The sequence below is a fragment of the Microbulbifer elongatus genome (genome assembly GCF_021165935.1).
Taxonomy (GTDB): domain Bacteria; phylum Pseudomonadota; class Gammaproteobacteria; order Pseudomonadales; family Cellvibrionaceae; genus Microbulbifer; species Microbulbifer elongatus.
Map to the genome: position 1 here is coordinate 2,058,874 of NZ_CP088953.1, position 57,671 is coordinate 2,116,544.

The 57,671-nt window shown below is 56.6% G+C and carries 45 protein-coding genes and 1 pseudogene (2 of these 46 only partly in view); 20 read left to right on the plus strand and 26 right to left on the minus strand.

The window, feature by feature from the left end; genetic code table 11:
- The 4 genes from LRR79_RS08500 to purM all read right to left on the minus strand — a co-directional run.
- On the minus strand, nt 1-870 hold the 5' portion of the coding sequence (locus LRR79_RS08500) for an OmpP1/FadL family transporter (RefSeq protein WP_231759924.1). Its footprint begins 534 nt before the window's first position; the window shows 870 of its 1,404 coding nt (coding positions 1-870); its start codon is at nt 868-870; the stop codon falls past the left edge of the window.
- Between the two features lie 228 nt (nt 871-1,098).
- A complete protein-coding gene (locus tag LRR79_RS08505; protein ID WP_231759925.1) occupies nt 1,099-1,872 on the minus strand; it encodes a DUF3108 domain-containing protein in 774 nt (257 codons plus the stop codon).
- A gap of 77 nt (nt 1,873-1,949) precedes the next feature.
- Nucleotides 1,950-2,618 (minus strand): phosphoribosylglycinamide formyltransferase, encoded by a 669-nt coding sequence (gene purN, locus LRR79_RS08510; protein ID WP_231759926.1) that lies wholly within the window; start codon nt 2,616-2,618, stop codon nt 1,950-1,952.
- A gap of 6 nt (nt 2,619-2,624) precedes the next feature.
- Nucleotides 2,625-3,683, minus strand: a complete 1,059-nt coding sequence (gene purM, locus LRR79_RS08515) for a phosphoribosylformylglycinamidine cyclo-ligase (RefSeq protein WP_231759927.1) — start codon at nt 3,681-3,683, stop codon at nt 2,625-2,627.
- Between the two features lie 246 nt (nt 3,684-3,929).
- Here purM and LRR79_RS08520 point away from each other — a divergent pair, with 246 nt between their 5' ends.
- From LRR79_RS08520 to sodC, 3 genes are all read left to right on the plus strand, one after another.
- Nucleotides 3,930-5,036, plus strand: coding sequence for a DUF2066 domain-containing protein (locus LRR79_RS08520; RefSeq protein WP_231759928.1), 1,107 nt, complete (start codon nt 3,930-3,932; stop codon nt 5,034-5,036).
- Nucleotides 5,037-5,039: 3 nt separating this feature from the next.
- Nucleotides 5,040-5,774 (plus strand): DnaA regulatory inactivator Hda, encoded by a 735-nt coding sequence (hda, locus tag LRR79_RS08525; RefSeq protein WP_231759929.1) that lies wholly within the window; start codon nt 5,040-5,042, stop codon nt 5,772-5,774.
- 94 nt (nt 5,775-5,868) lie between these two features.
- Nucleotides 5,869-6,396 (plus strand): superoxide dismutase family protein, encoded by a 528-nt coding sequence (gene sodC / locus LRR79_RS08530; protein ID WP_231759930.1) that lies wholly within the window; start codon nt 5,869-5,871, stop codon nt 6,394-6,396.
- On the opposite strand, the gene LRR79_RS08535 is transcribed toward sodC, so the two are convergent.
- The 4 genes from LRR79_RS08535 to LRR79_RS08550 form a co-directional block, all read right to left on the minus strand.
- Nucleotides 6,352-7,755, minus strand: a complete 1,404-nt coding sequence (locus LRR79_RS08535) for a catalase family protein (RefSeq protein WP_231759931.1) — start codon at nt 7,753-7,755, stop codon at nt 6,352-6,354. The two genes, sodC and LRR79_RS08535, sit on opposite strands and share 45 nt — an antisense overlap.
- Nucleotides 7,752-9,785: a di-heme-cytochrome C peroxidase gene (locus LRR79_RS08540; RefSeq protein ID WP_231759932.1), complete on the minus strand. Its 2,034-nt coding sequence runs from the start codon at nt 9,783-9,785 to the stop codon at nt 7,752-7,754. The genes LRR79_RS08535 and LRR79_RS08540 overlap by 4 nt, the downstream gene beginning before the upstream one ends.
- A 160-nt stretch (nt 9,786-9,945) precedes the next feature.
- Nucleotides 9,946-11,832 (minus strand): DUF885 domain-containing protein, encoded by a 1,887-nt coding sequence (locus LRR79_RS08545; protein WP_231759933.1) that lies wholly within the window; start codon nt 11,830-11,832, stop codon nt 9,946-9,948.
- A 244-nt stretch (nt 11,833-12,076) separates the two neighbouring features.
- On the minus strand, nt 12,077-12,658 hold the full coding sequence (locus tag LRR79_RS08550) for a superoxide dismutase (protein ID WP_231759934.1): 582 nt from the start codon (nt 12,656-12,658) through the stop codon (nt 12,077-12,079).
- Between the two features lie 330 nt (nt 12,659-12,988).
- Between LRR79_RS08550 and LRR79_RS08555 the strand changes: the two genes are divergently transcribed.
- From LRR79_RS08555 to LRR79_RS08585, 7 genes are all read left to right on the plus strand, one after another.
- Nucleotides 12,989-13,738 (plus strand): hypothetical protein, encoded by a 750-nt coding sequence (locus LRR79_RS08555; protein ID WP_231759935.1) that lies wholly within the window; start codon nt 12,989-12,991, stop codon nt 13,736-13,738.
- A 246-nt stretch (nt 13,739-13,984) separates the two neighbouring features.
- Nucleotides 13,985-15,493, plus strand: coding sequence for a fumarate hydratase (locus tag LRR79_RS08560; protein WP_231759936.1), 1,509 nt, complete (start codon nt 13,985-13,987; stop codon nt 15,491-15,493).
- A 349-nt stretch (nt 15,494-15,842) separates the two neighbouring features.
- Nucleotides 15,843-16,286 (plus strand): hypothetical protein, encoded by a 444-nt coding sequence (locus LRR79_RS08565; RefSeq protein ID WP_231759937.1) that lies wholly within the window; start codon nt 15,843-15,845, stop codon nt 16,284-16,286.
- A 123-nt stretch (nt 16,287-16,409) separates the two neighbouring features.
- Nucleotides 16,410-16,868, plus strand: a complete 459-nt coding sequence (locus tag LRR79_RS08570; RefSeq protein ID WP_231759938.1) for a hypothetical protein — start codon at nt 16,410-16,412, stop codon at nt 16,866-16,868.
- Between the two features lie 804 nt (nt 16,869-17,672).
- Nucleotides 17,673-18,101, plus strand: coding sequence for a DUF1801 domain-containing protein (locus LRR79_RS08575; protein WP_231759939.1), 429 nt, complete (start codon nt 17,673-17,675; stop codon nt 18,099-18,101).
- A gap of 186 nt (nt 18,102-18,287) precedes the next feature.
- The gene (locus tag LRR79_RS08580) at nt 18,288-19,844 is read left to right on the plus strand and encodes an IS1182 family transposase (protein WP_456085667.1); all 1,557 of its coding nucleotides are present in this window, start codon (nt 18,288-18,290) and stop codon (nt 19,842-19,844) included.
- 177 nt (nt 19,845-20,021) lie between these two features.
- Nucleotides 20,022-20,444: a hypothetical protein gene (locus LRR79_RS08585; protein ID WP_231759941.1), complete on the plus strand. Its 423-nt coding sequence runs from the start codon at nt 20,022-20,024 to the stop codon at nt 20,442-20,444.
- 271 nt (nt 20,445-20,715) lie between these two features.
- On the opposite strand, the gene LRR79_RS08590 is transcribed toward LRR79_RS08585, so the two are convergent.
- Complete coding sequence (locus tag LRR79_RS08590) at nt 20,716-21,216, minus strand: lactoylglutathione lyase family protein (protein WP_231759942.1); 501 nt, start codon at nt 21,214-21,216, stop codon at nt 20,716-20,718.
- Between the two features lie 94 nt (nt 21,217-21,310).
- Between LRR79_RS08590 and LRR79_RS08600 the strand changes: the two genes are divergently transcribed.
- Nucleotides 21,311-22,186 (plus strand): LysR family transcriptional regulator, encoded by an 876-nt coding sequence (locus tag LRR79_RS08600; RefSeq protein ID WP_269455112.1) that lies wholly within the window; start codon nt 21,311-21,313, stop codon nt 22,184-22,186.
- A 144-nt stretch (nt 22,187-22,330) separates the two neighbouring features.
- Here the strand turns inward: LRR79_RS08600 and LRR79_RS08605 are convergent, their stop codons facing one another.
- On the minus strand, nt 22,331-24,187 hold the full coding sequence (locus LRR79_RS08605; protein ID WP_231759943.1) for a DUF885 domain-containing protein: 1,857 nt from the start codon (nt 24,185-24,187) through the stop codon (nt 22,331-22,333).
- Between the two features lie 203 nt (nt 24,188-24,390).
- On the opposite strand from LRR79_RS08605, the gene LRR79_RS08610 reads away from it, so the two are divergent.
- Entirely contained in the window at nt 24,391-24,735 is a 345-nt protein-coding gene (locus tag LRR79_RS08610) for a 4a-hydroxytetrahydrobiopterin dehydratase (RefSeq protein ID WP_231759944.1), read from the plus strand.
- A gap of 170 nt (nt 24,736-24,905) precedes the next feature.
- The gene (locus LRR79_RS08615; protein WP_231760006.1) at nt 24,906-25,127 is read left to right on the plus strand and encodes a DUF1272 domain-containing protein; all 222 of its coding nucleotides are present in this window, start codon (nt 24,906-24,908) and stop codon (nt 25,125-25,127) included.
- Nucleotides 25,128-25,150: 23 nt separating this feature from the next.
- Here the strand turns inward: LRR79_RS08615 and LRR79_RS08620 are convergent, their stop codons facing one another.
- Nucleotides 25,151-25,909, minus strand: a complete 759-nt coding sequence (locus tag LRR79_RS08620) for a TlyA family RNA methyltransferase (RefSeq protein ID WP_231759945.1) — start codon at nt 25,907-25,909, stop codon at nt 25,151-25,153.
- A gap of 138 nt (nt 25,910-26,047) precedes the next feature.
- On the opposite strand from LRR79_RS08620, the gene nhaA reads away from it, so the two are divergent.
- From nhaA to LRR79_RS08635, 3 genes are all read left to right on the plus strand, one after another.
- On the plus strand, nt 26,048-27,493 hold the full coding sequence (gene nhaA / locus LRR79_RS08625; RefSeq protein ID WP_231759946.1) for a Na+/H+ antiporter NhaA: 1,446 nt from the start codon (nt 26,048-26,050) through the stop codon (nt 27,491-27,493).
- A gap of 398 nt (nt 27,494-27,891) precedes the next feature.
- The gene (locus tag LRR79_RS08630; RefSeq protein ID WP_231759947.1) at nt 27,892-30,084 is read left to right on the plus strand and encodes an alpha/beta hydrolase fold domain-containing protein; all 2,193 of its coding nucleotides are present in this window, start codon (nt 27,892-27,894) and stop codon (nt 30,082-30,084) included.
- Between the two features lie 82 nt (nt 30,085-30,166).
- On the plus strand, nt 30,167-31,222 hold the full coding sequence (locus LRR79_RS08635; protein WP_231759948.1) for a peptidase M42: 1,056 nt from the start codon (nt 30,167-30,169) through the stop codon (nt 31,220-31,222).
- On the opposite strand, the gene LRR79_RS08640 is transcribed toward LRR79_RS08635, so the two are convergent.
- The 5 genes from LRR79_RS08640 to mltF form a co-directional block, all read right to left on the minus strand.
- Complete coding sequence (locus LRR79_RS08640) at nt 31,219-31,641, minus strand: hypothetical protein (protein ID WP_231759949.1); 423 nt, start codon at nt 31,639-31,641, stop codon at nt 31,219-31,221. The two genes, LRR79_RS08635 and LRR79_RS08640, sit on opposite strands and share 4 nt — an antisense overlap.
- 87 nt (nt 31,642-31,728) lie before the next feature.
- Complete coding sequence (gene dld, locus LRR79_RS08645) at nt 31,729-33,492, minus strand: D-lactate dehydrogenase (protein WP_231759950.1); 1,764 nt, start codon at nt 33,490-33,492, stop codon at nt 31,729-31,731.
- Between the two features lie 10 nt (nt 33,493-33,502).
- Nucleotides 33,503-33,784 carry a PepSY domain-containing protein gene (locus LRR79_RS08650; protein ID WP_231759951.1) on the minus strand — a complete coding sequence of 94 codons (282 nt, stop codon included), beginning with the start codon at nt 33,782-33,784 and terminating at the stop codon, nt 33,503-33,505.
- A 41-nt stretch (nt 33,785-33,825) separates the two neighbouring features.
- Nucleotides 33,826-34,308 carry a hypothetical protein gene (locus tag LRR79_RS08655; protein ID WP_231759952.1) on the minus strand — a complete coding sequence of 161 codons (483 nt, stop codon included), beginning with the start codon at nt 34,306-34,308 and terminating at the stop codon, nt 33,826-33,828.
- Nucleotides 34,309-34,521: 213 nt separating this feature from the next.
- Nucleotides 34,522-36,000 carry a membrane-bound lytic murein transglycosylase MltF gene (gene mltF / locus LRR79_RS08660; protein ID WP_231759953.1) on the minus strand — a complete coding sequence of 493 codons (1,479 nt, stop codon included), beginning with the start codon at nt 35,998-36,000 and terminating at the stop codon, nt 34,522-34,524.
- 611 nt (nt 36,001-36,611) lie between these two features.
- On the opposite strand from mltF, the gene purL reads away from it, so the two are divergent.
- From purL to LRR79_RS08675, 3 genes and pseudogenes are all read left to right on the plus strand, one after another.
- Complete coding sequence (gene purL / locus LRR79_RS08665) at nt 36,612-40,490, plus strand: phosphoribosylformylglycinamidine synthase (RefSeq protein ID WP_231759954.1); 3,879 nt, start codon at nt 36,612-36,614, stop codon at nt 40,488-40,490.
- Between the two features lie 127 nt (nt 40,491-40,617).
- Nucleotides 40,618-41,922: pseudogene (locus LRR79_RS08670) on the plus strand (IS4 family transposase).
- Between the two features lie 572 nt (nt 41,923-42,494).
- The gene (locus LRR79_RS08675) at nt 42,495-42,818 is read left to right on the plus strand and encodes a TfoX/Sxy family protein (RefSeq protein ID WP_043317113.1); all 324 of its coding nucleotides are present in this window, start codon (nt 42,495-42,497) and stop codon (nt 42,816-42,818) included.
- A gap of 74 nt (nt 42,819-42,892) precedes the next feature.
- Here the strand turns inward: LRR79_RS08675 and LRR79_RS08680 are convergent, their stop codons facing one another.
- The 10 genes from LRR79_RS08680 to LRR79_RS08725 form a co-directional block, all read right to left on the minus strand.
- On the minus strand, nt 42,893-44,014 hold the full coding sequence (locus LRR79_RS08680) for a cation diffusion facilitator family transporter (RefSeq protein WP_231756831.1): 1,122 nt from the start codon (nt 44,012-44,014) through the stop codon (nt 42,893-42,895).
- A 315-nt stretch (nt 44,015-44,329) separates the two neighbouring features.
- Nucleotides 44,330-45,898, minus strand: a complete 1,569-nt coding sequence (locus LRR79_RS08685) for an arylsulfatase (protein WP_231756832.1) — start codon at nt 45,896-45,898, stop codon at nt 44,330-44,332.
- 54 nt (nt 45,899-45,952) lie between these two features.
- The gene (locus tag LRR79_RS08690; RefSeq protein ID WP_231756833.1) at nt 45,953-46,945 is read right to left on the minus strand and encodes an HAD family hydrolase; all 993 of its coding nucleotides are present in this window, start codon (nt 46,943-46,945) and stop codon (nt 45,953-45,955) included.
- A 207-nt stretch (nt 46,946-47,152) separates the two neighbouring features.
- Nucleotides 47,153-48,754 (minus strand): arylsulfatase, encoded by a 1,602-nt coding sequence (locus LRR79_RS08695; RefSeq protein WP_231756834.1) that lies wholly within the window; start codon nt 48,752-48,754, stop codon nt 47,153-47,155.
- Nucleotides 48,755-48,875: 121 nt separating this feature from the next.
- Nucleotides 48,876-50,093, minus strand: coding sequence for a hypothetical protein (locus tag LRR79_RS08700; protein ID WP_231756835.1), 1,218 nt, complete (start codon nt 50,091-50,093; stop codon nt 48,876-48,878).
- Nucleotides 50,093-51,667, minus strand: coding sequence for a VWA domain-containing protein (locus tag LRR79_RS08705; RefSeq protein ID WP_231756836.1), 1,575 nt, complete (start codon nt 51,665-51,667; stop codon nt 50,093-50,095). The genes LRR79_RS08700 and LRR79_RS08705 overlap by 1 nt, the downstream gene beginning before the upstream one ends.
- On the minus strand, nt 51,664-52,659 hold the full coding sequence (locus LRR79_RS08710; protein WP_231756837.1) for a VWA domain-containing protein: 996 nt from the start codon (nt 52,657-52,659) through the stop codon (nt 51,664-51,666). The genes LRR79_RS08705 and LRR79_RS08710 overlap by 4 nt, the downstream gene beginning before the upstream one ends.
- The gene (locus tag LRR79_RS08715) at nt 52,656-53,201 is read right to left on the minus strand and encodes a DUF4381 domain-containing protein (RefSeq protein ID WP_231756838.1); all 546 of its coding nucleotides are present in this window, start codon (nt 53,199-53,201) and stop codon (nt 52,656-52,658) included. Before LRR79_RS08715 ends, LRR79_RS08710 begins: the two co-directional genes overlap by 4 nt.
- Nucleotides 53,188-54,240 (minus strand): DUF58 domain-containing protein, encoded by a 1,053-nt coding sequence (locus tag LRR79_RS08720; protein ID WP_231756839.1) that lies wholly within the window; start codon nt 54,238-54,240, stop codon nt 53,188-53,190. Before LRR79_RS08720 ends, LRR79_RS08715 begins: the two co-directional genes overlap by 14 nt.
- Nucleotides 54,224-55,234, minus strand: a complete 1,011-nt coding sequence (locus LRR79_RS08725) for an AAA family ATPase (protein WP_231756840.1) — start codon at nt 55,232-55,234, stop codon at nt 54,224-54,226. Before LRR79_RS08725 ends, LRR79_RS08720 begins: the two co-directional genes overlap by 17 nt.
- 120 nt (nt 55,235-55,354) lie before the next feature.
- Between LRR79_RS08725 and LRR79_RS08730 the strand changes: the two genes are divergently transcribed.
- On the plus strand, nt 55,355-57,671 hold the 5' portion of the coding sequence (locus tag LRR79_RS08730) for a tetratricopeptide repeat protein (RefSeq protein WP_231756841.1). 11 nt of this gene lie beyond the right edge of the window; the window shows 2,317 of its 2,328 coding nt (coding positions 1-2,317); its start codon is at nt 55,355-55,357; its stop codon lies off the right edge, out of view.

Sequence of the window (57,671 nt, forward strand, 5' to 3'; positions counted from 1 at the left end):
GAAGCGGTGATACAGGCCGATCTCCGCGACATCCGGCAGATCCAGAGTCAGGTCGGCGGGTTCGTTGTCAAATGGCAAACCGTTTATCACGGAGGGCAGAAGATCCGAGTCGACATCCGCATCGAGTTTCGGGTCGAACTCAGCCTGGTAGGAAATACCGACGCGGGTGCGGTCGGTGATGTTCCACAGGGCACCGATTGCCCAGCTGGTATCCCAGTCGTCGCCGCTGGCGTTCAGAATTTTGGCATTGGACAGTGACGGGTCCACCGGGAAGTCATTGGGGACCTTAGTGTTCAGGGTGGCGTCCGCATACAGGAAGTTGACGGATACCCCAACGCTGAATACGTCGCGGTAGTTGTAGGCCACAGACGGTGCGAGGTTGACGGTCAGCAGCTCCGTTTTATCGGAGATATGGGTTACCAGCCAGTTGGAGTCGAAATCGGTTTCCAGGCCGTAGTCGGCATTCATCGCAAAACCGAACGACCAGCAGTCATCAATGGGTACCGCCACATAGCCGAACGGCACAATCGCATCGGTGGCGTAATCGTTGGCCTCCTGGTAGAGAGGTTCGGTCAGCGGAAACTCGCCATTGGGGGTCTGGGCGAAAAACTGGGTGTAACCGGCGGCATCGATTTCCGGGTCCACGTAGTTGAAGCCGCCAGTGATGGTGATGCGGTCAAACAGCGCAGAACCTGCGGGGTTGCGGGCGAGAATGGCGGCGTTATCACCGATGGTGTTCTCGGCGGCATAGGCGCGGCCCAGGCCACTGACACTGGATTCCTGAAGTGCAAAGCCAGCCGCCATGGCGCCGCTGGATGCGGAACAGATTGCTGCCGCTAATGCGGCTCTGCGCAAAGTTTTGATAGTCATGAGGTCCCACTCTTTTGCTGAAAATTATGCCAGCGGGAATTTGGCCCAATACTGGCGAAGAAGCTTTTCCAGAAAGTTTTTGCTTCAAGCAAACAAATTCCCAGTAGCTTGATTCTAGCAGTGCGAATTTTACGCACGGGGAGAATGCGACGACTTTATAGTAGCCTGTAGCGGAAAAGTCTACGGTTTGTCGTAAATTTTTTGTATAGATGTGAAAAAAATTTCTAATTATTTTTGCGCGCTGATTTGTTTTCCATTAATGGATAATTTTGTCAGGGTGATCTGGTAGCTTTTGCCATTTTCTTCGCGCTGCATCAGCTTTACCAGTGCGTAGTTCCACTCGGGGGCAAACCAGATGTTGGTGACGCGCGCGGCATCCTCGTCGCGCACTCTCTGTACTTTAATGGTTTTTACTTTGCCCATGGGAGTGCTGATCGTTTCTTCGCCCGCCACCTCAAATTCGTAGTCGCGGATTTTTTTTCCATCGGCTACCTGATACTTCAGTGGTTTTTTGCCATTGGCGATATCCAGCGCCAGCTGCAGCTGGTAGCTGATTTTGTCCTGGGTATTTGCTGGCGCGTTTTCGATACTGCGGGATTTATCGTAGATGTTCAGAATGCGCTTGCCGTCGTCTTCAAAACTGAGGGCTGTGTGACGATCCCGGCCCAGTCCGGATTTCTGATAATCGTAGTGCTGGGGAGTGAGCCGGGTACCCTGTTGGGCGAAGCGGGAATATTCCTCGATTTTCGCAAACATGGAATGCGCGGAAAAATCCAGGCGCCAGCTTTGCGGGCTACCGGTTAATTTGCGTTCGGCTTTGACGCCAAACCCACTGAACTCTGCCTCGTAAATGGCAGTGAACGGAACCAGCACGTTGGAGGCAGCGGTATTCGTGGCGGGGGGGGCACTATCGGCTTCGCTCTGAGCGTAGCTCGGCAGGCCAGTAAGCAGGGTGGATAGAAAGAAACAGACTGATGCGGTAGCAACGGCGAAACGATTCAAGGGACAACCTCCGGCCTTATTTTCGACTTCCATTCACTTGGGATCGGGTGTCTGGCCGGAAGTCTAGCAGTCCGGCCCTACAACCGTTTGCCACTGCGTGGCAGCAGCTCTCCATCCAGCTCGGCGCGGTCTCCCACCATGCGCAGACGGCCCTGGGCAAACCAGCTGGCCACCATTGGATAGATTTTATGTTCCTGCACCAGCACGCGCTGTGCAAGGGATTCGGCGGTATCGCCGCTCTCGATGGGGACCGCCGCCTGCAGGATGGGCGGACCACCGTCGAGCTCTTCGGTGACAAAGTGCACGGTGGCGCCGTGTTCCCTGTCGCCGGCATCCAGCGCGCGCTGATGTGTATACAGGCCCTGGTACTTGGGCAACAAAGAGGGATGAATGTTCAACAGGCGCCCACTGAAGTGGCGCACAAAGTCCGGCGTCAGGATGCGCATAAAGCCGGCGAGGATGACGAGATCCGGCTGGTAGCCATCGATCAGCTTGGCCATGGCCTGGTCGAAGCTGTCGCGATCGCTGAAGTCCCGGTGGCTCAGCACCTCGGTGGGCACGCCAGCGTTTTGCGCCCGGGTGAGCCCGTAGGCGTCGGCCTTATTACTGATGACCGCTTCCACGGTATAGCCGCTGTCACCGCTGGCGGCGGCGTCCAGAAAGGTCTGCAGGTTGCTGCCGCTGCCGGAGATCAGCACGACGGCGCGGCAGTTCCCGCTCGGAGTGGGGGTATCGCTAATGGACATCAGGTATTACAGACCGGCCAGTTCTACCGCTTCGCCACCGGTGGTGGCTTCGATGCTACCGACGATGAAGGCGTCTTCACCCAGCTCTTTCAGCTTGGCAACGGCCTTGTCGGCGTCCGCCGCCGGTACACAGATCACCATACCCACCCCGCAGTTAAAGGTGCGGTACATCTCGCGGCCTTCGATATTGCCCGCTTCCTGCAGCCAGCGGAAAACCGGCGGCAGGTCCCAGCTTTTGGTATCAATGACTGCGCGGGCGTTCTCTGGCAGAACTCGGGGCAGGTTTTCCAGCAGGCCGCCGCCGGTGATATGGCTCAGGGCGTTGACCTGCACTTCCTTCATCAGACCCAGCAGGCTCTTGACGTAGATGCGGGTCGGAGCCATCAGGGATTCGGCCAGCGTCTTGCCTTCCAGATCCTTGTTCAGGTCGGCGCCGCTGATTTCCAGCACCTTGCGGATCAGGGAGTAGCCGTTGGAATGGGGGCCGGAGGCGCCGAGACCGATCAGTGTGTCGCCGGTCTGTACCTTGCTGCCGTCAATGATTTCGGATTTTTCCACCACACCTACGCAGAAGCCCGCGAGGTCGTAGTCTTCGCCTTCGTACATGCCCGGCATTTCCGCGGTCTCACCGCCTACCAGGGCGGCCCCGGCCAGCTCACAGCCTTTGCCGATACCGGTGACCACGTCCGCGGCGATATCGACATTCAGCTTACCGGTGGCGTAGTAGTCGAGGAAGAACAGGGGCTCGGCGCCGGCAACCACCAGGTCGTTGACGCACATGGCCACCAGGTCGATGCCGATGGTGTCATGAATGCCCAGGTCCATGGCCAGGCGCAGTTTGGTGCCGACACCATCGGTGCCGCTGACCAGGACGGGCTCTTTATAGCCGCTCGGCAGTTGGCACAGGGCGCCGAATCCACCGAGGCCACCCATGACCTCCGGGCGCGTGGTGCGCTTGGCCACATGCTTGATGCGCTCAACCAGGGCGTTGCCCGCGTCGATATCGACACCGGCGTCTTTGTAGCTGAGAGAGGGGCTGGAGGAGTTCGGCTTGGAGTCGCTCATGGTTCAACCTGATAAGGGCCTAATTGGAGGGGCGCGTATTCTAGTAGAAAATTACCTGAATGTGCGAACTGAAGGCTGGGAGAAACAGCCGACACTGATACAATAGCCGGTAATTGACTGTCGGGGACCCGACTCCGGCGCAGGAACGCACCGTGTAATCCACCGCTGGCGGCCAGAATACCTGGTCGCCAGCGGTTTGGGCGGGCGACTGATACATATAAAGAGGTAATAGGGGACTGAGAGCCAATGCCATTGACCATAACCCCCCGCGCACTGCTCTGGTTTGTGCTGCTGTTGGCAGCAATGTCGGCGACGCTGTTGGTCTCACCCGCCAGTGCGCGGGTCATGCCGGATCTGTACGATGTACGGGAAGCGGTCGCCAGCCGCGGCAACACCGACCGCGCTGACGCCACTGCCCGCGGCCTGGAGCGTGTATTCGTGCGGGTTACCGGTGATCAGAATATCGCCAACAACCCCAAGGTTGCGCCGGTGTTGGCGCAGTCTCAGAAATTTGTGCAGAGCTACCGCTACGACAGTGACGACAATCAGCTGTACCTGCAACTGGCTTTTGATCCCCAGGCGGTGAACGATCTGGTCCACAAGCTGCAACTGCCCCTGTGGCCGAATAACCGCCCGGGTACACTGGTATGGATGGCTGTGGACACCCTGCAATCCGGCCGCGATACCCTGCGCCAGGAAGACTACCCGGAGTTGTTCGGATTACTGGACGGCCTCGCCATGGAGCGTGGGCTACCGCTCGACTTCCCGGTTATGGATCTGAATGACCAGCGCAATATGCCCCTGGGCAGCCTCTGGGCCCAGGATGAAGGTGCCGCAGAGCGCGCTGGTGTGCGCTATCGCCCGGATGCGACGCTGATGGGCCGCCTGTTGCAGACCTCTGGTCAGCGCTGGCAGGCAAACTGGCTGCTGATCCACGGTGGCCGCAGCTATGCCTTCGACGCCAGCGGTACCACCATGGAAGAAGTGGCTCTGCGCGGTGTCAACGAGGCCGCCAACCTGTTGGCAGAGCGTTACGCGGTGCATAGCTCCGATACCGGAGTGGCCAGCGCGGTCATGGTGGAGATCTCCGGTATTCGCAGCTTCGCGCACTACTCCCAGGCGACCAAATATCTGCAGGGGCTGGCGCAGGTCAGCAGCGCTGAGGTGTTGGCAGTGGACGGTGACCGCCTGATGTTGGCGCTTACTTCCAGCACCGAGCTCAAGACCCTGCAGAATGTGCTGGCATTGAACCGCAACCTGCAGTTGGCGCGCGATGATGGCTTGGTTGATCTATCCGGCTACCGCGCGCCACTCGGTAGCGCCCAGAATCCGCTGCGCTACAGCTGGCAGTAAACCGTGTCTGGTAGTAGCCAATCCGGCGGTGTTCCGCAGCAATTGCCTCTGGGTGTTTCCCTGCGGGACGATGCCACGTTCGCCAATTTTTTCCAGTCGCCCGATGACGGTAACCGGCAGGTCGTGGGCATGCTGAACGCCTTTGCCTGCGGGCAGAGCCCCGAGCAGGTGGTGTATCTGTGGGGGGAGCCCGGCAGTGGGGTAACCCACCTGTTACAGTCTGCGTGTCAGGTGGCGGAGGCGAGTGGACGGAGTTTTCAGTACCTACCGCTCTCGGACCTGATCGACAATGACCCCGAAGCCATTGTCGAGGGGCTGGAGTGTCTGGATCTGGTGTGCATTGATGATCTGCAACAGATCGAAGGGCGCACCGACTGGCAGACGGCGTTGTTTCATCTGTACAACCGTCTGCGGGACAGTGGCAAACAACTATTACTGGGCGCGAGGCAGTCTCCACGGAATCTGCCCCTGACCCTGGCCGATCTTAAATCCCGGCTGCAGTGGGGGCTTACTTTCCAGCTGCATCCGCTGAGCGATAACGACAAGGTTGCCGCGCTGGTGCGTCGCAGCAAGCTGCGGGGGTTCGACCTGCCCGAAGATGTAGCTTTGTATATTCTTCATCGCGCGCCGCGCAACACCCGTGCGCTGTTCACGTTGCTTGAGCAGCTGGATCGGGCTTCGTTGCAGGCCCAGCGCAAAATCACCATTCCTTTCGTCAAGCAGGTCCTCAATATCTGAGGTGCTGCGATTCTGGCATTTCCTTCTACACTCAGTGGGATAGTGTAATTTCTAGCGCCACCAGCGCAGTTGGTGGCCTGATGGAGGTGCCCGCATGTCCCGAACACTCAAATCAATCGCCTTTGTTGCGCTGTGCAGTAGCCTGGTATTGCCCGCAGCAGCGGATACGGTGGTGACGGTGCTGAAGCTCAATAAAGAAGGCGTCGGCACCAAGCTGGGCACCGTGTCCGTTACCGAGACGGCGTACGGCCTGGTATTTACCCCGAATCTCAATGGGCTGCCGAAAGGGTTGCACGGTTTCCACCTGCACGAACATGGTAGCTGTGAGCCGGCCGAGAAAAAGGGCAAGATGGTGCCGGGCCTGGCGGCCGGGAGCCATTATGACCCGCATAATACCGGCAAGCACGGTATGCCCTGGGGCGATGGCCACCTGGGGGATCTGCCCGCACTCTACGTGGACCGCGGTGGCAAAGCGGTGACACCGGTGCTCGCTCCGCGTCTGAAAAAGTCAGACCTGAAAGGGCGTGCACTGATGATCCACGCCGGTGGTGATAACTATTCGGATCAGCCGAAACCGCTAGGTGGCGGCGGCGCGCGTATTGCTTGTGGCGTTATCCAGTGAGCGACGGCCGGTGTTGTAACCATCGCACTGGCTGCTGACCGCACTTCCGTCTCGTGGGCGAAAATGCCCATCGAAACAGCGTGGCAGTGGCCAGCGCGGTTTGCGGAGTTTGAGCCCCTGTGTATCGGAACAGGGAACTTTTGCCCCGGGAATACACCAGTTATCGGGTTCCTGATATGTGGCGGCGTTCTTGCGGTGGCGAAAATCCGACACTGCGTGATACACGAGACGCCGGGCCCGGTTCAGGCTGCCAAGGGGCTCCCATTCTCCCACCCCACGCCAGGGGTTCATGGAAAGATTCTCGCAAAAGTTCCGCTGCGCCCTGCCGGTAAACTCCTGTGGCGGGATATGTATGCGCGCGATGGGAATAAACGGCGACCTGGACTCTTTCCAGATCACAGTGCCGTCATCCAGGGGCATTTCCTGACCGGTCGCACCGGACAGCCGTGGCTGCACCATAAAGTCAAAACAGGCACTGGCAGACGTGAGCGTTTCGCTCATCTGCCGGGTGAGATAGTTTTCCCCGCGCTGTCTGTTGGCTCGCGCCCGGGAAAAGTCACTACCGGCGCAGGGACGTGTGGAGAATTTGATGGGTGTTTCCCCCAGCCGATAGGGCAGCATGGAAAAGTATTGCTCTGCCAGCGGGGTATCGATGGTGGAGGATACGGTCTGATACGCCCGCCACATTTCCTTTACCCGCAGGCGCGGCGGCCACAGGCTGAAAAACCAGCCGCGGCGATCCAGCTGCGCCAGGTGCTGCATATTCTCGGCGTAATCAAAGATATTGCGATGAAAAAACGCCGGGGTATTGGTCATGATGAAGTCCTGGTTCGCAGCGGCGCCCTGGGGTAACTCGGCAGCGATGGGTGTGCCGCCGGATTTCATTACCTTGATCGCCATACCCCGGGCGTCCCCCTGGCTGTCTGGCTGAACCTGCATATCGCCGTTAGAAAAACGGATCCAGGCCCGGTAACTGCGCCCGGGTTCGGAAAAAATGGAATGCTGAAAGCGCGGCGGAATATCTCCGTTAATTTCAAATTCCGCGCGCAGGCAGCCGGTTGCCTTGGCGTGGGCGTCTCGACGGTAGTGGTTACCGTATCTGGGGCTGTTCAAGGAATGGGCGGCAGCAGAGATTTTGCGCGCCGATTGAATCGCGGATGCAATCGCAGTCTGCTCCGCTTCGGACAGTTCCATGCCAAGCATATCCAGAGTGTGGGGCGCCACGGCGGGGGAGGCATTGGGGTTTGGATTGATTCTGTCCGGATTGGGCAATGCCTGGTCGACGGCGGGTGGCTCTTGCGCTGCACTACCGAGTGTCCAGAGCGCAGTGGCGGTCGCCAGCAGAATGCGTGCTTTCACGGTGCGGCCTCCCCGTGAATCTGCTGGCTCGCCAGCTGCGGAACACGAGTGTGGCGGTACGGCGCACAGGCCTGCTCTCCGATGGCACTTGCGGGCGGCTCTGGGTATTGCGCCCAGTTTTGTGGGTCCCCGCCCAGGCGTTCGGCGTAATCCGGGTTGCCCATCACCTTCAGGTACTCGATCAGTGCCAGGCGTTCGTGCTCTTTCAGGCGCCGGCCGATACGTCCGGGTTGATCGCTGTCGGTAAACAGATGGCCGCTGTTGCTGTTGCCGGTTTTCCGGGTGTCGAAAGCAAAACTGCCGGGACGCATATCGGTGATATAGCCGAGCTTGTGTGGGTTGTACTCCCGGTGCCCGACCCCAAATCGCACCGGGCGCGCTTCCTTGGGAGAAAGCAGGTCGTAAATGGTGGGGACGGATCCATTGTGCAGAAAGGGGGGGGTGGCCCATACCCCATGCAGAGGGCGCGCTTTGTAGGCCGCCTTGTTGGCGATTCGGAAGGGCACATTCAAGCCGTCGTAGTCGGCGATTGCGTTGCCGTCACTGGAAATATCGCGATTTTTGTAAAGCACCGGCACCAGCCTGTTGATCAGCAGCTGCAAACCGTCTCCCGCGTTGACCCGGCGTGTTTCAGCATCCTCAGGGTCTGCCGGATTGCGTGCAACCAGGGGCCCCGGGTCGAACCTATGTTCGATAAAATTCGTTGCCGCGGTGGGGTCGGTGCCGATGACGCTGATATCGATCCAGGGAACCGCCCAGATGGATTCCCGCCAGTCCTGGCGTACCGGGCGATTGTCAGCGTCGTAGTCGATCTGGCCGGACATGTCCCATTGCCAATTGACGTCTCGCTGGTTGGCCGGGTTATCCCCGGGTCCTGCGGCCAGCGTCCATTGGTAGGGTTCTGCGATGTGTGGGCCGTGACAGTGGGCGCACTGGTCGGCAAACAGATCTTTTCCCTGGCGGGCGCGGGTGATGTCAACTTCCCCCAGCACATCTTCCGGCCACTTCGGCGGTCGCAGCTTGCGCAGAGTGGTTTCAACGCACTGCATACCTTCCACGTCGATAGTGGACTGACCGAACTCCCCTTCCGGCAACAGCTCGCCGTTCTCGTCGATCAATTTTACCGGCGCCATCACGCCCAGTGCTTCACCGACATTGCGGGCCATGGCCTGGTTGGTAAATCCAGTGTACTGCACCCAGTCAAAACGCCAGATATCCCACAGGAAAGGGTAGCTGACCGGGGCATTGGCTTTTTTGTAGTTCTCTTCGATACCCAGGTTGTAACCGAATACGACATTGCCGATCCGGCCTACCGCGTCCGTGCGGCCACGACCTTCTGCAACCGGGAAGTTCTTGTCCCGCCCCGGCCCTTTGGCAAACTCGAAAAAGCGGTTGCGGAAGGCGGAAAAGTCCCGCTTCAACCGGGTGCGCGCTTCCGGATCGTCACCGGCAACCTCTTTGACGAAGCGGTTCCATTTCAGCAGGTTGACCTGCATTTCAGCGGTGGTGGCTCCGAGAGAGTGAATAAACTCACCAAAGTCACTGGTGGACATACCGTGAATGGCCTGGCCGCCGTCAATACGCAATGCGGTACCCCGATAATGCAGTTCGCCGGTATGGCACAGGGCACAGCCCAGGTCGAGGCGCTGAGAGCCGTCCTCGGGGTTCAGGTGGCTCCCCATACCCACCGGGTAGACCGCACCGGCAGTGGATTTGGGGCTATATGTGGGGTCGATGATGAACCCCCAACCGCGCATGTTTTCAGGGCTTGCGAGTTTCTCTCGGGAAAAAGGCAGTTCCAGTGCCTGCAGCCAGGCGAAATGAAGCCCCTGCAGCTCGGTACCCTGGGGGGTATTGTAAAAAAGCTGACGATCTTCATCGGTCCAGCCCTGGTCCAGATAGCGGATTTCGGTGATCGCTTCGCTGGTGATATTGGGTTCGAAGAGCTTCTGGGCGAGCGTGCAGCCGGTCAGGATCAGGCCGCCGCCGGCCAGTAACCACAGCGGAAATTTGAAAAGCCGAAATTCCATTTACGTATTCCATTTCAATTCAGTTTTTGTTGTTATCGCCAGCGGGCGCGGCACTATTGTAAATAGCGCCCAGTGAATTAAAAGAGCACCCAAAAGAAAAGCCGAGACGTTTCCGTCCCGGCTTTTCAACGTTTGAGGTTTCTTATTCCCCGAGCGGGTATCAGTTGCCTTTCTTTTCCGCCACCCAGTTGTTGACCAGTTCTTCCAGTACATCCAGTGGCACGGCGCCATTTGCCAGTACCACATCGTGGAATTCGCGGATATCGAATGCGTCGCCCAGTGCCTGTCTGGCATTCTCGCGCAGTTCGACAATCTTCATCATGCCGATCTTGTAGGCGGTGGCCTGTCCTGGCATCACGATATAGCGTTCAATGGCTTTGACCACATCGCCATGGGGGTTGGGGCTGTTTTCTGCCAGCCAGTCGATGGTCTCTTCCCGCGTCCACTTTTTACTGTGCATACCGGTGTCTACCACCAATCGGCAGGCGCGCCACAGTTCCATGGCGAGTCGGCCAAAGTCGGAATAGGGATCCTGGTAGAAACCGATCTCTTTGGGCACCAACTCAGAGTAGAGTCCCCAGCCTTCCGTATAGGCAGTGTAACCACCGAATTTGCGGAAGCTGGGTACATTTTCCAGTTCCTGCATGATGGACAGCTGCATATGGTGACCGGGAATGCCTTCGTGATAGGCCAGAGCCTCCATCTGGTACACCGGCATACTGCTCATTTTGTACAGGTTGGCATAGTAGATACCCGGGCGTGATCCGTCCGGGGCCGGGCGCTGGTAAAAGGCTTTACCCGCGGATTTCTCGCGGAAAGGCTCTACTGCTTTTACCACCAGATCGGCTTTCGGCTTGGTGATGAACAGTTCGTCGAGGCGGCCTTTCATGGTGTCGATCAGCGCAGTGGCTTCTTTCAGGTAGCGCTGCTTGCCTTCCTCGGTTTCCGGATAGTAGAAGCGCTCATCGGTGCGCATGAATTCAAAGAATTCCTGCAGATCCCCGTCAAACTCCACCTGCTTCATGATTTCACGCATTTCGTTGTGAATGCGCTCCACTTCTTCGAGGCCTTTCTGGTGGATTTCCTCGGCGGTCATGTCGGTGGTGGTGTAGACGTTGAGGCGGTGCTGGTAGAAGTCATCGCCATCTGGCAGTTTCCAGGCGCCGTCATCGGTGGTGGCTTTTTTCTCCAGTTCACCCAGGTAGTCGATCAAATTTTCATACGCGGGCTTGACACTTTCCAGCATGGCCGTTTTGGCCTGCTCGATCAGCGCGGACTTTTCTTCGTCGCTGATTTCCAGCTTATCCACCTTGCCCTTGAAGTCGGCGTACAGGGTGCTGTCTTTACCATCGTCATAGGGCGCGCCAGTAATCAGGTTTTTGCCGTCGCTGATAACGTAGGGGAACACAAACTTGGGCACGACGACGCCCTTGTCCGCGCGCTCTTTCAGGTTTTCAACCAGCTGATCAAAATACGCAGGTAAGCCGTTCAGGCGAGAGATATAGGCTTCCGCATCGGATACGTCGTCTACCCGGTGCTGATTGATCAGCAGCGAAGCGACACTGGTATGGGCGGCATACATCTGATTGACGGGGTAGGTGTGCAAGCGCCACTTCCAGCTTTCAATGTCCTGCTCGAGCTTGCGCTTGGCCAGTTCCAGCGATAGCCGGGTAGCTTCGTCGAGTTGAGCCGGGTCAATTTTTTTCAGTGTCTCGAGCTGTCGCTTGTTGATCTCGTGGGTTTCTTTTTCAAAGCGGGGAGAGATATCGTCCCATTTACCGTAGTCCTCTTTAATCCCCAGAAAAGTTTTGAATTCGGGGCTGCGGTTGACGTGAGTCTGAAACTGTTGCTCGAACAACTCGTTGGTTTTCGCAATCACGTCCGGATCACCCGCTGCTCCGCTGACACTGGCCTGGTCTGTAGTCGGCGCTGCTTCGGAGGTTGCGGTTGGGGTGGCGTCCGTCTGTTCAGTGGTTTGCTTCTGGTCACAACCTGATAGGGCGAGCGCGCTTATGGCGGCTGCCAGCAGAGTCAACTTGAGCTTCATGGTGTTATCTCAGTGTCAGTGAATGGAAATGTATTTTCGGTCCAGAGTTGTAACCAGAAGCGGGGAGAGTTGCAAATTTTATGGCGGGCTGGTCATTTTTTCGGCGCATGCCCGTGGTCGGGCAAGGGGTTGCGTGGTCATTGTGGTCGCAGACAGCCAGCAGGGGAGCAGCGCACTGACGGGGGCGGGCACAAAAAAGCGGGCCCTAGGCCCGCTTTCGGTCTCACTGAGTTGCGGTCAGTGATCAGGCAAAGTTCTGGTTCACAAAGTCCCAGTTGACCAGTGCCCAGAAGGCTTCCATGTACTTCGGACGCGCGTTGCGGTAATCGATGTAGTAGGCGTGCTCCCACACGTCGCAGGTCAGCAGCGGGGTGACGCTGTCGTCGGTCAGCGGGGTTTCGGCGTTGGAGGTGTTGACGATGGCTACGGAACCGTCAGCTTTCTTCACCAGCCAGGTCCAGCCAGAACCGAAGTTGTTTACGGCGCTTTGGGTGAATTCTTCCTTGAACTTGTCGAAAGAACCGAAGGCCGCATTGATCGCTTCGGCAACCGCGCCAGTAGCGGCACCGCCGCCGTTGGGGCTCAGGCAGTTCCAGTAAAAGGTGTGGTTCCAGATTTGAGCCGCGTTATTGAAAACACCGCCGGAGGAAGATTTGATCACTTCTTCCAGAGACTTGTCGGCTTCTGGAGTGCCTTCCAGCAGGCCGTTCAGCTTGTCGACGTAGGTTTTGTGGTGCTTGCCGTAGTGGAATTCCAGAGTCTCTTTGGAGATGTGCGGCTGCAGCGCGTCCATAGCATAGGGGAGTTCGGGGAGAACATGTGCCATGTGATAATCCTTCCTTTGTCTGGGACCTGTACCGACCCAAGTACAGTAGCAGGTCAGTTGTTGGTGGCACGCATTCTACACGCGCTTGATGTCATTATTAAGCCATGGGACGGGCCGAAAACGATTCAAATGTCGCCAAAGGCGCGGTATTGGCGATTAAATGTCGCGAATGATTCTCAATGGCGAAACCACCGTCTACCGTCGTTGTCCTATTCTGATAACTGAACCCGCTTACTTTTTCGTCAATTTTTGGTATAACTGCCGCAGTTTTCATCTCCAAATTCGGTTTCCCACGCCGGCCCCGGGGCCGCGCCAACGCAGGACAACAGCATGCAACGCAGAGAGCCCACATTCGATGGCAGCAGTTCATCCTCTATGGACCCTCAGATCCCCAATGGCCCGATAGGCGGGCGCCGTCACAGTGCCCAGCCCGAGCCCTTACCGGTTGCGGAGTCCGGCAGTGGCGGTGGTTCTTCTTTCCTGGCGATCGTGGCACTGATGCTGGCACTGGCCGGTCTGGGTGGTGCGGGGTTCCTGTATACGCAGTGGCAGGATACGGTCGCCCAGCTGAAGGATGCCGATGCGCGCATCGTACAGCTGGAAAAGCGGTTTGAGATGTCCGGGGAGGAGTCTGCTGCCTCCGTTGAGGTGCTCAACGCGAAAGTGAAAGAGAATGCCTCGGAGATTCGCAAACTGTGGGGGGTTTCCTACGATACCAACCGCAAGAGCATTGCCGCGAATAAAGCGACAGCCGATGCCGCCAAGAAACAAGTGGCCGCACTTTCCAGCAAGGTCAAGGGTTTTGAGAGCAGCCTGAAGAAAGTGGCTGCGCTCGAGGGAGAGATTAACAAGCTGAAAGAGTCCACCGTCAGCGCTTCTCGGGATACCAAAGACAAGGTGGCGAGTCTGGAGCGTCAGCTGAATTCTGTACGAGCCGACCTCACCGCACGGGTGGGTGCCAACGAAGAAGCGGTCCAGTCCATCGACAGCTATCGTCGTACTGTCAACAAGGATCTTGTCCAGCTGCGGGATGCCATTCGCAGCCTGCAGTCCAGCTCTACCACCGCATCCGCGCCCTGATGCCAGCCTGATCAAGGTGCCGCACTGGTCGTTCAGTGCGGCACCGCAGTCAGGTAGCCACAGAACCCCGCCGGGCATCGCCCCTGGTGCCCATCGCTTTTCATTGTTCTGGACCCCCTCTTTATAATTGCTTCTCATTTGCGATTCCGGGGGCGATAAGTCAATTCAACCATCGTCCGTTCCAACACCAGTAGACAATTCGTGTAAAATCGCCGCCTTCGAGACGAGAGACAACCGGAGCCGGCAATGACGATTATCCGCCAGGACGACCTGATCGACAGCGTGGCCGACGCGCTGCAGTTCATTTCTTACTACCACCCTCAGGACTTTATTCAGGCCCTCAACAAAGCCTACGAAAAGGAAGCGAACCCGGCGGCGAAAGACGCCATGGCGCAGATCCTGATCAATTCCCGCATGTGCGCCCAGGGCCATCGCCCGATCTGTCAGGACACCGGCATTGTGACCGTAAAACTGAAAGTGGGCATGAATGTTCAGTGGGATGCGGAAATGAGTGTGACCGACATGGTCAACGAAGGTGTCCGCCGCGCTTACAAGAACCCGGATAATGTACTGCGTGCTTCCATTCTGGCGGACCCCGATGGTGCGCGTAAAAATACGGGCGACAACACCCCAGCGGTGATTCACTACGAAATCGTCCCCGGCGACAATGTCGACGTCTATGTGGCCGCAAAAGGCGGCGGCAGCGAAGCAAAAAGTAAATTTGCCATGCTGAACCCTTCGGACTCCGTGGTGGATTGGGTGCTGGAAATGGTACCCAAGATGGGTGCTGGCTGGTGCCCGCCCGGCATGCTCGGTATCGGGGTAGGGGGAACTGCGGAAAAGGCCATGTTGCTGGCGAAAGAGTCGCTACTGGACCCCATCGACATCCAGGAGTTGCAGGAGCGGGGCGCAGCTAACCGCGCTGAAGAACTGCGCCTGGAATTGTTCGACAAGGTCAACAAACTTGGCATCGGTGCTCAGGGACTCGGTGGTCTCACCACCGTGCTGGATGTGAAAGTGAAAGACTTTCCCACCCATGCTGCCAACAAAGCGGTTGCGATTATCCCCAACTGTGCCGCCACCCGTCACACCCACTTCACCCTCGACGGATCTGGCGCAGCGCGCCAGACGCCACCGAAACTCGAAGACTGGCCGGAAATCACCCGCGAAGCGGGCGGCACTACTCGCCGTGTAAATCTGGATGAAGTAACCGCAGAAGATGTTCTCAGCTGGCAGCCCGGTGACACGCTACTGCTGAACGGCAAAATGCTCACCGGCCGCGATGCCGCGCATAAGAAAATGGTCGACATACTGGCCAAAGGTGAAAAGCTCCCGGTGGATCTGACTGGGCGTTTTATCTACTACGTAGGCCCGGTAGACCCGGTCCGCGAAGAAGTTGTCGGCCCTGCCGGGCCTACCACTGCAACACGTATGGACAAGTTCACTCGTACCATGCTGGAAGAAACCGGCCTGTTGGGAATGATCGGTAAAGCCGAGCGCGGTCCGACCGCAATTGACGCGATCCGTGATAACAAAGCGGTTTATCTGATGGCCGTTGGCGGCGCAGCTTACCTGGTGGCCCAGGCCATCAAGGACGCCAAAGTCATTGCTTTCCCGGAATTGGGTATGGAAGCCATTTACGAGTTCGAAGTGGAAGACATGCCGGTCACCGTAGCGGTGGACAGCAATGGTGAGTCCGTTCATAACACCGGCCCGGTAATCTGGAAACAAAAGATCGAAGAGGGTGCTGTGTAAACACCCCGGTCAAGTTGATGGACCACCAAAAGCCGGCCCCAGTAACTGGGGCCGGCTTTTTTATAGCTGGTTGAAAAAGTAACCAGCGTGAATGGCGAACCTTACCGAAATACTGAGATCAGCAGCCTATGGCTTGTGTGCAGGGAATGGGATAATCTAACTCATTGATATTTATACGATTGGGAAAATAATAAGAGCCATATTTTCGATAAGAACAAAAGCCACTGGCTTCTTTTTCGAGTTATGTTTTTGATATGGGGTGTCTAAAGGCTTGTTTTAAATAGGATTTCCCAATCTGTTGTTTTTCGCGCCAAGGAATAATCGTGTTTGCAAAAGAAGCCTGTGGCGTATGAATAAAACTGTTAATTGCCCTAGAGAAGTCATGCCGTATAAAAATATTGTTAGGATTGTGGTAGTTGTTTGTCTGGTCGTAGCTGCTTACTTTGCTGGAGAGCAGAGAGGGTTAAAGCGAGGTGTAGAAATCTCAGCAGTGTTTGCGCAGTCAGGACGGTCGGTAGATCAAGCAAATATGATTGCTCTTCTCCTCGGGTTTTCAAGGCGGGGAGAGGAGGAAAAAATGTATGAGTGGGGCGAAAAATTAATTGTCCAAGATATGGACACTTACAATAATATTCAGACCACTTTGGAAGAAAAATCTGCCTCTATCAAAGATACTGAGATTTATGAGCTCCTAGATGTGATGGTCAATTCTTTTCCATACGCTACTACTGAAGCTTATATGGAAACGTACATAGAGGACGGCAAGAGCTCCGATGCCACGCCAAGCAATTAACAAGCAGCGGCAGAGCGACAGCCAACGCTACGCACCTTTTGTGTTACTCGCTGGCGCTCAAACATTAACACAAAATGCGCTCCGCGCTGGCTGCGCCTGCGCTGGGCGTTATACGCAACCAACATGAAACATAGTGCCGACGAATACAATGTTCTGAGCTATCTCTTGAAGAAGAATGCTATTTCTTACGAGAAAGTTGTCGAATGGGCGTACTCCCAATACACGGATGAGGGAGTTGATCCATTTGTTGAGAAAATATCTTTGGCATCTGATATTTCTGAGGTTTTAGAATTGATAAGCAACGGGTTCCAAGTGCACGGAGAGCCAAGCCAAGAATTTCTTGCTGGTGAAGTTGCCAGTAAATGTTCAAAAGGAAAATTGTCATTGTACGATGCTGTAACGCTCATACTTTTCGATCTTGATTTGGATTTGCCCGAAGAAGAGCGCCAAGAGCTATACATCGCTGAAGATTACTTTGGCTGGCATAAGCAAGCAGAGAAAGAGGCCGGAAAGCATGCGCTACCAATTTTTAGTAAATACAGGCCCATATATGAGCACGCTGTTGCAAAGTTCAGCGTATAACAATCAGCGGCAGAGCGACAGCCAACGCTACGCGCCTTTTGTGTTACTCGCTGGCGCTCAAACATTAACACAAAAAGCGCTCCGCGCTGTCTGCGCCTACGCTGGGCGTTATGGTTCGAGATGAATCTAAATAGAAGAAAGAAATATCTGGCTTTGCTGGCGTTCTTGAGCTTTACGTTGGCGGGAATGCTATTTGGATTGCTCGTTGCGTTTTTTATTGATGTGGTAAATCGTGGAATTTCTGAAGATTTTTACTCGTTGTCGTGCCTAATGGCTGGATTATTGGGAGCTTTTTACGGCCTACACGCATTCACTTTACTTAAGCAATAGGCATTAGAGATAGTGATTTATAAAATAGAAATGTTGTGTTCGTCGTAGCTGAGTGGGAAGTTTCCACCATAACAATCACAGGCAGTGAAGCTCCGGCCCTTCGGGCCTCCGCGGGACGGCTTACCTTATGCACAGTTTGCGCGGTCGCTTCGCTCCCATTTTCGCGCAAAATGCGCAAAAGGTAAGCCGCCCCTGCTGTGGGCGTTCAGGCTGTAGAAAAACTCGAGCCTCTCTCTAGTAGATAAATTTTTCGTGCGGAGAGTGCCCTGAAATGCTTTTCGCCATGTAAAGTAGATCCAGAATTCACGTAGAGACGCGATTTTCTGGGTGAAATATGAGCAGCAAGTAAAGGCCGGAGTTTTTCTACAGCCTCGTTATGAGTCAATTACCTAATGAGACGTACCATTTCGTATGCATCAATCTTGATCGTGTGTGTAATAGAATATCCTCAGACCTTTTAAAGGAGATAGCGCATTGTCAACAAACAAAGTGAATTTAGATCCGAAGCGGAATGCTGGGGGCAATCCGTATATCGACAAGGGCGATGGTGATGCCCCTATTCAAGCTTATATTGCGGCTATGCCTGGTTGGAAGCAAGCGCTTGGTCGTCAACTTGATGCACTGGTCACTCGAGAAGTGCCGGGCGTCCAAAAAGCTGTGCGTTGGAATACTCCGTTTTATGGTGTCGAAGGAAAGGGCTGGTTTCTGGCGATGTACTGCTATAAGAAATACTTCCAGATCAGTTTCCTGAATGGATCACAGCTTGATCCTTTGCCGCCCAAAGAGTCGAAGGATAAAAGTGTGCGGTATCTCAACATATACGAGGATGATAGTTTTGATGAAGATCGCATAGCGAGCTGGATTAAACAGGCGGCCATATTACCGGGAGACACTGTGTTTTGAAGAGTTAAACTACTTTTATGCAGTTGAGAAAATGGTAAGTGTCCACTCATAACAATCGCAGGTTGCCGGACTGCCTTTCCGCTGCGCTCCAAGTCAGCCGCAACTGCGGGCGTTCAGGCTGTAGAAAAACTCTTAAAACCTAGTGGATTTTGATAAAATCTGCGGGCCCGGTTTCGAGGTCCCGTCATGCCTAACTTCAAGCCCTATAATTACAGCCAGGACACAATGGTTGTAATCAATTTCGAAGATCAATTGCAGCCGAATACCTTCGAGTACACGCTGCATCACCTGATCGAAAACCGTATCAATCTTTCCGCTTTCTACGATAAGTATAAGAATGAAGGTGGTGGTCGGTCTGCATATGATCCGGCTATTCTCTTGAAGATTATCCTGTTCGCTTACTCCAAAGGCATCACGTCCAGCCGGGAGATTCAATGGCAGTGTGAGCATAATATACTGTTCAAAGCTCTGTCCTGTGACAGCGTGCCGCACTTCACCAGTATTGCCAGCTTTGTGAGTAGTTATCCCGATGCCATACAGTCTGTCTTCGAGCAGTTGCTGATGGTTTGCGACCAGGAAGGTCTTTTGGGTAATGAACTCTTTGCCATTGATGGCTGCAAGATGTCGTCGAATGCCAGCAAGTCACACTCTGGAACTTTTAAAGAGCTCGAGGAAAAGCAGGCAAAGATCCGCAAGAAGATCCGTCATTGTCTATCGGAACATAAGAAGCTGGATGGAAGGAAGCCCGCCGAACGGGAGCGGAAGCAGCGTCTGGAGCAGGCGAATAAAACCTTGGAGAAGCACTTTGAAAAGATTGACAACTTCCTAAAGACGCAAGCCCCAAGGATGGGGCAGGGTAAGAAGCCGAAAGAAGTCAAAAGTAACATCACCGACAACGAGTCGGCCAAGATGACCACCAGCAAAGGTACCATCCAGGGGTACAACGGTGTCGCGGCGGTGGACAAGAAACACCAGATTATTGTCGAGGCGCAGGCCTTTGGTGAGGGGCAGGAAACCCACACATTAAAGCCAATTCTCGATGGCATTAATACGCGCTATCGGAATGCCGGCATCGCCGAGGACATTCTTGCGGAGCAGGTGATTGTCACCGCGGATACCGGGTTTTCCAGTGAGGACAATAATGCGTTGCTGAGAGGCGAAGGTATCAACGCTTACATCCCCGATAACCAGTTCCGCTCCCGCGACAAGGCGTTTGCCAAGCAAAAAGAGAAACATGGCAAGCGTCATCGAGATACCGTAAAGGGCGTTAAGCAGGTGATTCCTGCGAGCGAGTTCAAGCTTAATAAAAGAAGCAAGACCTGTATCTGCCCCGCTGGCAATGAAATGTTGCTTTATCGCGAGGAGCGCGTCAGTGAAGGCAAGCAAAAGCTTTTCTTTGAAGGTCGGCTGACGGATTGTCGCCACTGCCCATTAAAACACCAGTGCATGCGTAACCCGGCTTCGGCCGATACCCGAGACGGCCACGGCCGACAGGTGTCCTTTACCTGGACCAATGGCAAAACCGCAATGGACTGGATGAAGAAGCGGATTGATAGCCTGGAAGGGAAAACGATTTACAGTCATCGCATGTCGGTGGTGGAGCCGGTCTTTGGCAATATCGGTACCAACAAGCGATTAAATCGCTTCTCGTTGCGTGGCAAACGCAAGGTGCAGGGGCAATGGCAGATGTTTTGTCTGGTGCACAACATCGAGAAGTTGATGAATTACGGCGCTATCCACTGATTAGCAGGGTTATCCACACTTGTGTCGCCGAAATATGCGAAAAATACACACAAGCGTGATTATGTTAAAGATGTGTGATTGAATTGTGATCAAGAAATGTCAATTGAAAGCAGCCAAGAGAGAGCGATTGTGAGAGTCGTTTTTCTACAGGCTCGTTATGTGCAGTAGGAGATTAAGTTGAAGTCGTCAGAGAAGAGGCCGGTTCTAGTCTGGCTAATATTTTTATTGTTCGTAGTGACAGGAATTTCTGGTCTCTATCAGTTGTACGCGCTTTATTCTGGAAATATTGAAATTCCTGCAGGTATGGAAAAGCCTGAGGGTATGCTTTACTACTTCAAAGGAATTTTTGGCGTAGTTCTTATGCTGCTCGCTGCAACTCTTCTATTTCTACGAAAGTCAGCGTCACGTTGGTTGTTTCTTGGATTATTTATTTTCTCTGTTGTATCGGGAATTTTCACGCTTTTCACTCATGAATTTCCAGAAAATCAATTAACTCTGATGAAGTATGCTTCCGTAATTACTTGGATAATTTACGGACTCGTTGTGTGGTATGTTTTCACGCTTGAAGAAAAGGGTTACTTCGTAGGTGGGCGCACATAACGAGCAGCGGCAGAGCGACATCCAACGCTACGCACTTTTTGTGTTACTCGCTGGCGCTCAAACATTAACACAAAAAGAGCTCCGCGTTGGCTGTGTAGTGTAGTGGTACACTGAATTTGGCCACCTGACTTTGAGTGATATTCTCACACCGATTCTCTTGGGCGGAGCAGGGCAAGGCTGTGTGGACAGGTAGGCTCGCCCTTCGATCGCCCGGTTCGCGTACTCAGGTTTTACCCTGAGATACGCGAATCCAGCTGAAATAGCTTTTGGTTCAGTAGGCGCCGTCACTGTAGATCAACTCGTAGCTGTGGCTGTAGATCTCTACGATATTTCCAAACGGGTCTTCCATGTAAATCATGCGATAGGGCTTTTCGCCTGGGTAGTAGTAGCGTGGTTTTTCCATCCGGCGTTTGCCGCCGGCAGCGACGATTTTTTCGGCCAGCTCTTCGACGTTGGGGTCCTGTACACAGAAGTGAAAGATGCCCGTTTTCCAGTATTCGAAATTGTTTTCGGGGTTCGTCTGGTTCGGGAACTGGAAAAGTTCCACGCCGATCCGGTCACCGGTGGATAAGTGGGCTATTCGGAAACTTCCCCAGCCGGCACCGAACACATCTGTGCACATTTCGCCGATGGCACTGTCATCTTCTTCGATCTCGGTGGGTTCCATGATGAGGTACCAGCCCATCACTTCGGTATAAAACTTGACTGCCTGGTCTAGATCCGGGACGGAGATCCCGATATGTGAGAAATTTCTTGGGTACGGATTGGTCATTTTGCGCTCTCCTGAGTAAATGTTGCCAGTAGGTTACAGTGGCTTTTCGATAACATATAATTATCATTTCGAATGAATATGTTCACTTTGTGTAATGATAAATGCAGTTTGGCTGAATACGTTCTGTACGCTGGTTGAGGTGGGGCACTTCACTCGGACCGCGGAGCGCCTGCACATGACGCAATCGGGCGTCAGTCAGCACGTACGCAAGCTGGAAGAACGTCTTGGTGTTCAGCTGCTGGTGAGAGAGGGAAAGCGTTTCTCTGTCTCCGATGCCGGAGAAAGGCTGTATGCGGAGGCCCAGGGCATATTGGCGGCGTTGTCGGGGTTGCCTGATAAAGTCCAGGAAGATACTCCCTTTGAGGGGGTGGTCCGGGTCATGTCCCCGGGCAGTGTGGGCCTTAAGCTGTACGGGCACTTGTTGGCTTTGCAGTGCAGGTACCCGAAACTCGTCATTGAATACCGCTTCGCGCCGAATGCGGAAGTTGAGGCCGCTTTGATCGATTCCCGGGTGGATATCGGATTTATGACGTCGGAATCCGTTTCGGCGGAGATTCGATGCAGACCCGTAGCTCAGGAAAGTTTGTTATTGGTGACTCCAGCCAATACGGTTGCGCCGGATTGGAGCGCCTTGATGACGTTGGGATTTATTGATCACCCGGATGGTCGCCACCATGCGAATTTGTTGCTTGGACCTAATTACCCGGAGTTTCGCCATAGTGGTCAATTTCCGCTAAGCGGATTTTCCAACCAGATCGGATTAATACTAGAGCCTGTCAGTCGAGGCCTGGGCTTTACGGTACTGCCGGCTCACGCTGTGGAGGCATTTTCCAGGCCTGAGCAGATCCGGGTGCACCCGCTCTGCACTCCCGTGAGTGAGACGTTATACCTGTGTGGGCGCCGGGAGAAAGGGCTGCAGAAACGCGTGGAGACGGTAATTGCAGAAGCGCTGCGGTGGCTGGAGGTCTGACGTTGAACGGCACATCAAAAATCGCGGTGGGCCGTAATGGTCCGGGTGAGGTGCGCGGTCGGGACGGCGTCCTCGGAAAGAATACCCAGTCCCCGGGGCATCTTTCCGAGTGCTCCCGTTCAGTATGTAAATCAGTAGCCAAACTCAGGGTTCGATGTCTGCGAGCATCAGTTCGCGAATGACCGGAACGGGAGCATTTCCGTAACTCAGGAATTTCTCATGAAATGCTTTTAGATCGAATGCATCTCCCAGCTTTTGCTTGATCTCCTCCCGTAGTTCCATGATATCCATATATCCCGCAAAGTAGCTGGTCAGTTGCACCTGGCTTAGGGTGGCGCGACGCCATTTACCCATCGCTTCGGTTTCCTGCTGGAAAGCCTGTTTCATCATCAATTCCATGGCCTGCTCTTCTGTCATGCCTTTTACCTGGATTGAATAGTCCAGAATCGTGTTGACGACAGTGCGCAGGTTCCACTTGTAGTACATCATCCACAGCTCCGGTTGAAAGTCACCATAGCCGGCTTCGAGCATCATACGTTCGGTATACACTGCCCAGCCTTCGATCATGGCACCGTTGCCCAGAATATTCTTGATCAGGCTTGGGGACTGGTTGGCGTACACCAGCTGGGTATAGTGTCCGGGAATGGCCTCGTGGATGTTCAATATCTGCATCAGGTAGGTGTTGTACTCTCTGAGGAAGCTTTCAGCGCGATCATCGGGTAGCTCATCGACGGGCATGACGTTGTAGTAGGTATTGGCGTTCTTGTCATAGGGGCCGGGTGCATTGATGGACGCAACCGAGAAGCCGCGCATGTACGGAGGTGTCGTACGCACGATGAGGGGTTTTTCCGGGTCGAGGGAGAGGAGGTCTTTTTCGTTAACGAATGCGACCAGTTCCGGGATCTGCTTTTCCACCTCGAACTTGAAGGTTTCTTTGGAGGCGTGATTCAGAGAGAGCTTTTCCAGTACTTTGTGAATCTTTTCCAGGATGTCATCGGGCCGCTTTTCATCCGGAAAATACTTTGGCCAGAGCTTGTCCGCCAATTCATCCATCTTGAGATGAAGTCGGTCTTTTTCTTTCATTGCTCGGTTATACAGTTCTTCGCCACTCATGCTGATCTGAATATCGAACTGGAATTTTTTCTCGTATGCTTCCTTGCCAATTCGGAAATCCCGGAAACTGTCTGCCTGTTCCATTTGAGCATGGAGCGTCTGCAGGTAGACCACATATTCGTCGATCGCTTTGCGTGCGGCCTGTAGTCGGTTGGTGAATTGTTCTTTCTCCCGGTCGCTGAGCCCGCTGTTCGCCAGCTTTTGTTCCAGTTCCTTACCGAAAACAGATTGCGCCCCTTCATTTTGTTGAATCGCCAGAATCAACTGTGGAGAAGCCGGGTTGCTGAGGGCTTTTTCTGCGGCGGCATAATAGGCTGGAACTTTTACCAGCCGTTCGCTGAATGTGCGAAGGCGGTCGTCAAGGGGGGCGTAATCGGTATTCAGGATCAGTGCGAATCCATGGGAGACATTGTAATCAGCCGGATTCCACTCATGCGGCTTGAATTCTGTGAGTTTCCAGATGGTTTCGTTGAGAAAATTGATGATCAGCGCAAGATCGGTGCGTGTATTCGGGTTGAGGCTCTCAGGATCAAAACCGGAAAACTGATTGAGAGAGCTTCTGGCAAAACTGAGTACTTCTCGGCGATAGTGGTTATCCGGTACCTGCAATTCTGCAGCGACTTTATAGTACCCGTTGCTGATGGCCCACGAGGGAAACAGGTGCCACATACGCTCGATCAGCTGGTTGCTGAGTCGCTCAAAGGTCTCCTCGTTGATGGCGGACTTGCGGGTGCCGGCCTTGCTGCTGGTGTTTGTTTCCACACGGGGTTGCTCTGACTGTGCGTCCTGGAGTTGAGTGCCCGTCTTAGTGTGTCCGGCGGGATCTTCTTTTTGTCCACAGGCCGAAAGCAGGGTGGCCAACAGGAGCGCTATAGTCAGTCGTTTCATGGCGAGCTCGAATTTCTGATGGAATCTGTTGAAAACCTAGCACAGACGACTTGTGAGTAACTTTTTATCCACACACTATTTTGTGTGATCCAGGTCGCCTTGTGCCATATCCGGGCGGCGGCTAAAGTGACAGATCGCGAATTTGTGGCGGAGTGCCACGATTCGACCCTACCAATAAAGTACTGTGCACAGAGGAGTCAGATATGACCGAGCTGGCAGCGCAGGCCTGTGAGGCCTGCCGGGCTGATGCCCCCCTGGTAACCGATGAGGAATTGGCAACCCTGATCCGCGAGATTCCGGACTGGAGCCCGATGGTTCGCGACGGTGTGATGCAGCTGGAGCGGGTTTTCAAGTTCCGTAATTTTAAACAGGCGTTAGCGTTTACTAACCGTGTTGGCGCGATTGCGGAAGAGGTTGGTCATCACCCGGCGTTGCTGACGGAGTGGGGCAAGGTCACTGTGACCTGGTGGAGCCACGAGGCCGGTGGTCTGCACAAAAATGATTTTATTATGGCGGCCCGCACGGACAAGCAGTTGGAGGCGGAGTAATCGATTCCACCTCCCAGACTTGCCGGGCCAGCACATGAAGTAGGTAGCCTTTGTCCGGGAGTGATTGGCGCTCCGTGACTGGGTGTGTCGGGTGTGGCGTTGAGGGCAACCTCGCCACATCCGGGGCACCGGGCTGCGAATTGCGAGTCTGAAGGAATACGATGCTGAAAATGAAAGCTAGCTGTGAACGTTGCAGCGCGCCTCTGGGCCTTTCTGACCAAGCCTATATCTGTTCATACGAATGTACGTTCTGCCCCGATTGCACGGCGGCGCTGAAAGAAGAGTGTCCGAACTGCCAGGGCAACCTCGTGTTGCGCCCCCTGCGCCGTACTTCGCCAACGGAAGTTGCGCGCCCCGGCTTTAAGGCCAAACTTGAAGCTATTCTGCGTTAGGGAGTACGGGCGTTGAGCACGCCTCAGCGTGTCGCCCACAGCAAAAACTCCCGATTCCCATCGCCTCCCTTGATTGGACTCTCAATGTAGTCCCTTACCTGTAAATCCAATTGTGCACACAGGGCGTATATTTTTTCCTGGACGCCCTGATACAGACCGGGATCCTTGACGAGGCCACCCTTACCAATGCCATCGGGCCCGACTTCAAATTGCGGTTTTACCAGGCTCAGCAGCTGGCCGCCCGGTTTTATCAGGCAAGGTAACTGCGGCAGAATCAGGGTCTGAGAGATAAATGAAACGTCCATCACGATGGCGTCGAACCCGTGCTCTCCCCAGGGCGAGATCTGTTCCGCGGTCAGATGGCGGGCGTTCAGTCCTTCAAACAGTTGCATGCGGGGGTTGCCCCGCACCGCGGGAGCCAACTGATCGTGACCGACATCCACACCCACGACCAGTGCGGCCCCACGCTGGAGCAGGCAGTCACTGAAACCGCCGGTGGAGCAGCCGATGTCCAGGGCGCGCCACCCGCTGGGGTCGAGGCCGGTGTGATCGAGAATGGCGGCCAGCTTAAGGCCGGCTCTGGAAACGTAGCGGTCCTCCGGCAGGGGCTCGACGTGGATTTGTGCGTTCTCGCTCAGGGGCTGGCTGGCTTTTTTAACCGGTTGCCAGAGATGACCTCCGGCGTCCGCCACCTGCACTCGACCGGCGTCGATCAATTTACGCGCGTGGGTTCGGGAGCTGGCCAGGCCTTTCTGCACCAACAATAAGTCGAGACGGATCATGGATCGCACTATAGTTCTGAAATTCTGGAGGAGGAAATGACTGCCATGCTAACCTCTGCCCCCACGACTGGGAAGACACCTGGAGTCAGCGCCTGGTCAAGCAACATCGCGAAACTGAATATCAGGAGATGGCGTTAGATGGCAAATAATGTGTTGAGTAAATTCAGGATTCGCAAGGGCAAGGTGTTTGAAGCGCCGCTGGAGAGCGCCTTCGGCCGCCTGGTAACGCCCTTCGAAGAGTTTATTCACCGCCAGAGCAGCAGTGGCGTACTGTTGATGATTTGTGCGGTGGTGGCGTTAATCATTGCCAACTCCCCCTGGCAGGAAGCCTACAAGCACGTGTTGCATTTGCCAGTCAGCTACAACTTTGGTGACTGGTCTCTGTCCATGAGTTTTCACCACTGGATCAACGATGGCCTCATGGCCATCTTCTTCTTGCTGGTTGGGCTTGAATTGAAGCGGGAGTTTCTGGTCGGTGAGCTTTCCGAACTGAAGCACGCGGTGTTGCCGGTGATGGCTGCGATCGGCGGGATGGTGGTGCCAGCCCTGATCTTCTACCTGCTGAATGGTGGCACGCCGTCGGAACGTGGCTGGGGTATTCCCATGGCCACGGATATCGCCTTTGCAGTGGGCTGTATCGCAATCCTCGGGAACCGGGTACCGCGGGCTGTAGTGACATTTCTGGTAGCGCTGGCGATTGTGGATGACCTTGGTGCCATCCTGGTGATCGCTATCTGGTATACGGAAAGCGTAAATACTACCGCGCTGATGGCCGCGTGTGTGTTGGTGGGTATGCTGTGGTTGCTGAAGTTTGCCGGTGTGCGCCGCTCTGCAGGATACATTTTCGTAGGTATTCTGCTGTGGTACGCCCTGTATAAAACCGGGGTGCACGCAACGCTGGCGGGGGTGATTACCGCTATGGCAATCCCCGCCAAGCCAAAATATGACCCGGTCGCTTTCAGTACGTTTGTGAAGGATATTATCCGTAGCTTCGATCGCTGCTTTCGCCCCGGCGACAAGATCATTGCCAACGATGCGCTGCGCGCGCGGGTGACCGCGCTGGACAATGGTATTCACCTGGTGCAATCGCCTTTGCAACGCATGGAGACCCGCTTGCACACGCCGGTTGCCTTTGTGGTGGTGCCGATCTTTGCGCTGGCGAATGCGGGGATTCCCGTTGACAGCTTTACCAGTGCCGCGGCGGTGTTCAATCCGCTCACACTGGGGGTCATCTGTGGCCTGGTGTTTGGTAAGTTGATTGGCATCGTCGGCGCCACCTGGATTGGCTGGAAGCTTGGCTGGGGCGAGTTGCCCAAGTCCTCGACCTTTCACCATATCATTGGTGTGGCGCTGCTGGGGGGCATCGGCTTTACCATGTCGATTTTCATTGCGGAACTCGCCTTTGCCGGTCAGAACGAACTGTTGATTCAGGCCAAAGCCGGGGTGCTGTTGGCCTCGTTGATTGCCGGCGTCTCAGGTTTTCTGATTTTGCGCCGCGCTCCCATCGAGGAGTCGACACAGACCGGGGACCATCATGTAGAGAAACCTGAAGATGTCCAGCAGGGGGAGAAAAAGCTCCCCTGAGATTTTCCGGCGAACAAGGGCGGCCGGTACAGGTATCGGCCGCCTGCACTCTGTCGGGCGCTCGCTCAATGGATCCTCGCGCATCCTGCGGATGGTGCGAGGGTGTTCACTAGCCTCCCGCTTAAACACTCCCTCCTGCTCCAATGCTTTCCCGGGACGCGACGACCCGACACTGTTCGCGCGCTCACACCTGCCTCAAAAGTGGCCTCCACGCCCTTGTTGATGAATCCATCGCGATCCAATCATTCATTCTGGTAAGGCCGAATTTTGGCTGAGCGAAGGTAGTCTATAGCTTCTGTTGAAAAACGGGCGGTGGATGGGGTATTTTGGTAAGTCCAAAATTGCTTGCCTAAGCCGATTGGTCAACCTTCGGATAATGAAAATAAGTCGAGGTGGTGATGAAAGCAAAAATACGCGGGTTTGGTCGCTGGGTACTGATGGCGTTCGTTCTTTTCCGTTGTGCATCGGCGCTGGCCACGATCAATTTAGAGGGGGTTCGTGGCTTCGGGGTGGACACTCCCGGGGGGCGTGGTGGAAAGATCCTCCGGGTTACCAACCTGCAGAACCATGGGGAGGGTTCGTTGCGCTGGGCGCTGGGGCAGTCAGGCCCACGTATCGTGGTGTTCGAGGTAGGTGGGGTGATCGACCTTGGCCAAGCAAACATTCCGGTCACCGAGCCGTTTCTCACCATTGCGGGTCAGACGGCGCCGAGCCCGGGGATCACACTGATTCGTGGTGGTCTGAATATCCGCACACACGATGTGCGCGTACAGCACCTCCGGGTGCGCCCCGGAGATGCAGGCCAGCCGGCCCGCAGTGGCTGGGCTCCGGATGGCATTGGTATTTCGGGCAAAGACGCGTATCGAATCCATATCGACCATTGCTCCACCAGTTGGGCCGTTGACGAGAATATGTCGGCCTCTGGGGCGCGCACGGATGGGCCTGACGCCACCAGCCGACAAATTACCATCAGCAACTCGATCATCGCCGAGGGATTGGATTACTCCACCCACCGAAAAGGCAAGCACTCTAAAGGGCTGCTGGTACATGATTTTGTGCGTGACGTTGCGGTGGTCGGTAACCTGTTTGCCAACAATGATCGCCGCAACCCGTATTTCAAGGCGCATACCACCGGCGTGGTTGTGAACAATTTGATTTACAACCCGGGCTCTGCGGCCATTCAGCTGGGTTATATCGAAGACGAGTGGCGCGATGTTGACGCGGCGCCGGTGAATCCGCGGGTGGCGGTTGTGGGAAATGTCCTGCAGTACGGGCGCGACACTTACAGTGATCTCGCGCTGGTGTCCTATCAGGGGGATGTTTATTTAGAGGATAACCTGGTGTGGAACCTCTATGGCGAGTCGATGAATATCGTACAGGGTGATATTCGGCGTTTGGAGGAGAAACCACTTTGGCCCGAGGGCTTGCGCACGATACCTGCCGAGATGCTCTCGCGCGAGCTATTGAAAACCGTCGGTGCCCGGCCCGCCCAGCGGGATGCGGTGGATCAACGAATTATCGCGCAGATAATGGCGGGACAGGGGCGTATTATTGATAGTCAGGATTCGGTTGAGGGGTACCCCACGCAGGTGCCGGTATTCCGTTCCCTGGCGGTACCGGAAGATGTAGATGCCTGGCTGTCGCGGTTATCGCGCGAGTTGCTTGAGCAAGCCGAGCCGATTGTCAGAATTCCGCTCGACGACTCGTTTAACGTTCAATCCGCCTTTAACAAAGCCCGCAAGACTTATCCAGACATTCAAGTTGCACGGGTGGCACCTGGGCAGGGTACTGAAGTCCTACGGGATGTGGTGTATCGCCGTGTCGGAACGCGCGCTCTGCATCTCGATCTCTTCCTTCCTGAGGGGTGGCAGCCCGCGTCCGACCGGCCGGCTGTACTGCTCGTTCACGGCGGCGGCTGGCGTTCTGGTAACCGCACTCTGCAGGAACCCATGGCAAGGTATCTCGCCAACCGGGGATTTGTCACCGCGACGGTAGAGTATCGCCTGTCGCCGGAAGCCCGCTACCCGGCGGGTGTACAGGATGTTAAGTCTGCGCTTGGCTGGTTGCGGGCGCAGGCGGGTCGTTACGGCATTGACCCTGAGCGCGTCGCCGTCATCGGTGCTTCTTCGGGTGCGCAAATAGCCACGCTCGTGGGGGTAACCCCGGGCTTGCCCATATTTGAAACTGTACAGTCCGCCGGTAAAGACTCGGTTCAGGCGATTGTCAATCTGGATGGCATTGTCAGTTTCACTACGCCCATGGCATTGCAACATGAGGATGATCCGCGCAAAAACCCTTCGGCGGCGGGCGCCTGGTTCGGTGGTCGTTACCAGAATGTGCCGGATCTCTGGCACCAGGCTTCTCCACTTGAGTACGCCGGTGCTGGCGCTCCCCCCACGCTGTTTGTCAACAGCAGCCACCCGCGCTTTCACGCCGGGCGGGATCAATATATAGCGCGTTTGAGTGAAGCTGGTGTTGTTACGGAAGTAATGACCCACGTGGATGCGCCGCACCCATACTGGCTATTTGAGCCCTGGTTCACGCCGACTGCGGAGCGGGTTTACGGGTTTCTGAATCGGGTAATGCAGTAGCGATAAAAAACGGTCGCTCATTAGCGAAATTGCTGGATATACTCCGCAAATATCCCACGGCAGCGAGCGGAGCCTGCAGCCAATGCAACAGACCGAACAATTTATTGACCTGCTCAAACTGTTGGTGCGCAGCCCCAGTGTGGTGGGGGCGGAGCATTCTTTTTTCCGGGTTCTGCAGCGCGAGCTGGAAGAGCGGGGCGCGCAGGTAACCTGGTACGAGGGTCTTCTGGTGGCTCAGGGGAAACGCCCCAATAGTGCCAAATTTTCTGCCCATATAGATCGTCATGGCCTCATCTGCACCGGCCCCAACGAATTCCAGTACGCCGCTTTTGTCTCCGGGCGCCGCTCCGACCTGTTGGGTAATTCCGTGTCGGAAAAGCTGATGACCAAAATCGTCGATCGTTTCCAGGATGTCACCGTGACCGCGTACGAGCCCTGGTCCGGTTCCTATCTTGGCTCGGGCGTCATCCGTCGCGCTTACGTCTGCGGCTATCGCAATAACCTTATTTTTGAAGTTGCCGGCCTGGAGCACCTCGTTGCCGGGACGCCGGTTGCATTCACTGATCGGCTGGAGATCAACGACGGCATTCTCAGCGCACAGCTGGACAACGTACTGACTGCGGCCCACCTGGTGCACTTATACAGTCTCGGCTTTCAGGGCACGGCATTTTTCACCGCTCAGGAAGAATCTGGCAGTAGCTGGCGCTACCTGTTGGAATGGTTCCGTCGTTTCAATGGCGGAACCGACAAGCTGATCGTGGTGGACACCAGCCCATACCCGGATCGCACCAGTGCCGACGCCCAACAGGTGGTTTTGCGTCGTAGAGATGCGAACGCCCAGTTTCACCCGGGTACCACTGAACGCCTGGCGCAGTTATGTGAATCCCGGGGTATCCGCTACAGCTATAAAGACCGTTATATCGAGGCACAAAATCAAAAGGCAGTCGCGGAGGGGCAAGAGCCTCAGTCGTTCGGAAGTACGGAACTCGGTCGAATAGTGAGTGCGTCTTCCGGCTTTGTGCAGGGGACGACCCTGCAGGTTCCTACAACCGGTTATCACACCATGGAAGAATCCGCTTCACTTACCGCGAACAGCGCGTTCAGCGATTTGCTGTTTGCCATTGCCGCGGACGATTAGAATTCTTCACTGGCCTGATAGCGGTTACAGCGATTGTTGCAGTAGGGCCTGTCGGAGCGAATAGCGCCGGTTGTCGGGTTTACCGTCAGCTGGCGTTTTTTATTACCGTGATAGGCCACCACATTCCAGTACCCGTTGCGAAATTGAACCCGGTCAAAAGTGTGAAACCCCAGTCGTTGCAGACGCACCCGCACCGCACCCGCACTGAGGTCTATCTCGGAAGGTGTCCCTCCATCCAGGTCCGGACCGTAGAGGTGAGGAGGAATTGGTGTGCTGGATGAGGGTCCGGAGTATTGGAAGTCCTGGGCGGTGAATGGTCCAGGTTGCTGAGCGTGAAGCTGGCCTGGAGTCAATATGGCCAGGGTGGCCACGAGTGAAAGGCTCGCGAAGATTTTGCCTTTGATTGCGGCATACAGCATGGTGTTCCCCAAATTACCGTTATCCAGTTATTGGTAATGTGGAGCGCCATGAAAACCAAGGTGAATTGGTGACCGTTTTAGAGCACGTCAGCCGCAGTTGCAACAGCGGCGGTGCTTGTCGGTTTTGCCGATACCGGGGTTGAAGGTATTGGTGGGATCGAGCTGTTCAAAGAAGGAGGTCTGGGCGTCGGGTGCCAGGTAGAGGTGGCCAACGTTGTGTTCTGCGGGGTAGCGCGCCCCACGGCTGTCCAGCAGCTTCAGCATGGCTTTCTTCACTGCCGCTGGGTCAGCGTCTTTTTTCAGGATGTAGTCCTGGTGAAATACGTTGCACAGAAAGTGCCCGTAATAGAGGCGGTATTCCAGTTGGTCTGCAATTTCTGCGGGGAGCTTTTCTTCCCAGTCCATATCGTTACGCCGGAGGGCAATATCCAGCGGAAGCAACTCGCCCACGGTCCTGCAATGAACGGCCTGGTAACGCATGGCGGCGCCGGCAGAGACAAATCGGTGCAGCATGGCTTTACTGGCCTCTTTGGCGTCACACGCAAAGAAGTCCCCGGTATTCTCCCGATGGGCAAAGAACCCCTGGAGCCACTGTTGTGCGGGTTCGATGCTGTCATCCGCAATTTTGACAATCAGGTGATGCTGATACTTCTCCCGGTAGTCCAGCATGCGCTCGGGCAGGTGCTGAGGGAGCAACCGGCTTAGGCGCTGCAGCAGACGGTCGCTGAAATAGCGCGGCGCCCAGGTCTGTTTTTCGAGCCAGGCGTCAATGCGACCTTTCAGGGCAAAGAAGCGTGGCATGCGGCGGGTGCCGAGTTTTTCAATGGTATAAAAGCTGTCTTTGCCATAGTCCGCCGCCAGGTCGAACATGTCTCGGTGCAGGTATTCTCCGAGCAGTGGAATACTGGGCAGCTCGGTCAACAGTCCCCGGCGCAACCGTGCAAAGGCGTCTGCATCATTACTGCCGATATAGAAAGTGCGGGTGCGCTCGGGGATGGGAAACGTATCGAGACGCACCGCAAATACGGCGACTTTGCCAGCGCAGCCACTGGCCTCAAACAGGCGGCGAGGATCGGCGTTGAACCGGGCGGGCGAGTCGGCGTCGACGTCTTGTACCCGCGCTACATACTCCCGATCGGATGCCATGCGCACGCGCGCGCCTGTCGGGTGGGGAAGTTTGCCCACCTGAATAAAGGTGCCATTTTCCAGGTTGGTGAGTATTTCCTGCGGGGTTTCACCCAGGTCGATGCCCAGATGATTGATCAGTTGCAAATGGCCGTCGGCATTGACCTGTGCGTACACCGCAAGCTCTGTATAGGCCGGACCACGCTGGCACAGTGCGCCGCCGGAATTGTTGGCGATACCGCCGACAATGGAGGCACCGAGACAGGAGGAGCCGATTTCTGAGTGGGGAGAGCGCTGTAATGGCGCGAGCAGCTTTTCCAGGCTGTGGAGTGTGGCACCGGGCAGGGCGACTATTTGCTCACCCCGATGTGCACCGTCTCCCAGCAGGTGAATACTGTTCATTTGCAGGGTGTTGATCACCACGATCGGGCGGTCGTAATCATGACCGTTGGGTGTCGACCCTTCGGTGAGACCGGTATTGGCAGCCTGCATGATGATGATGGCCCCGGCTTCCACGCACACCTCTAGGGTATGCCAGAGCTGCATGAGCGTTTCCGGGAAAACGACGGCGACAGCACTGCCCTCGCCGGAGCGGAAGCCGGTGCGGTAGTGCTCGTTTCGCTGCGCATCACTGATCACGCGATGGTGGCCGAGCAGCTGCTCCAGTTGCTGGAGCAGCGCCCGGTTTTTGGCGACGTCAGCAGAGGCTGCCGGGTTGTCTTGCATGGGTGACAGGTCAGTCTTTATCTTCTTTGACCTCGAGGATTTCGCCGCTATTCGGGTCGACCTCCAGGTCCCATTTGCGCCCTTCTTTATAGGCCTCGACCTCCCAGCGCCCGCGCTCCAGGGATACATCGACCACGGGGGTGTACCCCTGTTGCTCGAGTTTTGTGAGCAGGCTGGAGAGCGCCATAGCACCGGGTGGTGGCATTTCATCCTTGGCGTGTGATTGCGCGGCGGCAACCGCGGCGATGCCGCTTAACGTAACGGCGAGGAGTGAATTTTTCACATTCTTCATAGTGTCTCCCGTAGTTGACAGGGCTTTAGCAAGCGCGGAAATCAGTCCGCGTTGTTCAGGCGCTGCTGCATCATGAAGCACCACTCGTCACTGCCACCATCGGGCCCGTGTGCACCGTCGCCGCCGGTCAGTTTGTCCATGGCAACAAACCAGTCATCGGAGCCGACGAGGGGCAGGCCGGATGGGTAGTGTTCGGTAATCGCTTCACTCTGGGTTTTCATGACTTCCGAATTGACCCACTCAAACCACTTGGCGTTACAGATCAGTTGCCCTTCGCTGTTGGGGCTTTCCCCGGACGCCGCGGCGCTGCTGTCTCCGGTATTACCGTCCTTCGCTTCGCCGGCTTCACCGGTGGAGGAAGGCGCGCTGTAATTCGGTGCGCTGGTATCTTCCTCGACAACGGTGGTTTCCTCCACCACTTCCGCCTCCGGTTTTTGGGCGGCGTCGGGGGTGTCCGATTTGCGGCTGCAGCCGGTGATGGCAATGGTCGCCATCAGGCTGGCGAGCAGTAGGTGACGCATCATGAGTATTCCTCGTATCTTTCAGGTGTTGGCCAGGTATTGGCGCCGAAATTATCAGGTCGCTGAAACTAAGCATAGGAGGAAATTGATGACTTGCACGGGGCAGAATGGGAATTTGTGACCCCGGCCGCGCGCCGGGCGGGTGCAGACATAAAAAAGGCGGCCACTGGCCGCCCCGTCGGATCTCAAAACAGAAGACGGTTGAGTTGCCGGCGGCTACAGCGCCGACTGTGAGGCCGCCGCCTCGGCAGCGGGTACCTCTGCCAGTGCTTCGCCATCGTCGTTGGCGGCCGCTGCCGCCAGGCGTTGTTCTTCGATGCGGCTGGTCCATGTCAGCAGCGCCTGATAGTGGCGGATATTCTGCACGTAGGTGACCGGCTCCCAGCCACGGGCATAGCCGTGTTTCAGGTTCTTGTAGTACTGGCGCTTGGCCAGCAGTGGCAGGTGGTCGCGCACATCGGCCCAGCGGTCGGGGTTGCCACCCATCTGCTGGGTAAGCACCCGCGCGTCTTCCAGGTGGCCATAGCCCACGTTGTAGGCGGCGAGTGCCATCCAGGTGCGGTCAGGCTCACGAATGCGCGCGGGGATCTTGTCACGTACCTGTAGGAAGTAGCGCGCGCCGCCGTCGATGCTCTCCAGTGGGTCGAGGCGATTTACGCCCATTTCGCGAGCGGTGGCGCGGGTGAGCATCATCAGTCCCCGCACCCCGGTGGGTGATTTCGCGCGGGGGTTCCAGTGGGATTCCTGATAGCTCAGTGCGGCGAGCAGTTCCCAGTCCAGTCCGTATTTGTCGGCGGTTTTCTGCAGTTCTTCGCGCCATTTCGGCAGGCGATCGCGGGTGAGCTGGGCGAATGTCTTGGCGCCGCCCACATTCATTTTACTGACGTGACCGAAGTAGAGCTCCCGCAGCTCTGCCACCAGCCCACTGGTGTTGGCGCGCAGCATAAAGTTGCGGGCTGCGCGGTACAGGGTGTCGTCCTCCCCCTTGGGGAAGGCCCAGGAAACCGGCTGGAACTGGGTCAGGTTGAAGGCGATGTGGGTGTTGGGGTAGAGCCCCCGGTGCACCGCGTAAGCATTGGAGTCGACGACCGCATAGTGGTACTGGCCTTCATTGACCATCTCTACCAGTTCCATGGCGTCTACGTCGGAAATCTCTTCCCAGGAGAGGTTTTCATAGCGCTGGGACAGTTTGCGAAGCTGCTCTGCGTGAGCGCTGCCGGCGATGACGGCAATATTCTTGCCCTCGAGATCGGCGACACTGCGCGGACGCTTCTCGCCCAGGCGGTAAATGACCTGCTGGCGGATTTCGAAATACGAGGGGGCGAAGCGAACCTGCTCGCGGCGTTCCGAGGTTACCGTCAGCCCGGCAGCTGCCAGGTGTGCGGTGGAATCGGGGTTGCCCAGTTCGTTAAACAGGTGGCTGAGATCGTGAACATCGCGAATTTCCAGCTCTACCCCGAGCTCGCGGGCGAATTCGCGCAGCATGCCGTATTCAAAGCCGGTGTAGCGGCCGTTGGCATCTTCGTAATAGGTGGTGGGACCGTTCTGGGAGAGTACCACCAGCTTGCCGGATGTCTTGACCTGTTCCAGCAGGCTCGGGGCCTTGCTCGCCACCAGAAGAGAAGCACAACAGGTCAGGGCCACCCCCTTCAGCAGGCGGCGGCTGTATCGCAACAGTCGGCTTTTCATGATCATAGGCGGTCCCCTCGAATCCCTTCGTTAGCATTATTGGTGTGCAGAGCGGGGCCTCGTGTTCCGATTGGTCCTGGGCCGGTATCCTTGCTCTGCTGCGGGCGCGATCCGTTGCGCCTCGCGAATTTCCTCCGCGGTATCCGTGTGTGGCGTATCCAGTGGTCGCCATATCCGAATGCCGGGCGTGCTGCCGTGCTTTGCCTATTATTTGAACAGGGTCCGGCGAAAGCGCGGCAATTTTACCCCATGTATGGGCAGTCTGACCAATTGTGACCAGAAGTGTCCCCTGAGTTTGTGATTGATCGGGTTGTTTCGATCCACTTTTCAGTGTAGTAGGCGGTGCCCAGTTGGGCGTGTCACCCGCACAAATCGGGTTACCGCAAGCGCCAATTCCGTGATCTCAGCGCCGATCGTGAAGGGCGCGGATGATCTTTCATAATCCGATACCCCTGTGACAGTGTTGGAGTGACGATGCTTCGGGTACAATGCGCGCGCTCCGATTCCCGGTGTACCTGCGTGGCTCTCTCAGTCCGGTCAATCCATCCGGTCTGTCAAACCGAACGGTCGCTTCCGCCCGCAGGCGCTCAAATCCAGACAAGAGGCCAACTCCCGCGATGCTAGTTCTGCGTGGTGCTCCCGCACTGTCGAAATTCCGCCATCAAAAACTGCTCACTCAACTCCGCGCGCTGCTGCCGGCGGTAGAGGATGTATACGCCGAGTTCGTACATTTCGCCGACAGCGATACGCTTGGCGACGAAGAACAGGCGCTGCTGGAGCGTTTGCTGCAGTACGGCCCTACCGAAGAAAAGCACCAGCCAGAAGGGGAACTGCTGTTAGTCGTTCCGCGCCCGGGCACTATCTCGCCCTGGTCTTCCAAGGCAACGGATATCGCCCACAACGCAGGCCTGACTCAGATCCACCGTCTGGAGCGGGGAGTTGCCTACTATCTTACAGGCGTCAAATTAACCGACGCTGAACGCACGCGGGTGGCCTCGGAGCTGCACGACCGAATGGTCGAAAGCGTCTACAGCGAGCTCGACCAGGCGCAGCAGCTGTTCCAGGTGGAAGAGCCGCGCCCCATGCACCGCGTGGATGTGCTGAATGGTGGCCGCAAGGCACTGGCGGACGCCAACGTGTCCCTGGGGCTGGCGCTGGCGGAAGACGAGATCGATTACCTGCTCACTAGTTTTGAAGAGCTGGAGCGCAATCCCACCGATGTCGAACTGATGATGTTCGCACAGGCGAACTCCGAGCACTGTCGCCACAAGATTTTTAATGCCAGCTGGACCATTGATGGTCAGGACATGCCGCATTCGCTGTTTGGCATGATCAAGAATACCTATCGCCAGGGCGGGGAAGATGTGCTGTCGGCCTATGCAGATAACGCCGCGGTTGTGGTTGGCCACGAGGCCGGTCGCTTTTACCCGGACCCGGAAACCAAGGAATATGGCTTCAGTCAGGAGGCCATCCACCTGTTGATGAAGGTGGAAACCCACAACCACCCGACTGCCATTGCACCCTTCTCCGGGGCGGGTACGGGCGCCGGCGGCGAGATCCGCGACGAGGGTGCCGTGGGCCGCGGCTCCAAGCCGAAAGTGGGACTGACCGGCTTTACTGTGTCCAACCTGCAGATCCCCGGCCACCTGCAGCCCTGGGAAGTGGATTACGGCAAACCCGAGCGCATCGTGACCGCGCTGGACATCATGATTGAAGGCCCCATTGGTGGTGCTGCCTTCAACAACGAATTTGGCCGCCCGAATATCTGCGGTTATTTCCGCACCTTCGAAGAGGACTTCAATGGTGAGCGCCGCGGCTACCACAAACCGATCATGCTGGCCGGCGGTTACGGCAATATCCGTGAAGAGCACGTGGAAAAACCGGAATTCCAACCCGGTGCCAAGCTGATCGCCCTGGGTGGCCCGGCCATGTTGATCGGACTTGGCGGGGGTGCCGCGTCCAGTATGGCCAGCGGCTCTAGCTCTGAGGACCTGGATTTTGCCTCGGTGCAGCGTCAGAACCCGGAAATCGAGCGCCGCTGCCAGGAAGTGATCGATCAGTGCTGGCAGCTGGGCGACAAGAACCCGATTGCCTTTATCCACGATGTGGGTGCTGGCGGCCTGTCCAACGCCTTCCCGGAGCTGGTCAAAGACGGCGGTACCGGCGGCAACTTCGAGCTGCGCAACGTGCCGTCCGACGAGCCGGGCATGAGCCCGCTGGAAATCTGGTGTAACGAATCCCAGGAACGCTACGTACTGGCAGTGATGCCGGAAGACCTGGCGCGCTTTGAGAAAATCTGTGAGCGCGAACGGGCCCCGTTTGCCGTGGTCGGTGAAGCCACCAGCGAGAAGCACCTGACCCTGAACGACAAGCAGTTCGACGCCAAGCCGGTTGACCTGCCCATGTCCGTACTATTCGGCAAACCGCCAAAGATGCACCGCACTGCCGAAAAGGTGGAGGCGGAAACCGCGGCGTTCGACACCAGCAAAATCCAGCTGGACGAGGCTGCCGAGCGCATACTGCGCCTGCCTACCGTAGCGAGCAAAAATTTCCTGATCACCATCGGCGACCGCACCGTAACCGGCCAGGTCAGCCGCGATCAGATGGTCGGTCCCTGGCAGGTGCCGGTAGCCGACTGTGCGGTAACCACCGTGGCCTACGACAGCACCAAAGGCGAAGCCATGTCCATGGGCGAACGCACACCAGTGGCACTGCTGGACGCGCCGGCTTCCGGTCGCCTGGCAGTGGGTGAGGCGATTACCAATATTGCCTGTGCCCCCATCAAGCAGCTTTCCGACATCAAACTCTCCGCCAACTGGATGTGCGCCGCGGGCCACCCGGGGGAAGAAGAGAAGCTCTACCGCACGGTAGAAGCGGTGGGTATGGAGCTGTGCCCGGCGCTGGGTATCACCATTCCGGTAGGTAAGGATTCCATGTCCATGCGCACCGCCTGGAATGATGGCGGTGTGGACAAGGCGGTCACCGCGCCATTGTCTCTGGTAATTTCCGCATTCAGCCCGGTTACCGATGTACGCAAGGTGGTAACCCCGCAATTGCGCAAAATGAAGAAGGGCGAAAGCGAACTGATTCTTGTGGATCTGGGCGCGGGTAAAAATCGTCTGGGTGGTTCCTGTCTGGCGCAGGTGTACGGCCAGGTCGGTGACAGGCCGGCTGATCTGGACGACGCCAAGCGTCTGAAAGGCTTCTTCGATGTCATGCAGGAGCTGTTGGAAGAAGAGAAGGTCATTGCCTATCACGACCGTTCCGATGGTGGTCTGTTCGCCACGCTCGCCGAGATGAGTTTTGCCGGCCGCGTGGGTGTCGATGTGGAAATCTACGACCTCGGGGATGACCCCATTGCCGCGCTGTTCAATGAGGAGCTGGGTGCGGTTCTGCAGGTGCCCAGTGCCGATGCGGACATGCTGGCGATGCGATTCGCCTCTGTGGGCGTGCCCGCCCATCGAATTGGTGAGCTGAACGAAACCGAGCGCCTGCGGATTACCTTTGAAGACAAGGACATCTTCAATCGCAGCCGTGCGGAACTTCAACAGATCTGGAGTGAAACCAGCTACCGTATTCAGTCTCTGCGTGACAATGCGGACTGCGCCCAGCAGGAATTCGACGCTATTGCCAAGACGGCGGAGCAGGATCCGGGTTTGTCCGTGAGCTTGAGCTACGACGTCAACGAGGACATTGCCGCACCCTACATCAAGAAAGGTGTGCGCCCGAAAATTGCCATCCTGCGAGAGCAGGGGGTCAACAGCCAGGTGGAAATGGCGCACTCCTTCCACCGTGCCGGCTTCAACGCCGTTGATGTTCACATGAGCGATATTCTTGCCGGCCGTGTAACGTTGGATCAGTTCAAGGGGCTGGTGGGCTGCGGTGGCTTCTCTTACGGCGATGTACTCGGCGCTGGCGAAGGCTGGGCGAAGACCATCCTGTTTAACGACCGTGCGCGGGATCAGTTCGAAGGCTTCTTCAACCGCAAGGACACCTTTGGTCTGGGGGTGTGTAACGGCTGTCAGATGTTCTCCGTGATCAAGGAGCTGATTCCTGGTGCCGACCACTGGCCGCGTTTTGTGCGCAACCTGTCCGAGCAGTACGAAGCGCGCTTCGCGCTGGTTGGGGTGGAAGATTCCCCGTCGGTGCTGTTTAACGGAATGGCCGGCTCCTACATGCCGGTGGCGGTGGCCCATGGCGAAGGCCGTGTGGAATTTGCCGATCAGCAGCAGCTGGAGGCCTGCGAGCAGTCCGGCACCATTGCTCTGCGCTACCTGAACAACAATCAGCAGATCACCGAAACCTACCCGGCCAATCCCAATGGCTCGGTTAACGGGATCACCTCACTGTGTTCCGAAGACGGTCGCGTCACCATCATGATGCCGCACCCGGAGCGCGTTGCCCGGGCTGCCAGCAACAGCTGGCGCCCGGACGACTGGGAAGAGGATTCCGGCTGGATGCGCCTGTTCCGCAACGCGCGCGTGTTTGTAGACTGATCCCGAGTGACTGGATCCGAGTCGTTAAAAGCCCCGGTGTTCCCGGTAATGCTGTTCACTTAAGCATTGCAGCCTAAGGTGGGGCCCCGGAAAATCCGGTTTCCAGATCAGGAAACCGGATTTTTTTGTGTCTCTTCAGCAGTCTCTCTTCGATATTGATGCCCTCCAGTCCTTCTGTGACCTGAGTACCTTCACCCAGAACATTCCCGTTGAATGGGTGGATTCCGCTCTGCAGTTATCCTCGCAAGCCACTATTCGCCGCCGTCGACTTCCCGCCGATCAGGTACTCTGGCTCGTGCTGGGCATGGCCCTGTTCAGGAATGAACCGGTCTCAGAAGTTGCCCGCAGGCTCAATATCTGTGCTCAGGGGCTCGCGAACGATAGCCTGTTGGCCCCAAGCGGGGTATCAAAGGCGCGACAGCGTCTTGGTGCTAACCCCGTTCAGTGGCTATTTCAACGTACCGGGGTGCACTGGGGACATGAGCGTTACCCCGAAGATGAATGGCGAGGATTGCAAGTTCTCGCTGTCGATGGCGCGCTGTTGCGCACTCAAGATACTCCTGAGCTGCGAGATCATTTTGGCTCCGGTAACACGAGCACAAACCGGCAAACTCCGTACCCTCTTATGCGCCTGGTTGCTCTAATGAACGTACGTTCACATGTACTTCTGAATGCAGAGCTAAGCCCTTACCGACGCAGCGAAATACGCCTGGCCGATGAGTTTATGAATCAGGTGCCGGAAGCCTCCGTAACCCTGTTTGAAAAGGTTTTTGGAGTGCAGACCTTTTGCTGCGGTGGGCGGATCAGAACACGCAACGCCACTGGCTGATCCCCGAGCGCAAAGGCCTGGTCAGTGAGACAGTGGAGGTCTACAACAAAAATGATCGACTACTGCGAATGAAGGTCTCCCCCCAGGCTCGGAAGCGCAATCCGGCCCTTCCCGAGTACTGGGAAGTTCGAGCAGTGAGCTACAAGCATAATGGCAAAAACAAAACGGTATTTACCTCGCTACCGGCAGATACTTACGGCACTAAAGCCGTCGCGAAGCTCTACCAAGAGCGCTGGGAAATCGAAATCGGCTTCCGTGACATCAAAAGTTCCATGCAGCACAACGCCGTCACCCTACGTAGCAAGACCGTGGAACTGGTTTATCAGGAAGTGTGGGGGCTACTGTTGGCGTACAACGTGATACGTCGAGAGGCAAGCCAGGCAGCGGTCGCTCACGGGGGAAACCCAGCCAGGATACGCTTTAAGTTCGCATGCCAGTATATTGCTGCGCAGCTGATTGTCATGGCCGCGGCTCAGCCATTATCAAGAACTGGAGCGCGCTTATCGGAGCTTAGGGCGGGGATTGGGAACCTGTTTTTAGAGGACGGTAAAGATCAGCAAAACCCGCTATCCGGTGAATCGTCGTGCTGCTCCGCTTAAGTGAACAGCATTACGGTGTTCCCGGGGCTTTTTCGTTAGGGCACTTTGATACCTCTCTACCGATCTACCGAGCCCTGCCAGCGGAGATACATTTTCGGGTGTGAGGCCGAAAAGAGACCTCGTGCCGGGATCTCGAGTCCTGCGCTGGCAAAGGGCGTAGTGGGGGTGCTGGAATAATAGTCCCTGACTGGCCGGGCAGTTTTTGATTTCTTTGCTACACTCTAATCAATAAGCGCAATAACATTTCTCGCATGGACACACCATCGCAATCCGATTCAGGTTCCAAAATCCGACGGCTGGCCGATTATGTCAGTCAGCGATCACTCAGTTGTGGCAACGACTGGCAAACGTCTCCCGATCTGCTGCTTGCCAGCTCCCTGATGTCACCCTCCTCACGAAACACAGGTTATCCGGAAGGCATCCCGCAGCAAGACCCGACGCCAGTGATCGAACGTGTGTTCCTGCGCCGAACGTATGTGTGAAATCATGACAGCGGCACTTCTCCCGGCAAAACAGGGTGCAGTCGGGGGCAAGTGATTGGCTTAAGGATTGGAAATAAAGAGCAAGGAGTTAGCCATGTCATACAGTGAAGAACTGGTAGAAAAAGTCCGTGAAGTACTGCAGGAAGAAGACGGCCTGAGTGAAAAGCAGATGTTTGGTGGGCTCGCCTTTATGTTGAACGGCAATATGGCCTGCGGCGTGGTTGGTGAAGAACTGATGGTGCGGGTGGGGCCGGACAATTATCAGGCCGCACTGGGCGAGCGGTACACACGGCCAATGGATTTTACCGGTCGACCGCTGAAAGGTATGGTGTATGTCGAGGAAGATGCGATTGCCGCGGACCTGGACGGCTGGGTAACCCGGGGTGTGGAATTTGCGGGAACTCTGCCACCCAAATAATTCAGCGTGCCGCGGCGCCTGTCTTCGGGTCCCGCGGCGGACTCACCTTGTCGAGCTGTGGCAGTGGCCGCGCATCAGAGCGGTTTCTGTCGCAGTTGTTCCGGCACATCCAGCTTTGATGGCGCGGCGATGCCATCGATTTCAATGGTGAGGTGAAATACCCGTGGGCAGCGCTGTTTCAGCTCCGCTTCCAGTTCGTCAATCAGCTCTTCCGTCGCTTCCAGCGTTGCCTGGACGATAGCGCGTGTCTCGGCGTATTCGAGAACGGCGTCAGTTCTGCGATGCTCCGCGACTCTTTCCAGTAGTTGTTGCTCATGCCGGTCAATGCGCTGGTTCATCCCCCGCATCAACACTTCTTCCCGAACCTCGATTTCTGCAACGACCACGGTGTGGGTATCGTCCACGATCACCGATCTCAGGTCGTGATAGCGCTCTACCTCCCGGTGGTGTTTGACGATATCGTGAAACGCGCGCTCGGCATCCTTGTCGCGGATGTTCGTCAGGTAGCGCATATTGATCATGCCAAGAAAGATGGCTGTGAACCCCAGCATGACCGCAATGGAAACCGAGAAGCCGATATCCCACATGGGATTGCCTGTGGTCTGAGTCAACCCGATTCCCGTGGCTGCGAGGATAACCCCGGTCACTGCGATGCTGTCCTCGAGCAGCACCGCGATCAGCGTGGGATCGTCGGCATCCGCCAGATAGCGAAAAGGATTTTTTCTGCCCTCGGCGCGCATACGGGAAAAGAATTCTTTGCCCGCCACCATCAGCACATAGCCTTCGAGGACGAGGGCGATAAACAGCACCACACCAGATACCCAGATCGGCGCAACATCGAACCCGAAGATCGAGATAGCCTCGGGGCGATCCACATGACCGAGGTTATGCCACGCGTGCCAGGCGTGGGCGAGCCCGAGGCCACAACCGATGGAGAAAAGGCCAATCGCGCTCCAGAGGTTCCACAGATATTTTTTTTGCCCGTGGCCAAATGCATAGTGGCTATCCGCGGGGCGACCACCGCGCTTCAGACCGATCAGCAGAAACACCTGATTGAGGGTGTCCATAAGGCTGTGGACCGCTTCGTTCATCATCGCCGCAGAGTGCGTGGCGAGCGCTGCCAGCCCCTTCAGCACTGTAATGATGGCATTGACGCAAATGGCGTATAGAACGGCCTTCTTGGAGCCCTGGGCCATAATTCCCCCAATAATTTATGAAAAACACCAGCTGTCCACAGGGGTGGCCAGTGCATATCTATCCTTACATGCAGTTGAAAGATTATACAAGTTGCTGCAAAAGTTCGACCCGCAGGAAAACGTAATTTCCGATATTGATCACGCAGATTGATGTTCGCTCGGTTCCATACTCACGCGAGCCCGATTAAGTCGCAGGGAGCGGTGGATGGTACCAGTGAAGCCCGGTACCTATGTCGGAGGAGCTGATCAAAAACGGATTTTAAAAAGCCCATATCGCAGGATATGGGCCTCAATTGAACCTTGATGAAAATCTGATCAGTTGCTGCCGCCGGCGCCTGCTTTCAGTTGTTCCTCAATTTTCTTGAGATTAAATGAACCGGGCGTCTGGCTGGGCGGATATTCCTCCATGGTTTTCAGGAACTTGGTAGCCATCTCCTGCATTGGTACCAGCACGAAGGCTCGATCCAGGAACCAGTCGTTGTAGGTGTTGGAATTGTGCTGAGCACGCTCGAAAGGGTCGCGACGCAGATTAAATAGCAGCGGCACACGCAACTCGGTGAAGGGTTCACGCCAGACCTCAAAGGCCTGGCCCCGGTTTTCGAGGAACACGGCTTTCCAGGCGTCGTAGCGCATGGCTACAATCTGCCCGTCATCATTCACGTAGATGAATTCGCGGCGCGGAGACTTCTCGGCCTTGCCGGTAAAGTAATCCAGCATATTGTGGCCGTCGATATAATTTTTGTAATTGCGACCAATCAGCTTGGTCCCCTTCATGATCTTTTCTTTCATCTTCGGGGCACCGCCCGCGGCAGCGAAGGTGGGGAGCCAGTCCTCATGGGCGACGATACCATTCAATGTTTTTCCAGCAGGGAATTTACCCGGCCAACGCACGAAAGCGGGCACTCGGTAAGCACCTTCCCAATTGGAATTCTTCTCGCTGCGGAATATGGTGGTGGCGGCATCCGGCCAGGTGTTGAAGTGAGGGCCGTTGTCGGTGGAGTAGAATACGATGGTATTGTCGGCGATTTTTAACTCATCCAAAAGGTCGAGCAGCTTGCCGACGTGCATGTCATGTTCGACCATGCCGTCCTGGTATTCATTGCCGGTTGGACCGGAAAGACCTTTGTGCTCTTCCTTTACGTGAGTGCGGAAGTGCATACGGGTCGCATTCCACCACACGAAGAATGGCTTGCCGGCTTTGACCTGCTGTTTGATAAAGTCCATGGCAGCAGCGAGGGTTTCCTCATCCACGGTTTCCATGCGCTTTTTCGTCAGCGGGCCGGTATCCTCAATCTTGCCGTCGGCACTCGCTTTGATCACACCGCGGGGGCCATATTTCTTGCGAAATTCCGGATCTTTCGGGTAGTCCCGATTTTCCGGTTCCTCTTCCGCATTCAGGTGGTAAAGATTGCCGAAAAATACATCAAATCCGTGATTGGTGGGAAGATGCTCGTCGCGGTCGCCGAAGTGATTCTTGCCAAACTGACCGGTGGCGTAGCCCAGGCTTTTCATGACGGCGGCAATGGTGACATCACTTTCCTGCCAACCCTCTTTGGCGCCGGGCAGTCCCACTTTTGTCATGCCCGTTCGGATAGGAACATTCCCGCCCATAAACGCCGCGCGGCCAGCGGTACAGGATTGCTGGCCGTAATAATCAGTGAAGGAGAGTCCTTCTTTGGCAATACGGTCAATGTTGGGCGTCTTGTAGCCCATCATACCGCGGCTGTTGTGGCTGATATTCCACATGCCGATGTCGTCGCCCCAGATGACGAGAATATTAGGTTTATCCTGGGCCTGGGCAGCCGTGTTGCACAGGGCGAACAGCACTGCAGTAGTCACAGAAATGGGCACCTTCAGCAGGTGACGTAAACTCAGGTATTTCATATTTCCCTCCAGGATGCGGGGCTGAAATTTGAATTGCTCGAAACGTATTAGGGGTCAGAGCTGGTCGAAGGGGAAGATGGTCTTCCAGTCGTTTTTCATATCAATGACCGTCCAGCCGTTCTTGCTGGCGTCGTCAAGGGCTTTGTCTGCGCGACCCACGTGGGATTCGCGGTCGTAAGCCCACTCGCGCTTGGCATCGGTATGGTGTAACAGCAGACCGAAGCGGGGGCCGCTGCCCGCGGTGGTCCACTCGAGCATCTGGTAGTCGCCATCGGAGTTTCCGGAGGCGAAGATCGGGCGTTGGCCGATATATTGATGGATGCCCACTGGCTTTCCTTCCTTATCGTCGATCAGATTGATCTCCGGTAACTTCACAATCACCGGTTTGCCATCACGTACTTCGTATTTGGCTTTGAGGCTGGAGCCGACCACCTGATCCGGCGGAATACCGTAGGTTTGCTCAGCAAATACCCGCATAAAATCCACCCCGCCGCCCGAGACAATAAATGTCCTGAACCCGTTGGCGCGGAGATATTGCAATAGTTCCAGCATGGGCTGGTAGACCAGCTCGTTGTAGGGCTTGTTGAATTTCGGGTGTTTCGCAGTCTTCAGCCATTCGGCCACGTTCGCCTGGAAGTCTTCCGCCGTCATATTGGCGTGGGTGGCCGCGAGGATTTTCATCAGACCTTTCTTGCCGCTGGCCATGACCTCCTTTTGGTCGCCCTTGAGGATCGATGCGAAAGGCTCCTGGGTTTTCCATTCGGGGTGATCGGGAGCCATTTTCTTGACCTGGTCGATCGCGTAGATCAACTGGAAATACAGCGGTTGCTCGGCCCAAAGGTTGCCGTCATTGTCGAAAGTGGCAATGCGCTGGGCTTCGGGAACAAAGTCCGGTCCGCCTTGTTTAGTCACTTTTTCAACAAATTCAACGATGGACTGCTTGGTGGAACCTGCATTCCAGGAGGGCAGGGGGTTTGTGTCCGCCTCTGCTGTATGGAAGAAGGTCAGCGTACAGCTAACCAAAATACTGATAAACAGTCTGGTCATAGTCTGACTCAACAGTTGAGTTCGCGACTGCGAGTCCGTGTCATAAAAGTCCTTTGCACTATGGAACAGAATAGTTGCTGCAAACGATTGTGACGGAAAAATACCAGGTTTTCGTGACTGCCTGGTTTTTGGGTTTGGGCGAATACAAAAGGGAAACGTGCATGACGCTCCCCAGGTCGAGTCAAATTCGTTTGCTGGATATAGCAGCTAGTTGTTGACCCTCTGCATCAGCATATCCAGATCTTCCAGCGCTTTTTTCTGGCGCAGGGTTTTGTAACTCAGGTCGCTGGCGGATAGTGAGCTGCCATCTTGCATCGGATATTCCTCCATGCTCAGAAAGAACTCCTTGATCTTCTGCTGCACCGGTACGAACAGCCACATATTATCCGCATACCAGCGCACATACATGCCGCTCTCTCGGGCTGCTTTTTCGTAGGGGTCCGCACGCAGATTGGTGATGACCGGCCAGTTTGGCGTTTCGCGGATGGCTTCGTTAATCGCACCTTTTTCGGTGGCGAACTGCACTTTAAAATCGTGAACGCGTACCGCATTCAGATAGCCTGTGGCTGAAAAGTACATGATTTCTTTGCGTGGGCCTTCTTTTTCCTGGCCACTGAAGTAGGGCAGGAAATTGTAGCCGTCGAGATGTACGCGGAATTTCTTGCCGTTTGCCTCGTAGCCGCCCTTGGACATGATTTTTTCTTTCAGGTCCGGCACACCGGCGGCGGCCAGCAGGGTGGGCATCCAGTCTTCCTGACTCATGATGTCGTTATAGATGGTTCCCGGTTTAATGACACCGGGCCACTTCACCAGTTGTGGTACCCGCATGCCGCCTTCCCAGGTGGTACCTTTTTCACCATAGAATGGCGTGGTACCGCCATCGGGCCAGGTAATGGTCTCAGCCCCGTTATCCGTGGAGAAGATTACGATTGTGTTGTCTGCGACACCCAGTTGATCCAGATGGGCGAGCATGCCGCCAATCATGTCATCCAGTTCTTTCATCCCATCGGCGTAAAGACTGATCCCGGTAATACCTTTGTACTTTTCCCGTAGATGTGTCCATATGTGCATGCGGGTATAGTTCATCCACACGAAAAAGGGCTTTTTGTCCCGTACTGCACGGGTCATAAAGTCCTGTGCCGCTGCTGCAAACTCCTGATCCACGGTTTCCATACGTTTGCGTGTAAGCGGCCCGGTATCTTCGATCTTGCCGTCGGCGGTGGCTTTCAGCACACCGCGGGGGCCGAACTTCTTACGGAATTCTGGATCTTTCGGGTAGTAATAAGTCTCAGGCTCTTCTTCTGCATTCAGGTGGTAGAGATTGCCAAAGAATTCGTCAAAGCCGTGATTGGTGGGCAGGTGTTTGTCTTGGTCTCCCAGGTGATTTTTACCAAACTGGCCGGTGGCATAACCCTGATTTTTAAGCAGGTCTGCAATCGTAGGTGTCCAGTCCGGGATACCGTGGTCGCTGCCGGGCATACCGATAGTCAGCAGGCCGGTGCGGAAGGGGTGTTGTCCGAGAATAAAGGATGCCCGGCCAGCGGTACAGGACTGCTGTGCGTACATATCGGTAAACAAGGCACCTTCTTTCGCAATACTGTCGATATGTGGCGTCTCGTATCCCATCATACCGCGGTGATAAGCGCTGGCGTTGGAATAGCCGATATCGTCGCCCCAGAGCACGAGAATATTGGGTTTGCTCTGTGCGGTTGCGCCAAAAGCGGCCAGTGAAAGTATCGCACCAGAGACAAGGTATTTTGAAATCGAGATCCCTCGGCGCACCATGCCTTGAAAGGTGTGAGTGATCATCAGTGTACTCCGTTAACTGATCGGGAAGGGGGGAATGGTCACCCTTTGAAAGCCTAGCCGAGTGGTGCTCTGGGGAGGACCGCCTGGCACCGGGGTATACATACTTTTTTGTAAGTAGCGCTCAAGGATTCAGCGCGGGAAGTGCAGTGATTTGAACAGAGCTGCCCTGGCTTAGCTGGTGGATGATTGTCGCCATGTTGTTCCAGGCATCGGTTTTTTCTGAGGCGGTGCCCGCATAACGGCTCGCGCCAATCGCCAGCAGGCCGGCGTGCAGCTGGTCTACCTGGCCACCACTCCGCCGACGCCACTCTTCCACTGCGCTGGTGAGCGCGGAGTAATCTTGCGCCCTACATGCCCGCTTCAGTTTTTCCAGCGTGGCTCCGGGTCTGAGCGTTTTGCGCTCTAGGTATTCTTCGCGCTGCTTGCGGTACCAGGGGAGGCCCCAACGGTAAAGGGCGAGCGCAGCGAGGCCGATACCTGCTAGCAGGTACAGCCATTGCGCCAGTGACATGCGCGAAAGCGGAATGGCACCTTTTGCGGAGACGGGCACCGCGTCCAGTTCCGCGGTCTTTACCCGTTGATCGTCCAGGTCATACCAGCGGATGCTGACGGCAGGAAGTTTTCCCCGTGCGGCACCTTCCGCAACATAGGTGATTTTTTCCACTCGGGTGCCCGTGTCGCCCTGGTCTTCCGCATCCGGGCTTTGTGGATAGGCCGAGAGGCCATCTACCGTCGCGTCGTCCAGGATTTGCGGTATTTGTCTTGCCGTAGAGCCGGTGATGGTTGCGGTGACCGTGCGGGAGAAGCTGTCGCCGGCACGGATACCTTCGCTGTGTCCGTCAATCGTCTGCTCCAGGGTGAGGTCGCTGGCGGCAATAAAGGGCTTCAATCCCGCGGCTTCCGGGGGCACCGTGACGACAAGTCTGGCGGGTGCAATGGGCAGCGAGACCTCTATCGGGGTATTCGTGTCCGGGTCCATATAGGTGACTTTGACGCTGCCACCACCCAGGGTATAGGTGCCCGGCGCCAGCGCCTGCACCCGGTAATCGCGCATGATGCCGGACCAGCTCCCTCCATTGACCTGTTTACTGATGGGAACCGAAGAGCGTTCAGGCGTGGTGATGGACAGGTTGGGCTGGTCGAGTTCCGGAAATTCCATGGGCTCTGGCATGAAGGTGGGTACCAGCACCGTTACGCGGAAGGTCACCGCCTCTCCGGGCGTTGCCTTTGCCGGTTTGAGCTCTGACTCCAATACGGGTTTATCGCCCTGTGCATCACTATTCTGTGCAAGTAAGGGCGTCGCGATCAGCAAGAGTGTTATCAGAAGAGCGCGTCTCATTACTCGCTCTCCTGCGGCTCATCGCCGGTGTCCGTGGCTTCGATGGCGAAGCGCTGGCGCAGAAAATCTTCGGTTTTGGTATTGAGAGTCGATATCCACTGTTCCGCGCTTACTGGCGCCTCCCCTTTACCGGCGGACTCCGTATCCGTTCCCTTGTTGGCCTCGTTGTCGAATTTGATTTCGTCGGCGCCGATGCCTCCTTCCTCACCGGTATCCGATTGCTCCCGGGTGGTTTCCACAAACTCGACAATCTGCTTAGCCAGCTGAATATTTATTTCCCCGTCCGGGTACTCCGGGTCCAGTTGCAGGGCGCGCTCGAAGGAGCGCACCGCTGGGCGGTACTGGCGGCTTTTGATTTCCGCGATGCCCTGAAAGGTGGCAGCATCGGCGGTATCGATGGTGGCAAATGCTTTTGCCGCTGCCTCGTACTGACCGGACATGTACAGTGCGTGCGCCTTGTGGGAAGGGTCGGTAAAAGCCTCGGCGGCGGCCTTGTAGTTTTTGCGGTACATCAGCACCTGGCCTTTCTGGTCCGGTGTCAGTAGCCAGTCCGCAATGGTGTTTGCGGTATTCGAGAGAAATCCCTCGGCGCGGGCAGGTGTAGGCAGTGCAAGCAGGGGAACCAAGGTTAGCGCCAGAAGAATGCTCACCGTCCTGCCCTCAATCACCCAGCCGCGACGGAACCACAGCAGTGCCAGCAAGGCCGCGGGCCAGGCCAGCCACCAGCCGCGGTCTTCCCATTGCTGGGTATCATCGTCCAGCAGTGCATTTTGATAAGAGGCCTCGAAATAGCGGTCGAGGGATTGCAGGTCTTCCTGATCCGGGGTTACCGCCACGACCTTTGCGTCTTTTATCTTGTCCACGGAGGCGGATTTGCCACCCGGTGTCATCACCAGAAAGCCGAGTCCGTAACCCGGTTCGCGCTGAGAGAAGGCGGAGAGCTGATCCGGTGGCAGGTCATCGAGCATAAACAGGATGGCACCGGGGGTTTTCTTTTCTTTCAGGATACGTTGCGCCAGCTTCAGCGCACCCGCGGCATTGTTGCCGGGCTCCGGCATGACTTCCGGTGAGAGGCCTTCGATGTATGGGCGCAACAGATCGACATCATCGGTGAGCGGAACCACTCGGTGCACACTGCCCGCGTAGGCCACCAGCGCGGTGGGTGCCCCGTCGCGGATGTTCAGCATATCCAGCATTTTCTGTCGCGCCCGCTCATAGCGGCTGGGCGGGATATCGGTTTGCTCCATGCTGTTGCTGAGAGACAGCACCATTACCATGGGCGCGGTGCGGCTCATGAGCGGGTCGGGCACGCGGCTCCAGCTGGGGCCGGCGGTGCCCAAGGCCAGGCACAGCAGTACGCCGGCAATGGTGTCGATGGGCCGCAACCAGCGGTTTTTACGCTGCCCTACTTGTAGCGCCTTCGCCAGATGCGGGGCCATCTGTGCGGGGACCGCGGCGCCGGCGTCCGGGCGGAAACGCAGCCACCACCAGACCACCAGAATGACCGGGACCGCCAGCAACCACAGCGGGCGCAGAAAATGCAGGGCGGAGAAATTTACCAGTAACTCACTCATGCCGCGGCGGTTTCCTGTGGTTTTTGCCGGGAGAGCAGGGCGCGCAGCAATAGCATCAGCAGCCCCAGTATCAGTGCGGCACCCAATGGCCAGGCGGCCAGAGAGAGCCTGGGTCGATAGGTTTCCGCGTCCACCAGTTTCGGGGCCAGCTCATCGATACGCGAATACACCTCTGCCAGTGCAGCCTGGTCGCCGGCGAAATAAAAACTGCCACCGGTGGCTTCGGCAATGGCCTTGAGCGTGGCTTCATCCAGTTTATTTTCCCCCTCGCCCTCGGGGTCGCCGACACCGATGGTGATGATGTTGACGCCCCGCTGTTTTGCGATCTGCGCGGCATTGATCGGGCTCATGCGACTGGCGGTATCGCTGCCATCGCTCAACAAGATCAGCAAACGTTGCTTTACATCGCTGCTCTCGAACTGCCGGATCGACAGACCGATGGCATCGCCGAGGGCGGTGTGAGGGCCGGCCATACCGACATCGGTGTGATTGAGCAGATCGAGTAAGGTATCCAGGTCGGTGGTGAGCGGTGCCTGCACAAATGCCTGGGTGCCGAATACGATCAGCGCCATGCGCTCACCTTCACGCCCCTTGAGGAAATCGGCAATCACCTGTTTTACCCCGGCCAGGCGCTGCATTTTTTCTCCATTGGGTGCGGCGAAATCCCTTTCATCCATGGAACCGGAAATATCCACCGCCAGGATCACATCCCGCGCCGGGTTCTGCAGGGTGACTGGTTCGCCCATGCGCTCCGGGCGGGCAAGTGCCGTCACCAGTAAAATCCAGACCAATGCGCCGATCAGCCATTGAAAGAGATTGCGCGGTAACACCACCGCACCGGATGCCGCCTTTTCGCCAATGGCATCCACAACCCGTGAGAAAAACGGCACCCGCAGTGCGCGGATCTGCTCCCGGTGTGCGGGCACCAGCCACCACACCAGCAACGGCAGCGGCAGCAAGAGAAACGCGAGGGGGGCGCTGAATTCGATCACGGGGATGCCTCCGCCGGTTCCACTGGCTGGCCCTGCATCAACGCCAGTCGCTGATCCACGGTGCGCTCCGGTTTGTGGTGGTCAATCCATTGTTGCACTCCGTGGCGCAATGCAGAAATGGCTTCGGTATCACCGGTGGTTGCGCGGTAGGGGGCAGAAGTGAGCAATGTGCCTGTGCGGTCGTCAAAGTAGGGGCGCGGGGTTTTCTGGTTGAGGAACGCAATCCAGTCTTCACCAATCAGTGCGGCAACGTCAGGGCGCGGGTAGGCGACCAGCGCAGTGCGGCGCAGCACTTCAGCGAGCTGCGCGGGATCATCCGGGTTCTGGGCGATTTCCGCCCGTGCCGCGCGGCGGTAGGCGTCTGCCTGATGGCGACGGTAAGCGCGCCAGGCGGCGTACACCAGTGCGCCGAGCAGGATAGCCACCAGCAGCCAGGTACCGGGTGTCTGCGGCCACAGGCTGATGGCATCCGGTGGCGGCGGCTCCTTGATCTGTACGATCAGGTCGTACAGGGTGACCATTTCCTGTTTATTTTCCTGCATCGCGGTCTCCCGAACCGGAAGTTGTCGCGGTTCCCATACCCAGCAGGCGCTGTACTTGTGGCAGGGTATCCTCACTCGCAGTCAGCGGCATGGCGATCAGGCCGTAGCGGCGCTGCCAGTGCTGGATGGTCTCCTGTCGCTGGCGATTGAACTTGTCCAGCGCGTCGAATACGGATGCGCTGCTGGTATCCAGGGTGGCCTGCAGGTCCCCGTCGGAAATGGCGCTTTTGAATCCGCGCGGTGTTTCACCGGCACCCATGGGATCGGTGACCGGCATTAGAATCACATCGTTGTGTTGCGCCAGCCCACCCAGCAGGCGCTCGGTGCGCGGGCCGATCACATCAAAGTCACTGATCATCAGAATCAGGTGATTGCGACTGGCGATATTGGCAACCGCGGTCAACACCTCGTCCAGGGAAGTGGGCTCCACGGCGGGGGCATCCGCGTGCAGGGCGAGGTTGGCTTCGGCGATGTCGGTAATAAACGCGGTGAGCGCGCGCCTGTTGCGCTTGGGCTTGTGCGTGCGCACCCCCTGATCGGTGACCACAATCCCCCCGACGCGGTCATCCTGGGCGAGAATGCCGTAAGCGGCGATGGCGGCGGCCTCGGCAGCGGTGGTGGACTTCATTGCATGGCGCGAACCAAAAAACATCGACATGCGCTGGTCCACCACAATCAGGGTGGGGCGGTCGCGTTCTTCGGTGTAGACCCGAACATGGGGTTCACCGGTGCGCGCGGTCACCTTCCAGTCGATCGCGCGGATATCGTCACTGGGCAGGTATTCCCGCAACTCCTCAAAGTTGAGTCCGCGTCCGCGCAGTTTGGAGGCGTGGCGGCCGCTCAACACACTCTGGGATTTCTGCCGTGGCAACAGGTGTAACAGTCGCGCGCGGGGCTCTAGCGCCTGCAGGTGCGCAAGCGTGACATGCACGCGGGGGTCGATGGCCTTGCCGTCTTCCTCAGCCGTAGATGAATACGGAGGGACTGCGGCGCGTGTTCGTGCGCGAAAATCAAACATGGGGTCAGGGCAGAGCGACATGCTGTAGCAGCCGGTCGATCACCTGATCGGCGCTGATACCTTCGCCCTGGGCCTCAAAGGTCAGGCCCAGGCGGTGGCGCAGACAGTCGTGAATCACTGCGTGAATATCCTGCGGATCCACATAGTCGCGGCCTTCCAGCCAGGCATTGGTGCGCGCACTCTTGTCCAGGGCAATGGAGCCCCGGGGGCTGGCACCGATATCAATCCAGCTGGCCAGTTTGTCGGAGAAGTCCTTGGGGAAACGGGTGGCGTTCACCAGGTCCGCCATATAACGCACCATGGCGTCGGACACGTGAATACCGGCAATTTCGGTGCGTGCGTCGAACACCGCCTGCTGGGAAATGATATTGGGATGCGCACTCGCGGGAGTCGTTTCGCCGTCCGCTTTCTGTTCCGCGGCGCGCTGGGCGGCACTGATTTCTTCATTGCGCACCAGGTTGATCACGTCCACCTCATCCTCTACCGGGGGGTAGGTAATCAGCACATGCATCAGGAAGCGGTCCATCTGCGCTTCCGGCAGCGGATAGGTGCCTTCCTGTTCGATAGGGTTCTGGGTGGCCATCACCATAAACAGGGGCGGCATCTTATGGGTCTTGCCGGCAACGGTGACCTGGCGCTCTTCCATGGCTTCCAGCAGCGCCGATTGCACCTTAGCGGGGGCGCGGTTGATCTCATCCGCCAGTACCAGGTTGGCGAAGATGGGTCCGGGATGAAAGCGGAATTCAGAGCCGCCCGCATCGCGCACAAACACATCGGTACCGGTAACGTCCGCGGGCAGGAGATCCGGGGTGAACTGGATACGGCTGAAGTCCGCCTCCAGGTTCTTTGCCATGGCTTTGATGGCGCGGGTTTTGGCAAGACCGGGCAAACCCTCCACTAGCAGATTGCCGTTGGCGAGCAGACCGATGACCAGGCGGCGGATCACATCCCGCTGGCCGATAATCGCGCGGCCGATACCCTCTTCCAGTGCTGCAATCTGTTCCCTTGCGGACATGGCGCTTCCTTTTCTGCCATCGACTCAGAGTCCCTCAGTAACGCTAGCAGACCGGAGGCTGAGGAAGAGGGCGCAAGAAGCTATACTCGGTGCCAATTAAAAACATAATCTGGAGTCAAGATGCGAACGCCGATCACCCTTTTGCTGCTGGCACTTCTGATCAGTGCCTGTGATAACACGGCAGATCAGAAGGGTGCTGTAAAAGAGGAGGGGGCCGCGGCCGTTGCTGCAGCACCAGAGAAAAAAGTTCCGCCACAGCCTGCGCAGCCCGCACCGCAAAAATCCGGCACGCCCCCCCAAGCGGACAACCATCCCGACTACGTGGGGGTGGCACAGTGTGCCAGCTGCCATCAGCGGGAATATAAGGATTGGCAGAAATCCCACCACGACCTGGCGATGAAGTTGCCCAGTGAAGAAACGGTGGTGGGGGATTTCGACAATGCCAGGTTTGACTATTTCGGTACCGAGTCCAGCTTCTACCAACGGGATGGCCAGTACTTTGTGCGTACCGATGGCCCCGACGGGAAGTTGACCGAGTTTCCCATCGCCTACACCTTCGGCATTTACCCGCTACAGCAATACCTGATCGAATTCCCCGGTGGCCGCCTGCAGGCGCTGAGTCTCTCCTGGGATTCACGGCCAAAAGAGGAGGGGGGGCAGCGCTGGTTCCACCTGTATCCGGATGAAGAAATCAAGGCGGGGGATCCGCTGCACTGGACCGGCATCAATCAGAACTGGAATTTCCAGTGCGCCGATTGCCACTCCACCAACCTGCACAAAAATTACGACCAGGCATCGCAAACTTTTGCCACCCAGTGGTCGGAAATCAACGTGGGCTGCGAATCCTGCCACGGCCCCGGCCGCGCCCACGTGGCCTGGGCGGCACTGCCGGAATCCGAACGTGCCGGGAAATCGGATAACGGTCTGGATATTCATTATGACGGTCGCCGCCAGGCGCGCTGGGCCATGGATAGCGAAACCGGTATTGCGCATATTGCCAACGCGGTGGAAACCCAGACAGAAATTCCTGTCTGCGCCCAATGCCATTCCCGGCGCGGCACCCAGTTCCCCGGGGTAAAACCGGACGATCACTACCTGGACTATTTTCACCCCGCGCTTCTGGAAGACAATCTCTACCACGCCGATGGCCAGATTAACGATGAGGTGTATGTGTGGGGCTCCTTCCTGCAGAGCAAAATGCATGGGGCCGGGGTCACCTGCAGTAACTGCCATAATCCCCACAGCCTGGAATTGCGCGCGAATGGCAACGATGTATGTGCCCAGTGCCACCTGCCCAGCAAGTTCGATACCGCCGACCACCATTTCCACCCTGCCGGTAGCGAAGGGGCGCAGTGCGTGAACTGTCATATGACCGATAAAGTCTATATGCAGGTGGACGCCCGTCGGGACCACAGTTTCCGTGTGCCGCGCCCGGATCTGTCCGACAAGATCGGTTCCCCCAACGCCTGTACCGGCTGCCATACGGAAGAGTCCAACCAGTGGGCTGCGGAGTTCCTGCAGGAAAAATTCGGCGAGCCCGATCCGCACTATGGGGAAATTCTGTTCGCCGCCCGTCGTGGCTATCCCGGTGTCGAACAGCCACTGCAGGCGCTGGCCCTGGATGAAAGCCGGCCGGAAATAGTACGTGCCACGGCGGTATCTCTGATACCGCGTTACCTGTCCCGGCAATCCGCCCAGTTGTTGCAGGTGATTGCCCAGGGGGATGATGCGCTGCTGCACCTCGGGCTTGCTCAGAATCTGGATGCCATCCCCGAACAGGTGCGCCCGGCGCTGGCGATTCCCTTGCTCTATGAAGATGACCGGGTCATCCGCGCCCTCGCCGCCAATGCCATGGCGGGTGCCCCTATGGACCCCTACCCGCAAGAAGTCGGGCGACGCTTTGCCCAGGGAATGAAAGAGTTCCAGGCCAGCGCGGATTTCAATGCCGACCGCCCGGAGAGCCTGGTGAATCAGGCCGGGGTGTACCGTCGCCAGGGGGATGTTGTAAAGGCCGAGGCCCTGCTAACGCAGGCACGGGACATCGCTCCCTATTACGTACCGGCAACCATCAACCTTGCCGACCTGTATCGCAGTACCGGCCGGGAGGAAGCCGGCGAAGAACTGCTGCGCCAGGCGGTAAAAGACGCTTATGAAAAAGCCCCACTGAATCACGCCCTGGGCCTCTCTCTGGTGCGCCAGAAAAAACTGCAATCGGCCATGCCCTACCTGCGGGACGCCGCCGACAGCGACACCGCACCGGCGCGTTATTCCTATGTGTACGGCATTGCGCTCAACTCCACTGGCGAGAATGAAGAAGCCATTGCCTATCTGGAGCAGGCTCTGGAGCGTTATCCCGGCGACCGGGAGATTCTTTCGGCGCTGGTGTCCCTGCACCGCGAAGCGGGAAACGCGGAAATTGCGCAGCAGTATCAGTCCA

What these genes read in the sequence shown, in the direction of transcription:
- nhaA (WP_231759946.1), top strand. Translation starts at nt 26,048, where the DNA reads ATGGCAAATAATGTGTTGAGTAAATTCAGGATTCGCAAGGGCAAGGTG.
- LRR79_RS08640 (WP_231759949.1), bottom strand. Translation starts at nt 31,641, where the DNA reads ATGCTGTATGCCGCAATCAAAGGCAAAATCTTCGCGAGCCTTTCACTC.
- LRR79_RS08600 (WP_269455112.1), top strand. Translation starts at nt 21,311, where the DNA reads ATGATAAATGCAGTTTGGCTGAATACGTTCTGTACGCTGGTTGAGGTG.
- LRR79_RS08695 (WP_231756834.1), bottom strand. Translation starts at nt 48,754, where the DNA reads ATGATCACTCACACCTTTCAAGGCATGGTGCGCCGAGGGATCTCGATT.
- LRR79_RS08635 (WP_231759948.1), top strand. Translation starts at nt 30,167, where the DNA reads ATGCAACAGACCGAACAATTTATTGACCTGCTCAAACTGTTGGTGCGC.
- purN (WP_231759926.1), bottom strand. Translation starts at nt 2,618, where the DNA reads ATGTCCATTAGCGATACCCCCACTCCGAGCGGGAACTGCCGCGCCGTC.
- LRR79_RS08690 (WP_231756833.1), bottom strand. Translation starts at nt 46,945, where the DNA reads ATGACCAGACTGTTTATCAGTATTTTGGTTAGCTGTACGCTGACCTTC.
- LRR79_RS08580 (WP_456085667.1), top strand. Translation starts at nt 18,288, where the DNA reads ATGCCTAACTTCAAGCCCTATAATTACAGCCAGGACACAATGGTTGTA.
- purM (WP_231759927.1), bottom strand. Translation starts at nt 3,683, where the DNA reads ATGAGCGACTCCAAGCCGAACTCCTCCAGCCCCTCTCTCAGCTACAAA.
- LRR79_RS08555 (WP_231759935.1), top strand. Translation starts at nt 12,989, where the DNA reads ATGCAACGCAGAGAGCCCACATTCGATGGCAGCAGTTCATCCTCTATG.
- mltF (WP_231759953.1), bottom strand. Translation starts at nt 36,000, where the DNA reads ATGATCATGAAAAGCCGACTGTTGCGATACAGCCGCCGCCTGCTGAAG.
- LRR79_RS08550 (WP_231759934.1), bottom strand. Translation starts at nt 12,658, where the DNA reads ATGGCACATGTTCTCCCCGAACTCCCCTATGCTATGGACGCGCTGCAG.
- LRR79_RS08720 (WP_231756839.1), bottom strand. Translation starts at nt 54,240, where the DNA reads ATGTCGCTCTGCCCTGACCCCATGTTTGATTTTCGCGCACGAACACGC.
- LRR79_RS08680 (WP_231756831.1), bottom strand. Translation starts at nt 44,014, where the DNA reads ATGGCCCAGGGCTCCAAGAAGGCCGTTCTATACGCCATTTGCGTCAAT.
- LRR79_RS08590 (WP_231759942.1), bottom strand. Translation starts at nt 21,216, where the DNA reads ATGACCAATCCGTACCCAAGAAATTTCTCACATATCGGGATCTCCGTC.
- LRR79_RS08540 (WP_231759932.1), bottom strand. Translation starts at nt 9,785, where the DNA reads ATGGAATTTCGGCTTTTCAAATTTCCGCTGTGGTTACTGGCCGGCGGC.
- LRR79_RS08650 (WP_231759951.1), bottom strand. Translation starts at nt 33,784, where the DNA reads ATGAAGAATGTGAAAAATTCACTCCTCGCCGTTACGTTAAGCGGCATC.
- LRR79_RS08620 (WP_231759945.1), bottom strand. Translation starts at nt 25,909, where the DNA reads ATGATCCGTCTCGACTTATTGTTGGTGCAGAAAGGCCTGGCCAGCTCC.
- LRR79_RS08630 (WP_231759947.1), top strand. Translation starts at nt 27,892, where the DNA reads ATGAAAGCAAAAATACGCGGGTTTGGTCGCTGGGTACTGATGGCGTTC.
- LRR79_RS08605 (WP_231759943.1), bottom strand. Translation starts at nt 24,187, where the DNA reads ATGAAACGACTGACTATAGCGCTCCTGTTGGCCACCCTGCTTTCGGCC.
- LRR79_RS08725 (WP_231756840.1), bottom strand. Translation starts at nt 55,234, where the DNA reads ATGTCCGCAAGGGAACAGATTGCAGCACTGGAAGAGGGTATCGGCCGC.
- LRR79_RS08675 (WP_043317113.1), top strand. Translation starts at nt 42,495, where the DNA reads ATGTCATACAGTGAAGAACTGGTAGAAAAAGTCCGTGAAGTACTGCAG.
- LRR79_RS08565 (WP_231759937.1), top strand. Translation starts at nt 15,843, where the DNA reads ATGAATAAAACTGTTAATTGCCCTAGAGAAGTCATGCCGTATAAAAAT.
- LRR79_RS08560 (WP_231759936.1), top strand. Translation starts at nt 13,985, where the DNA reads ATGACGATTATCCGCCAGGACGACCTGATCGACAGCGTGGCCGACGCG.
- LRR79_RS08610 (WP_231759944.1), top strand. Translation starts at nt 24,391, where the DNA reads ATGACCGAGCTGGCAGCGCAGGCCTGTGAGGCCTGCCGGGCTGATGCC.
- LRR79_RS08700 (WP_231756835.1), bottom strand. Translation starts at nt 50,093, where the DNA reads ATGAGACGCGCTCTTCTGATAACACTCTTGCTGATCGCGACGCCCTTA.
- LRR79_RS08520 (WP_231759928.1), top strand. Translation starts at nt 3,930, where the DNA reads ATGCCATTGACCATAACCCCCCGCGCACTGCTCTGGTTTGTGCTGCTG.
- LRR79_RS08685 (WP_231756832.1), bottom strand. Translation starts at nt 45,898, where the DNA reads ATGAAATACCTGAGTTTACGTCACCTGCTGAAGGTGCCCATTTCTGTG.
- LRR79_RS08655 (WP_231759952.1), bottom strand. Translation starts at nt 34,308, where the DNA reads ATGATGCGTCACCTACTGCTCGCCAGCCTGATGGCGACCATTGCCATC.
- LRR79_RS08545 (WP_231759933.1), bottom strand. Translation starts at nt 11,832, where the DNA reads ATGAAGCTCAAGTTGACTCTGCTGGCAGCCGCCATAAGCGCGCTCGCC.
- LRR79_RS08715 (WP_231756838.1), bottom strand. Translation starts at nt 53,201, where the DNA reads ATGCAGGAAAATAAACAGGAAATGGTCACCCTGTACGACCTGATCGTA.
- LRR79_RS08705 (WP_231756836.1), bottom strand. Translation starts at nt 51,667, where the DNA reads ATGAGTGAGTTACTGGTAAATTTCTCCGCCCTGCATTTTCTGCGCCCG.
- purL (WP_231759954.1), top strand. Translation starts at nt 36,612, where the DNA reads ATGCTAGTTCTGCGTGGTGCTCCCGCACTGTCGAAATTCCGCCATCAA.
- LRR79_RS08615 (WP_231760006.1), top strand. Translation starts at nt 24,906, where the DNA reads ATGAAAGCTAGCTGTGAACGTTGCAGCGCGCCTCTGGGCCTTTCTGAC.
- LRR79_RS08570 (WP_231759938.1), top strand. Translation starts at nt 16,410, where the DNA reads ATGAAACATAGTGCCGACGAATACAATGTTCTGAGCTATCTCTTGAAG.
- dld (WP_231759950.1), bottom strand. Translation starts at nt 33,492, where the DNA reads ATGCAAGACAACCCGGCAGCCTCTGCTGACGTCGCCAAAAACCGGGCG.
- sodC (WP_231759930.1), top strand. Translation starts at nt 5,869, where the DNA reads ATGTCCCGAACACTCAAATCAATCGCCTTTGTTGCGCTGTGCAGTAGC.